59 protein-coding genes (1 of these 59 cut by a window edge) are annotated in these 54,889 nt (G+C 71.9%); 27 read left to right on the top strand and 32 right to left on the bottom strand.

Features of this window, described 5'->3' with window-relative positions; all coding sequences use genetic code 11:
- A protein-coding gene (locus ACIRO3_RS33045; protein ID WP_404142999.1) for a PP2C family protein-serine/threonine phosphatase crosses the window boundary here: on the top strand, positions 1–894 show its 3' portion. The gene continues 435 nt to the left of window position 1, outside the view; only the last 894 of its 1,329 coding nucleotides appear in the window; its start codon lies beyond the left edge, outside the window; its stop codon occupies positions 892–894.
- Positions 895–945: 51 nt separating this feature from the next.
- Here the strand turns inward: ACIRO3_RS33045 and ACIRO3_RS33040 are convergent, their stop codons facing one another.
- The 3 genes from ACIRO3_RS33040 to ACIRO3_RS33030 all read right to left on the bottom strand — a co-directional run bounded on the left by ACIRO3_RS33040 (position 946) and on the right by ACIRO3_RS33030 (position 2,447).
- The gene (locus tag ACIRO3_RS33040; RefSeq protein WP_361784306.1) at positions 946–1,284 is read right to left on the bottom strand and encodes a DUF2516 family protein; all 339 of its coding nucleotides are present in this window, start codon (positions 1,282–1,284) and stop codon (positions 946–948) included.
- Positions 1,285–1,404: 120 nt separating this feature from the next.
- A complete protein-coding gene (locus tag ACIRO3_RS33035; RefSeq protein WP_404142995.1) occupies positions 1,405–2,013 on the bottom strand; it encodes a hypothetical protein in 609 nt (202 codons plus the stop codon).
- 17 nt (positions 2,014–2,030) lie between these two features.
- Positions 2,031–2,447 (bottom strand): helix-turn-helix domain-containing protein, encoded by a 417-nt coding sequence (locus tag ACIRO3_RS33030; RefSeq protein ID WP_404143043.1) that lies wholly within the window; start codon positions 2,445–2,447, stop codon positions 2,031–2,033.
- A 119-nt stretch (positions 2,448–2,566) separates the two neighbouring features.
- On the opposite strand from ACIRO3_RS33030, the gene ACIRO3_RS33025 reads away from it, so the two are divergent.
- On the top strand, positions 2,567–2,935 hold the full coding sequence (locus ACIRO3_RS33025) for a hypothetical protein (protein WP_404142992.1): 369 nt from the start codon (positions 2,567–2,569) through the stop codon (positions 2,933–2,935).
- A 73-nt stretch (positions 2,936–3,008) separates the two neighbouring features.
- Here ACIRO3_RS33025 and sigJ read toward each other — a convergent pair whose 3' ends face one another.
- The 5 genes from sigJ to ACIRO3_RS33000 form a co-directional block, all read right to left on the bottom strand.
- Positions 3,009–3,893 (bottom strand): RNA polymerase sigma factor SigJ, encoded by an 885-nt coding sequence (gene sigJ, locus ACIRO3_RS33020; RefSeq protein ID WP_366150066.1) that lies wholly within the window; start codon positions 3,891–3,893, stop codon positions 3,009–3,011.
- Positions 3,894–3,960: 67 nt separating this feature from the next.
- The gene (locus tag ACIRO3_RS33015; RefSeq protein ID WP_404142988.1) at positions 3,961–4,752 is read right to left on the bottom strand and encodes a putative protein N(5)-glutamine methyltransferase; all 792 of its coding nucleotides are present in this window, start codon (positions 4,750–4,752) and stop codon (positions 3,961–3,963) included.
- Complete coding sequence (locus tag ACIRO3_RS33010) at positions 4,734–4,916, bottom strand: hypothetical protein (RefSeq protein WP_404142985.1); 183 nt, start codon at positions 4,914–4,916, stop codon at positions 4,734–4,736. The genes ACIRO3_RS33015 and ACIRO3_RS33010 overlap by 19 nt, the downstream gene beginning before the upstream one ends.
- 93 nt (positions 4,917–5,009) lie before the next feature.
- Complete coding sequence (locus ACIRO3_RS33005) at positions 5,010–6,254, bottom strand: GNAT family N-acetyltransferase (RefSeq protein WP_404142983.1); 1,245 nt, start codon at positions 6,252–6,254, stop codon at positions 5,010–5,012.
- Between the two features lie 96 nt (positions 6,255–6,350).
- On the bottom strand, positions 6,351–6,965 hold the full coding sequence (locus tag ACIRO3_RS33000; RefSeq protein WP_404142981.1) for an AmfC protein: 615 nt from the start codon (positions 6,963–6,965) through the stop codon (positions 6,351–6,353).
- A gap of 132 nt (positions 6,966–7,097) precedes the next feature.
- Here ACIRO3_RS33000 and dtd point away from each other — a divergent pair, with 132 nt between their 5' ends.
- Positions 7,098–7,523 (top strand): D-aminoacyl-tRNA deacylase, encoded by a 426-nt coding sequence (gene dtd / locus ACIRO3_RS32995; RefSeq protein WP_361784283.1) that lies wholly within the window; start codon positions 7,098–7,100, stop codon positions 7,521–7,523.
- A 70-nt stretch (positions 7,524–7,593) separates the two neighbouring features.
- Here the strand turns inward: dtd and ACIRO3_RS32990 are convergent, their stop codons facing one another.
- From ACIRO3_RS32990 to ACIRO3_RS32945, 10 genes are all read right to left on the bottom strand, one after another.
- Positions 7,594–8,562, bottom strand: a complete 969-nt coding sequence (locus ACIRO3_RS32990) for a YgfZ/GcvT domain-containing protein (protein ID WP_404142978.1) — start codon at positions 8,560–8,562, stop codon at positions 7,594–7,596.
- A gap of 56 nt (positions 8,563–8,618) precedes the next feature.
- Complete coding sequence (locus ACIRO3_RS32985) at positions 8,619–9,083, bottom strand: transcriptional repressor (RefSeq protein WP_365998383.1); 465 nt, start codon at positions 9,081–9,083, stop codon at positions 8,619–8,621.
- A gap of 82 nt (positions 9,084–9,165) precedes the next feature.
- Positions 9,166–9,738: an FABP family protein gene (locus ACIRO3_RS32980; protein ID WP_365998382.1), complete on the bottom strand. Its 573-nt coding sequence runs from the start codon at positions 9,736–9,738 to the stop codon at positions 9,166–9,168.
- Between the two features lie 314 nt (positions 9,739–10,052).
- A complete protein-coding gene (locus tag ACIRO3_RS32975; RefSeq protein ID WP_267801255.1) occupies positions 10,053–10,316 on the bottom strand; it encodes a DUF3099 domain-containing protein in 264 nt (87 codons plus the stop codon).
- 136 nt (positions 10,317–10,452) lie between these two features.
- Positions 10,453–10,743 carry a DUF1416 domain-containing protein gene (locus ACIRO3_RS32970; RefSeq protein ID WP_361784268.1) on the bottom strand — a complete coding sequence of 97 codons (291 nt, stop codon included), beginning with the start codon at positions 10,741–10,743 and terminating at the stop codon, positions 10,453–10,455.
- A 73-nt stretch (positions 10,744–10,816) separates the two neighbouring features.
- Complete coding sequence (locus ACIRO3_RS32965) at positions 10,817–11,662, bottom strand: sulfurtransferase (RefSeq protein ID WP_361784265.1); 846 nt, start codon at positions 11,660–11,662, stop codon at positions 10,817–10,819.
- 190 nt (positions 11,663–11,852) lie between these two features.
- Positions 11,853–11,936, bottom strand: a complete 84-nt coding sequence (locus ACIRO3_RS32960; protein ID WP_359921537.1) for a putative leader peptide — start codon at positions 11,934–11,936, stop codon at positions 11,853–11,855.
- A 161-nt stretch (positions 11,937–12,097) separates the two neighbouring features.
- The gene (locus ACIRO3_RS32955; RefSeq protein ID WP_404142972.1) at positions 12,098–12,814 is read right to left on the bottom strand and encodes a DUF2993 domain-containing protein; all 717 of its coding nucleotides are present in this window, start codon (positions 12,812–12,814) and stop codon (positions 12,098–12,100) included.
- Between the two features lie 80 nt (positions 12,815–12,894).
- Positions 12,895–14,463, bottom strand: coding sequence for a hypothetical protein (locus ACIRO3_RS32950; protein WP_404142969.1), 1,569 nt, complete (start codon positions 14,461–14,463; stop codon positions 12,895–12,897).
- A 10-nt stretch (positions 14,464–14,473) separates the two neighbouring features.
- Entirely contained in the window at positions 14,474–14,728 is a 255-nt protein-coding gene (locus ACIRO3_RS32945) for a MoaD/ThiS family protein (protein WP_361784256.1), read from the bottom strand.
- 468 nt (positions 14,729–15,196) lie between these two features.
- Between ACIRO3_RS32945 and ACIRO3_RS32940 the strand changes: the two genes are divergently transcribed.
- The 5 genes from ACIRO3_RS32940 (at position 15,197) to ACIRO3_RS32920 (ending at position 20,680) form a co-directional block, all read left to right on the top strand.
- Positions 15,197–15,988 (top strand): response regulator transcription factor, encoded by a 792-nt coding sequence (locus tag ACIRO3_RS32940; RefSeq protein WP_361784253.1) that lies wholly within the window; start codon positions 15,197–15,199, stop codon positions 15,986–15,988.
- Positions 15,989–16,012: 24 nt separating this feature from the next.
- The gene (locus ACIRO3_RS32935; protein WP_267801251.1) at positions 16,013–17,035 is read left to right on the top strand and encodes a LacI family DNA-binding transcriptional regulator; all 1,023 of its coding nucleotides are present in this window, start codon (positions 16,013–16,015) and stop codon (positions 17,033–17,035) included.
- 137 nt (positions 17,036–17,172) lie between these two features.
- Complete coding sequence (locus ACIRO3_RS32930) at positions 17,173–18,414, top strand: S1C family serine protease (RefSeq protein ID WP_404142966.1); 1,242 nt, start codon at positions 17,173–17,175, stop codon at positions 18,412–18,414.
- Between the two features lie 50 nt (positions 18,415–18,464).
- A complete protein-coding gene (locus ACIRO3_RS32925; protein ID WP_365998378.1) occupies positions 18,465–19,211 on the top strand; it encodes a response regulator transcription factor in 747 nt (248 codons plus the stop codon).
- Complete coding sequence (locus ACIRO3_RS32920) at positions 19,208–20,680, top strand: sensor histidine kinase (protein WP_404142963.1); 1,473 nt, start codon at positions 19,208–19,210, stop codon at positions 20,678–20,680. The genes ACIRO3_RS32925 and ACIRO3_RS32920 overlap by 4 nt, the downstream gene beginning before the upstream one ends.
- Here the strand turns inward: ACIRO3_RS32920 and ACIRO3_RS32915 are convergent.
- Both ACIRO3_RS32915 and ACIRO3_RS32910 read right to left on the bottom strand, forming a co-directional pair.
- On the bottom strand, positions 20,660–21,538 hold the full coding sequence (locus tag ACIRO3_RS32915) for a phosphatidylinositol-specific phospholipase C (protein WP_361785581.1): 879 nt from the start codon (positions 21,536–21,538) through the stop codon (positions 20,660–20,662). The genes ACIRO3_RS32920 and ACIRO3_RS32915 overlap by 21 nt on opposite strands.
- Before the next feature lie 77 nt (positions 21,539–21,615).
- Complete coding sequence (locus tag ACIRO3_RS32910) at positions 21,616–22,185, bottom strand: TetR/AcrR family transcriptional regulator (RefSeq protein WP_404142960.1); 570 nt, start codon at positions 22,183–22,185, stop codon at positions 21,616–21,618.
- A 174-nt stretch (positions 22,186–22,359) separates the two neighbouring features.
- Between ACIRO3_RS32910 and ACIRO3_RS32905 the strand changes: the two genes are divergently transcribed.
- Complete coding sequence (locus ACIRO3_RS32905) at positions 22,360–23,142, top strand: alpha/beta fold hydrolase (RefSeq protein WP_404142957.1); 783 nt, start codon at positions 22,360–22,362, stop codon at positions 23,140–23,142.
- Positions 23,143–23,246: 104 nt separating this feature from the next.
- Here the strand turns inward: ACIRO3_RS32905 and ACIRO3_RS32900 are convergent, their stop codons facing one another.
- The gene (locus ACIRO3_RS32900; RefSeq protein WP_404142954.1) at positions 23,247–25,064 is read right to left on the bottom strand and encodes a bifunctional metallophosphatase/5'-nucleotidase; all 1,818 of its coding nucleotides are present in this window, start codon (positions 25,062–25,064) and stop codon (positions 23,247–23,249) included.
- A gap of 118 nt (positions 25,065–25,182) precedes the next feature.
- Between ACIRO3_RS32900 and mshD the strand changes: the two genes are divergently transcribed.
- The 7 genes from mshD to pstB all read left to right on the top strand — a co-directional run bounded on the left by mshD (position 25,183) and on the right by pstB (position 34,431).
- Positions 25,183–26,112, top strand: a complete 930-nt coding sequence (gene mshD, locus ACIRO3_RS32895; protein ID WP_361785569.1) for a mycothiol synthase — start codon at positions 25,183–25,185, stop codon at positions 26,110–26,112.
- A 227-nt stretch (positions 26,113–26,339) separates the two neighbouring features.
- Positions 26,340–28,589, top strand: a complete 2,250-nt coding sequence (locus ACIRO3_RS32890) for an RNA degradosome polyphosphate kinase (RefSeq protein ID WP_404142951.1) — start codon at positions 26,340–26,342, stop codon at positions 28,587–28,589.
- Positions 28,570–29,514 (top strand): CHAD domain-containing protein, encoded by a 945-nt coding sequence (locus tag ACIRO3_RS32885; protein WP_404142949.1) that lies wholly within the window; start codon positions 28,570–28,572, stop codon positions 29,512–29,514. Before ACIRO3_RS32890 ends, ACIRO3_RS32885 begins: the two co-directional genes overlap by 20 nt.
- A gap of 769 nt (positions 29,515–30,283) precedes the next feature.
- Positions 30,284–31,423, top strand: a complete 1,140-nt coding sequence (gene pstS, locus ACIRO3_RS32880) for a phosphate ABC transporter substrate-binding protein PstS (protein WP_365998370.1) — start codon at positions 30,284–30,286, stop codon at positions 31,421–31,423.
- A gap of 130 nt (positions 31,424–31,553) precedes the next feature.
- Positions 31,554–32,543, top strand: coding sequence for a phosphate ABC transporter permease subunit PstC (gene pstC / locus ACIRO3_RS32875; protein WP_361785557.1), 990 nt, complete (start codon positions 31,554–31,556; stop codon positions 32,541–32,543).
- Complete coding sequence (pstA, locus tag ACIRO3_RS32870; protein WP_404142946.1) at positions 32,543–33,625, top strand: phosphate ABC transporter permease PstA; 1,083 nt, start codon at positions 32,543–32,545, stop codon at positions 33,623–33,625. The genes pstC and pstA overlap by 1 nt, the downstream gene beginning before the upstream one ends.
- 29 nt (positions 33,626–33,654) lie before the next feature.
- Positions 33,655–34,431 carry a phosphate ABC transporter ATP-binding protein PstB gene (pstB, locus tag ACIRO3_RS32865; RefSeq protein WP_365998367.1) on the top strand — a complete coding sequence of 259 codons (777 nt, stop codon included), beginning with the start codon at positions 33,655–33,657 and terminating at the stop codon, positions 34,429–34,431.
- A gap of 245 nt (positions 34,432–34,676) precedes the next feature.
- On the opposite strand, the gene ACIRO3_RS32860 is transcribed toward pstB, so the two are convergent.
- Together ACIRO3_RS32860 and ACIRO3_RS32855 are read right to left on the bottom strand one after the other, a co-directional pair.
- Positions 34,677–35,678: an inorganic phosphate transporter gene (locus ACIRO3_RS32860; RefSeq protein ID WP_361785549.1), complete on the bottom strand. Its 1,002-nt coding sequence runs from the start codon at positions 35,676–35,678 to the stop codon at positions 34,677–34,679.
- Positions 35,679–35,683: 5 nt separating this feature from the next.
- Positions 35,684–36,304, bottom strand: a complete 621-nt coding sequence (locus ACIRO3_RS32855; protein ID WP_053675393.1) for a DUF47 domain-containing protein — start codon at positions 36,302–36,304, stop codon at positions 35,684–35,686.
- Between the two features lie 194 nt (positions 36,305–36,498).
- Between ACIRO3_RS32855 and ACIRO3_RS32850 the strand changes: the two genes are divergently transcribed.
- The gene (locus ACIRO3_RS32850; protein WP_365998366.1) at positions 36,499–36,846 is read left to right on the top strand and encodes a metal-sensitive transcriptional regulator; all 348 of its coding nucleotides are present in this window, start codon (positions 36,499–36,501) and stop codon (positions 36,844–36,846) included.
- Between the two features lie 86 nt (positions 36,847–36,932).
- On the opposite strand, the gene ACIRO3_RS32845 is transcribed toward ACIRO3_RS32850, so the two are convergent.
- Entirely contained in the window at positions 36,933–37,088 is a 156-nt protein-coding gene (locus ACIRO3_RS32845; protein WP_361785587.1) for a hypothetical protein, read from the bottom strand.
- A gap of 146 nt (positions 37,089–37,234) precedes the next feature.
- Complete coding sequence (locus tag ACIRO3_RS32840) at positions 37,235–38,068, bottom strand: hypothetical protein (RefSeq protein ID WP_404142942.1); 834 nt, start codon at positions 38,066–38,068, stop codon at positions 37,235–37,237.
- A gap of 206 nt (positions 38,069–38,274) precedes the next feature.
- On the opposite strand from ACIRO3_RS32840, the gene ACIRO3_RS32835 reads away from it, so the two are divergent.
- Complete coding sequence (locus ACIRO3_RS32835; RefSeq protein ID WP_404142940.1) at positions 38,275–38,421, top strand: hypothetical protein; 147 nt, start codon at positions 38,275–38,277, stop codon at positions 38,419–38,421.
- 87 nt (positions 38,422–38,508) lie between these two features.
- Complete coding sequence (locus tag ACIRO3_RS32830; RefSeq protein WP_404142938.1) at positions 38,509–38,742, top strand: hypothetical protein; 234 nt, start codon at positions 38,509–38,511, stop codon at positions 38,740–38,742.
- Positions 38,743–38,946: 204 nt separating this feature from the next.
- Here ACIRO3_RS32830 and ACIRO3_RS32825 read toward each other — a convergent pair whose 3' ends face one another.
- The 4 genes from ACIRO3_RS32825 to ACIRO3_RS32810 form a co-directional block, all read right to left on the bottom strand.
- The gene (locus ACIRO3_RS32825; protein WP_404142936.1) at positions 38,947–39,657 is read right to left on the bottom strand and encodes a phosphatase PAP2 family protein; all 711 of its coding nucleotides are present in this window, start codon (positions 39,655–39,657) and stop codon (positions 38,947–38,949) included.
- 197 nt (positions 39,658–39,854) lie between these two features.
- The gene (locus ACIRO3_RS32820; protein ID WP_404143041.1) at positions 39,855–40,865 is read right to left on the bottom strand and encodes an NlpC/P60 family protein; all 1,011 of its coding nucleotides are present in this window, start codon (positions 40,863–40,865) and stop codon (positions 39,855–39,857) included.
- Between the two features lie 76 nt (positions 40,866–40,941).
- A complete protein-coding gene (locus ACIRO3_RS32815; protein WP_404142934.1) occupies positions 40,942–42,633 on the bottom strand; it encodes a serine/threonine-protein kinase in 1,692 nt (563 codons plus the stop codon).
- A 50-nt stretch (positions 42,634–42,683) separates the two neighbouring features.
- Entirely contained in the window at positions 42,684–43,475 is a 792-nt protein-coding gene (locus tag ACIRO3_RS32810) for a thioesterase family protein (RefSeq protein WP_404142932.1), read from the bottom strand.
- A 177-nt stretch (positions 43,476–43,652) separates the two neighbouring features.
- Between ACIRO3_RS32810 and ACIRO3_RS32805 the strand changes: the two genes are divergently transcribed.
- Both ACIRO3_RS32805 and ACIRO3_RS32800 read left to right on the top strand, forming a co-directional pair.
- Positions 43,653–44,183 (top strand): GNAT family protein, encoded by a 531-nt coding sequence (locus ACIRO3_RS32805; protein WP_365998360.1) that lies wholly within the window; start codon positions 43,653–43,655, stop codon positions 44,181–44,183.
- Positions 44,184–44,187: 4 nt separating this feature from the next.
- Positions 44,188–45,024 carry a pentapeptide repeat-containing protein gene (locus tag ACIRO3_RS32800; RefSeq protein WP_404142929.1) on the top strand — a complete coding sequence of 279 codons (837 nt, stop codon included), beginning with the start codon at positions 44,188–44,190 and terminating at the stop codon, positions 45,022–45,024.
- Between the two features lie 135 nt (positions 45,025–45,159).
- On the opposite strand, the gene ACIRO3_RS32795 is transcribed toward ACIRO3_RS32800, so the two are convergent.
- Positions 45,160–45,984 (bottom strand): alpha/beta fold hydrolase, encoded by an 825-nt coding sequence (locus ACIRO3_RS32795; RefSeq protein WP_404142928.1) that lies wholly within the window; start codon positions 45,982–45,984, stop codon positions 45,160–45,162.
- 117 nt (positions 45,985–46,101) lie between these two features.
- A complete protein-coding gene (locus ACIRO3_RS32790) occupies positions 46,102–46,722 on the bottom strand; it encodes a hypothetical protein (RefSeq protein WP_365998356.1) in 621 nt (206 codons plus the stop codon).
- Between the two features lie 381 nt (positions 46,723–47,103).
- Here ACIRO3_RS32790 and ACIRO3_RS32785 point away from each other — a divergent pair, with 381 nt between their 5' ends.
- The 6 genes from ACIRO3_RS32785 (at position 47,104) to ACIRO3_RS32760 (ending at position 54,162) form a co-directional block, all read left to right on the top strand.
- Positions 47,104–47,412, top strand: coding sequence for a hypothetical protein (locus ACIRO3_RS32785; protein ID WP_053676383.1), 309 nt, complete (start codon positions 47,104–47,106; stop codon positions 47,410–47,412).
- Positions 47,413–47,514: 102 nt separating this feature from the next.
- Positions 47,515–48,348: a hypothetical protein gene (locus tag ACIRO3_RS32780; RefSeq protein ID WP_404142925.1), complete on the top strand. Its 834-nt coding sequence runs from the start codon at positions 47,515–47,517 to the stop codon at positions 48,346–48,348.
- Between the two features lie 19 nt (positions 48,349–48,367).
- Positions 48,368–49,648 carry a hypothetical protein gene (locus ACIRO3_RS32775; protein WP_404142923.1) on the top strand — a complete coding sequence of 427 codons (1,281 nt, stop codon included), beginning with the start codon at positions 48,368–48,370 and terminating at the stop codon, positions 49,646–49,648.
- The gene (locus ACIRO3_RS32770; protein ID WP_361785508.1) at positions 49,645–51,207 is read left to right on the top strand and encodes an SCO6880 family protein; all 1,563 of its coding nucleotides are present in this window, start codon (positions 49,645–49,647) and stop codon (positions 51,205–51,207) included. The genes ACIRO3_RS32775 and ACIRO3_RS32770 overlap by 4 nt, the downstream gene beginning before the upstream one ends.
- 19 nt (positions 51,208–51,226) lie before the next feature.
- A complete protein-coding gene (locus tag ACIRO3_RS32765) occupies positions 51,227–52,642 on the top strand; it encodes an ATP-binding protein (protein ID WP_361785505.1) in 1,416 nt (471 codons plus the stop codon).
- 2 nt (positions 52,643–52,644) lie between these two features.
- Entirely contained in the window at positions 52,645–54,162 is a 1,518-nt protein-coding gene (locus ACIRO3_RS32760; protein WP_404142920.1) for a type VI secretion protein, read from the top strand.
- On the opposite strand, the gene ACIRO3_RS32755 is transcribed toward ACIRO3_RS32760, so the two are convergent.
- A complete protein-coding gene (locus tag ACIRO3_RS32755; protein ID WP_404142919.1) occupies positions 54,159–54,728 on the bottom strand; it encodes a GNAT family N-acetyltransferase in 570 nt (189 codons plus the stop codon). The genes ACIRO3_RS32760 and ACIRO3_RS32755 overlap by 4 nt on opposite strands.
- Positions 54,729–54,889: the final 161 nt, after the last annotated feature.

Below are 54,889 nucleotides of genomic sequence, written 5' to 3'. Positions count from 1 at the left end.
GAACACGCCGCCGAGGCGGTCCGGGTCGGCGCCCAGGACTACCTCTTCCGCGACGAGCTGGACGGCCGGCTGCTGAGCCGGGCCATCCGCTACGCCGTGGAGAGAAAACGGGCGGACATAGCCCAGTACAAGCTCGCGGAATCGAAACTCCGGGCCCAGGAGAACGCCCGCCTGGAACGCGGACTGCTCCCGAACCCCCTTCTGGAGGGTTCCGACCTCCGCTTCGCCGCCCGCTACCGGCCCGGCCGCAGCCGGGCCCTGCTGGGCGGGGACTTCTACGACACGGTCCGCACCCCCGACGGCACCGTGCACGCGATGATCGGCGACGTCTGCGGCCACGGCCCCGACGAGGCCGCCCTCGGTGTCGAGCTGCGCATCGCCTGGCGCGCGCTCACCCTCGCGGGACTGTGCGGGGACGACCTGCTGGCCACCCTCCAGGAGGTCCTGGAGGTGGAGCGCCCCTGCGAGGAGATCTTCGCGACGCTGTGCACCGTGGACATCGCCCCGGACGGCCGGCGCGCAGGTCTGTGCCTGGCCGGCCATCCGGCGCCGCTGATCTCCAGGCCCGGTCGGGCCGCGCGGCTCCTCCCGTACGAGAACAGCGGGCCGGCGCTCGGGCTGCTCCCCAAGGCCCGCTGGCCCCGCCGCCAGGTGGAACTGGGCGGGACCTGGAGCCTCATGCTCTACACCGACGGCCTCATCGAGGGGAAGATCGGCGAGGGCAAGGAACGGCTCGGGCAGGACGGGATGATCGAGATGATCAACCGGCACCTGGATCAGGGACTGAGCGGTGAGAGCCTGTTGGAGGCCTCCGTCACCGAGGCCCGGCGCCTCAACGGCGGCGAGCTGACCGACGACGTCGCCGTGGTCCTGCTCTCCCGCGCCGAGGGCTGAGCCCGGCGCGCGGCGCCGGGCCCACCGCCGGGGAGACCCGGTCGGACGTGTCTACCGGCCGCCGTTGTACGGGCCGTAGGGACCGTCGCTGCTGCTGCCGCCGCTGCGCCGACCGCCGCCCGACACCTGCTTCAGGGCCGGTCGGACGTCGACCAGGAAGACGATGGTGGCCACCAGGCCCGCGATCTGCAGGAAGAGCATCCCGAGGAAGAAGTCCACGAGGATGGTGATGCCGAGGATGACCAGCCAGAAGGTCTTGGTCTTCTTGTCGGCCGCCCGGTAGGCGTCGTCACGCGCCAGCAGCGCGAACACGAAGGCCACCACGGCGAGCGCCAGCATCGCGAACCCGAGCAACGGGATGACCCCGTTGTCGAAACCGTTCATCAACATCGCCTCGACCACCTTCTTCCGCTTCCGATGCCGTTCGCCCCCACGCTACCGGGGAAGCCGGCCCTCACCCATGACAACGGACCGGACACCTTCCCGGTGCCCGGTCCGTCGCCCGCCGGATCAGCTCTCGTCGCTGGTCGCGGCGACCGTCTTCTTCGCGGTGCTCTTGCGCGCGGTGGTCTTCCTCGCGGCCGGCTTCTCCTCGGCGGAGGCGTCCGCGGAGGCGTCGGCCGAGCTGTCCGCGGAGGCGTCCGCGGCCACCGGCTCGGCGACCGGCTCCGACTTCGCGGGCGCCGCCGGCTCCACGACCTCGGCGATGTCGACGATCTCGTCGGTCAGCTCACCGCGCCAGGCCCGTACGGCCTGCTCGCCGTGCTCGGCGACCTTGTCGTACGTCTCCTTGGCACGCACCGCGTACTCGGCGGCCACGCCCACCCCGCGCAGGGCCAGGTCCTGGGCGGTCTCGCCCAGCTTCTTGGGGTCGATCGCCCCGAAGACCTCGGCGACCTTGGCGGTGACCGCCTCCTGCGCCCCCTTGGCCCGCTCCTGGACGACCTTCGGGTCGGTGTTCTTCACGGCCTCGATGCGCGCGGGGGCCTCGGCACGCAGCTGCTCGATGAGCCCGGGCACCTTCTTGGCCTGCTGCACCGCGAGGTCGGCGGTGCCGGCGGCGAAGTAGAGCGGGGTCGGGTCGGTGAGGGTCTTCTTCAGGTCATCGGCGATGGCCATGTGCTGGTCCTCCCGGATCACAGTCGGTTCGTTTGGGGCGGCTCGTCGTCGGCATCGACCGGCGCGGCGGCGCCGGCGGCGTCCGCGGCCGGCGCGTTCTCCTTGCGGAACGAGTCGTAGATCTGGAGCAGCACCTGCTTCTGCCGCTCGTTGAGGGACGGGTCGGCGAGGATGACGGCCCGCGTCTCGACCTCGTCCCGATCCCGCTCGTCCAGGATCCCGGCCTGCACGTACAGCGTCTCCGCGGAGATCCGCAGCGCCTTGGCCAGTTGCTGGAGGATGTCCGCGCTCGGCTTGCGCAGCCCGCGCTCGATCTGGCTCAGGTACGGGTTCGACACCCCTGCGGCGTCGGCCAGTTGCCGCAGCGAAAGCTGGGCCTGCCGCCGTTGCTCGCGGAGGTATTCGCCGAGGTTCCCGACGTTGAGCGATGCCATGCCCCGATCCTGCCGCACCTTGCTAACTATTGCAAGCGCGACGCTTGCAATAGCTCCCACGAAGCCGAGGTCCGAGTCGTGGTCGATGAGGGATGCGTCGGACACCAGAGCGCGGGGCGATGGCGGCGAAGTATTCCTCGGGTTCTGTCTACATCGCCGGCGCTGCCCCGCTCGGTCGTCTGCTCGGCGTGTCCGCCTGGTTGATGGTCGTCTCCGGTCTGGCCCTGCTGATCGGTGGGGGGATCGAGATCCGATACGCGCGCAGTCGCCCGATGCGCACCCACACGCGGCTCATGGTCGCCTACGACGGCGGCTTGGTACTGGCGGCCCTGGCCGGTCTTCTGATGGCGCGGCAGGGCAGCGGCGCGGGGGGTGAGGTGTGGGTCGGCTACCAGGCAGCCGACCCCGTCGCGTTCGCCGCGCTACTGGCCGCCGCCTCCCCCACGCAGACGGCCTCGCATGTCCGCGCGGAGCACCCCGCCCGCTGACGGCGCGTTCGTGTGCCGCCGAGTGAAAGGCCTTCAGGTCCCGGCCGGGCCCCCGACTCACCGGTTTCCCCGCTCAGAGGTCGAGGGCGCTCAGGTCGAGCTCCTTGAGGCGTTCGGGGTCGGCCAGGACGTCGATGGCGGCGATCTTGCCGCCGACGACGGTGAAGGCCATCACCGACAGGCGGCGGCCGTCCATCGCGACCATGACGCCGGCGGTCCCGTTGACCAGCGCGGGGCGGGCGAACGGGGACAGGGAGCCGAAGGTGATCGCCTGCGAGGCCACCGTGCGGGCGCCGTTGAACACGACCGTGTGGCGGGCCCGCGTCACGCCGCCGTCGGAGCGCAGGACCACGTCGGGGTCGAGCACGGAGACGAGCGCCTCGAAGTCGCCGTCCCGAGCCGCGGCGAAGAACGCGCTGACCACCTGGCGCTGGAGTCCGAGGTCCGGATCGGGAGCGGGCGCCCTGCCGCGCACCCGGCGGCGGGCCCGACTGGCGAGCTGCCGCGTCGCGGCCGGGGTCTTCTCGATCATCGGGGCGATGTCGTCGAAGGGCACGGCGAACATGTCGTGCAGGACGAACGCGAGGCGTTCGGCCGGCGCCAGCGATTCGAGGACGACCAGCAGCGCCAGGCCCAGGGAGTCCGCCAACAGGGCCTGCTGTTCGGGGTGGAGACCGTCCTCGCCGCTGATGACCGGGTCGGGTATCCGGGACTCCAGCGGGTCCTCGCGGCGGGTCGCCCGGGAGCGCAGCATGTTCAGGCACACCCGCCCGACGACGGTGGTCAGCCAGGCCGCCATGTTGTCGATGCCGTCGGCGTCGGTGCGGTCCAGGCGCAACCAGGCCTCCTGAACCGCGTCATCGGCCTCGCTGACCGAGCCGAGCATCCGGTAGGCCACCGCCCTCAGCCTCGGCCGGTTCTCCTCGAAACGATCCGTCAGCCATGTCCCGTCGATCACCGCTCGCGTTCCTTCCCCCGTCGGTCCGGCCCGTCCGTCCGTCGACTCGCCTGGCACGGTGGGCCGTTCAGGCGCCCGGGCGGACGCCGATCACCACCGTCGCATACAGCTCGCGCGAGCTGACGGCCCGTACCGCCAAACCGCCCGCCGTCAGGGCCGACGCCGTCGTCGGGGACTGCCGGGCACTCGTCTCGATCAGCAGGTGCCCGCCGGGGGCCAGCCAGCGCAGCGCCCCGGCCGCGACCCGGCGGTGGACGTCCAGACCGTCGGGCCCGCCGTCCAGGGTGGTCAGCGGTTCGTGCTCGCGGGCCTCCGGCGGCAGGAGGCCGATCTCCTGCGTGGGCACGTACGGGGCGTTGACCACCAGGACGTCGACCCGCCCCGTCAGGGCCTCGGGCAGCGCCGCGTACAGGTCGCCCCGGTGGACGGTCCCGCCGTACGGGGCCACGTTGCGGCGGGCGTAGCCGACGGCCACCTCGTCGATGTCCGACGCGTGCAGTTCGACGCCCGGGACCTGCGAGGCCACCGCCGCGCCCAGCGCGCCGACGCCGCAGCACAGGTCGACGACCACCGAGCCGGGCCCGGCCAGCGCCGCGGCCCGCCGCGCGAGGAACTCGCTGCGCCGGCGCGGTACGAACACCCCCTCGCCCACCTCCATGCGCAGGCCGCAGAAGCCCGCCCAGCCGACCACCGTCTCCAGGGGCTCGCCGGCGACCCGGCGGGCCAGCAGCCCCGCCAGGTGTCCGTCGTCCCGCGCGGCGGCCGTCAGCAGGTCCGCCTCCTCCTCCGCGAAGACACAGCCGGCCGCGCGCAGGCGTTCCACGAGTGTTGCCACGTACCTCAGTCCTCGGTTTCCCATCCGGTGACGTCCAGGGTCTCCAGCCGTGCCGGATCCGCCAGGACGTCGATGGCGACGATACGGCCGCCGCGCACCGTGAAGGCCATGACCGCCACGGGCCTGCCGCCCGGCGGGATCGTGACGACGCCCGGCCTTGCGGGAGCGCAGCCGGTCCAGGCAGACACGGGCGACGACGGTGGTGAGCCGGCCGCCGAGGTTGCGGACCTCGTCGGTGTCCGACCTGTCGAGCCGCGACCAGGGCTCCTGCGACGGGACGCTCAGAAGACGTCCGGGCACCAGGGCCGGCGGGCCGTGCGGAACGCCGCGTCCGCGAGCGCGAGCGCCCCCGGCCGCTCCTGCGTGACCCGGCCCAGCGCGGCCAGCCGGACCGCCGACTCGTCGCCGAGGTACAGGGACCCCAGCGCGGACACGTCCAGGCGCAGGTCGGCGGGCTCCCGCGTACGGGTGCAGTCGCCGCTGCCCGTGTCCAGCCGGTAGCGCCCGTCGGCCAGGCCCGCGGCGTCGGCGACTTCCAGGACGAGGACCCCCTGTACGGCGTACGTCCGCGCGCTCAGCGCCCGTTCGACGTCGAGCAGCCGCACCCACAGGAAGTCGGCGGCGGTCACCAGTCGGGCGGCACGCGGATCGGGCAGCAGCAGCGGGACGAGGTCGTCGGGGGCCCGGTAGCCGGTGCGGACCTTCTGCACCCAGTCGATGGAGCACAGGAAGTGCCACAGGGCCCGCTGTGCGTCGGCGGTGAGCGCGATCAGGTCCTTGACGCTCACGGTGTTCTGCGGGAGCTTCGCGTCGCTCCACTGGTCGTCGGCCCGGTAGACGGCGATACCGACGGGTTCGCCGTCGGCGTCGCGGTGGACGGCGTGGAACGACTCCTTGTAGGGGCGGTGGGACATCTGTTCCGTGCCGGAGGCCAGATTCCACCAGCGTTCGTCGCGGTTGACGGTGCCGTGCGAGTCGGCGCGCAGCCGCTCGTGGAGGGCGGCGCCGATCTTCCGGGCCTCGGCCGCGTCCACCAGGTCGATCCGCCCGCCGTCCCCGGGGCCGGACCACCGCGCGTCCAGGCCGGTGCGGGCCACCTCGATCTCCCACTCCGCGATCGAGGCGGCGGGCCCGTAGCCGTACCGCCCGTAGATCGGGTACTCGGCGGCGATCAGCGTGGACAGCACGTCGCCGCGCTCCTTCGCTGCCGCCAGGTCGGCGCGCATCATCCGCGTCAGCAGGCCCCGGCGGCGGTGCGTGGGCGACACGGTGACGTTGGAAACGGCGTCGGCGCGGACCACGGCCCCGCCGGGGACGGTCAGTTCCTGCGGGAAGGACCGGAAGGTGGCGACGCAGCGGCCGGTCTCGGAGTCGAAGGCGCCCCGGGTGCGGGCGAGGTCGCCGTACTCGGCCCGCCCGGCGACGTCGGAGTCGGTGACCGGGGCGGTGGTGAGGAAGCCGGTGTGCAGGGCGCGGAGCCAGTCGGGGAGTTCGGAGGCGGCGATCGGCCGGACGTCGGTGCTCATGGCCGGCCACGCTAACCGCCGCGCCTCGGGCACGTCGCCTGAATTTCCGCCGCCCGGAAGGGGCCCCGCCCGCCGTCGGCCCCGGCTCCCCCGCGGCTACGCCAGCAGGTCGTCCACCTGTGCCTCGCCGTCCCGGTAGCGGCGGGTGATCTCCGCGCCGGCCTCGTCGGCGGTGCGCTGCAACTGCTGCCGGCGCCGCGAGACCTGCTGCTCGTAGCGCACCAGCCGGCCCATCGCCTCGTGCAGTTCGCCGTCCGTGCGGGCGCCCAGGTCCGACAGCTCCACGTCGCAGAGCATCTCCGCCTCCAGCAGCCGGAACTCCTCGCTGTGCGGTGCGGCCAGCGTGACGTGCCGGGCGGAGGCGCTGCGGCTGGAGGGGGCGTCGGCGAGGATCTCCGAGAGCCGGTCCACCACCGGCGCCTCGGGGTTCGCGCGCCGGGCCGCCTCGGGGTCGCAGCGGCGGGCGAGCTCGGCGCGCAGGATGTCGATGCGGCCGTGCAGGAGTCTGCGTACGTAGCTCAGATCGGCCTCGTCGCGCTGCGCGTCCCGGCGCAGGGCGCGCAGTTCCGGCAGCCCGAGCGCGGTGGCGGGGGTGGTCGGCCCCTGCGACTCGCCGGTGCGCTGCGCGGGCGGCCGCACCGCCGCCGTGACGTCGGCGGCCGTCGCCGTCGCCGCGGCGGGCGCAGGCACGGAGGTACCAGGAATATTCATGTGAACGTGTCCGTCCCCTCGACCGGTGCCGGAGGCACCGCCTGCGTGCATCGTGCCACTCTCCGTGGTGTGGATGCAGTCCCACTGCACCCGATCGGCCCCGGACGGGTGCACGCCTGGTACACAGGTGGTATGCGAGCAGTGGTGCAGAGGGTGGACGGCGCGAGCGTCGTGGTGGCCGGCGAGACCGTCGGGGAGATCGTCGGCGAGGGGCTGTGCGTCCTGGTCGGGGTCACCCACGACGACACCCCGGAGAAGGCGGAGCTGCTGGCCCGCAAGCTGTGGTCGGTGCGGATCCTGGAGGCGGAGAAGTCGTGCAGCGACGTGAACGCCCCGCTGCTGGTGATCTCCCAGTTCACGCTGTACGGGGACGCGCGCAAGGGCCGTCGCCCCACCTGGAACGCGGCCGCGCCCGGGCCGGTGGCCGAGCCGCTGGTCGACGAGGTCGTGGCGCGGCTGCGGGCGCTGGGCGCGACCGTGGAGACGGGCCGGTTCGGGGCGGACATGCGCGTCTCGCTGACCAACCACGGCCCGTTCACCGTCGTCATCGACGTGTAGGGATCGTCATACGGTGTGCGGGGCCGTCTCGGCCCCGCACGTGCCCGTCACGGCCCCGCACCCGGGCCCGTCACGGCGCGACGACGACCTCCTGCGCGGCGGCCGTCTTCCCGACGAGCAGGGGCGCGTCCGGCGGGACGTTCCGCTTGACCAACGCCAACGCGATCGGTCCCAGCTCGTGGTGGCGGACGGCGGTGGTCACGAAGCCCAGCTGCCGGCCCTCCTCGCCGTCGGACGCGAGCCGTACGGGCGTGCCGTGCGCCGGGAGCAGCACCTCGGAGCCGTCCAGGTGCAGGAACACCAGTCGGCGCGGCGGCTTCCCCAGGTTGTGGACACGGGCGACCGTCTCCTGCCCCCGGTAGCAGCCCTTCTGGAGGTGCACGGCGGTGCCGATCCAACCCAGCTCGTGCGGGATGGTGCGGTGGTCGGTCTCCATGCCCACGCGCGGCCGGTGCGACTCCACGCGCAGGGCCTCGTACGCCAGGAGGCCCGCGGCGGGGCCGTGCGATGCGGCGAACGCCTCCAGTGCCTCGCGCGGCACGAAGACGTCCCGGCCGTGCGCGGTCTCGCGCACGGCGAGTTCCTTGGCGACCTCGGCGATCGAGCCGGCCGGCAGGTGGACGACCGCGAACTCGGCTGTCCGGTCGGCGACTTCGACGCGGTAGAAGAACTTCATCGACTCCAGGTAGGCGATCAGCGCCTCCTGGGTGTCGGGCTCGACGTGCACCCAGACCGTCTCGCCGTCGTCGACGAGGTAGAGGGCGTGCTCGATGTGCCCGTTGGCGGAGAGGATCAGCGCTTCGGTGGCCTGGCCGGGCGGCAGGTCGCTCACGTGTTGGGTGAGCAGCAGGTGCAGCCAACTCAGCCGGTCCGCGCCGGTGACGGTGACGACTCCGCGGTGGGAGAGGTCGACGAAGCCCCGGCCGTCCGCGAGGGCGCGCTGTTCGCCGTACAGCTCTCCGTAGTGGGCGGCGACGCCCTCGTCGCGGCCTTCGGCCGGTACGGCGCCGGGGAGATGGAGCAAGGGGCTGCTGGTCATGTCACCAGCGTACGACCCCGAACCCGACGATCCCACGGGGTGTCGCGCGGGTGGGGCTACGCCTCGGCGGCGCGACGCTTGGCGGCGTCCTTCGCGCAGAGCCCGAAGATCGCGAAGTGCTTCATGTCGGTCTCGAAGCCGAAGGTCGTGCGGAGCTTCGCGGTGAACTCGGCGGCCACGTCCAGATCGGCCTCGATCACCTCGGCGCAATCGCGGCACACCAGGTGGATGTGGTGGTGCCGGTCGGCGAGGTGGTAGGTCGGGGCGCCGTGTCCGAGGTGGGCGTGCGAGACCAGTTTGAGCTCCTCCAGGAGCTCCAGCGTGCGGTAGACGGTGGAGATGTTGACCCCGGAGGCGGTCTTGCGGACCTCGACGAGGATCTCGTCGGGGGTCGCGTGCTCCAGTGCGTCGACGGCTTCGAGCACGAGCTGGCGCTGCGGGGTCAGCCGGTATCCGCGCTGCCGCAGGTCGCTCTTCCAGTCGAGTCCGCCATCGGCGGTCCCGGTGCTCTCGGTGCTCACCACCCGGCCAGTGTAAGCGCGCGAAAGGGACCGCGGGCGGTCCCGGGGTCCCCTTCTCGCACAGGCTGTGGGAATCGGCCGATCAGCGGAAGAACGCGATGCCGTCGTCCGGCATGTCCGGGAGGTTGCGCGCCATGTCGGCGATCTCCTCCGGGGTGACGACCTTCTTGAGCTGGGCCGACATGTAGGGGCGCAGTTCCACGTCGGGCGTGGCCTTCTCGCCGACCCACATCAGGTCGCTCTTGACGTAGCCGTACAGCCGCTTGCCGCCGCTGTACGGGCCGGAGGCGGCCGTGCGGGCCACCGCGTCGGTGACGACGTCGATCTGCGGCTTCTGGTCGGCGAGGTCGCCGTACCAGACCTCGACGACGCCCTGGTCACGGACCATGACGATCTCGACCTTGCGGTCCTTGTCGATGCGCCAGTAGCCGGACTCGGATTCGAGCGGACGCACCTTGTTGCCCTCGGCGTCGAGCACCCAGGTGTGGGAGGTGTACTCCAGGAAGTCCCGGCCGTCGTGGCTGAAGACGACTTCCTGGCCGAAGTTGCACTTCTCCTCGCCGGGGAAGTCGAAGACTCCCGCGCCCTCCCAGTTGCCGAGGAGGAAGGCGAGCGGGACGAGGCCCGGGTTCAGGTCGGACGGGATCTGGATCATGTATGGCTGCTCAGGCGATCTGTGGGAGGGATCCGGGAGGGACGGCTGCCGATCAGGGGGTCAGCGCTGGCCCTGGTACAGCTTCTTCACGGCCAGGGCGGTGAAGGCGAGCACGCCGACGCAGACCAGGACCAGCAGGGCGGAGAAGAAAGTCTCAAGCACGGGAGGTGCTCCTCGGAGGTTGCGTTCGGGGGGTCCCCCCGGGACGGAGTCCCCGGAGGTACGGGGCCGGCCCCAAGCCTACTGGCCCGGGGCCCGGCGCACTCTGCGAGGTGGGCCGTACCGGTGGCCGGCCCCGGCTCCGTCGGGGCGCGTCATTCGTCGCGGCGGTGCTTCCCGTCCAGTTCGTCCCACCACTCGTCCGACTTCTTGTCGCCCGAGGGGTCGTCCCACCAGCGGTCGTCCGGACCGCGCCGGTTCGCCATCATCGCGGCGACCGGCGGGATGACCATGGCGACCACGCACATCGCCACGGCGGCCGGCACGGAGAAGAGCCGGACGAAGGACCAGGCCGACACGAAGAGGAAAAGGCAGCCGCCCATCATGAGGAAGTAGGCGCGGCGCCGCCGGGCGTACATGCCTCCAGCGTAGGTCCGGGACCCGTCTTCGCGCAGGGTCCCGAACGGCGCGAAGGGCCGCACCCCGTTCCAGTGGCGTCCAACCCCCTGGGGTGCGGCCCTCCGGCCGTTCTCGTGTGGAGCGATCAGAGCGCGATCAGACGGCGATCGCCACGTCCGTCACGCCGCCGGCGTCCGCGACGTGCACCGCACGGTCCGCCTGGCCGCCCGGGACGAGTGCCCGCAGGGTCCAGGTGCCGGTGGCGGCGTAGAAGCGGAACTGGCCGGTCGCGGAGGTCGGGACCTCCGCGGTGAACTCGCCGGTCGAGTCCAGCAGCCGCACGTAACCGACGACGGGCTCGCCGTCCTTGGTCACCTGGCCCTGGATGGCGGTCTCACCGGGCTTGAGGGTGGCGAGGTCGGGCCCGCCGGTCTGTGCTCCACACATGTCTCTGTCCTGTCCTGGAGGGGTCGTACTGCGTACTGGCTGCGGGCGCGCGGCCCTGCGTGCCCGGCAGGGGCTACTTGGCGGCGCCGAGCTCGATCGGCACGCCGACGAGCGAGCCGTACTCGGTCCACGAACCGTCGTAGTTCTTGACGTTCTCCTGGCCCAGGAGCTCGTGCAGCACGAACCACGTGAGCGCGGAGCGCTCGCCGATGCGGCAGTAGGCGATGGTGTCCTTCGCCAGGTCGACCTGCTCGGCCTCGTAGAGGGCGGTCAGCTCGTCGTCGGACTTGAAGGTGCCGTCGTCGTTGGCGTTCTTCGACCACGGGATGTTGCGGGCGCTCGGCACGTGGCCGGGGCGCTGCGACTGCTCCTGCGGAAGGTGCGCCGGCGCGAGCAGCTTGCCGGAGAACTCGTCGGGCGAGCGGACGTCGACCAGGTTCAGGGAGCCGATCGCGGCGACGACGTCGTCGCGGAAGGCGCGGATGGACGTGTCCTGGGCCTTGGCCTTGTACTGGGTGGCCGGGCGGTTCGGGACGTCCTTGCCGTCGACCAGGTCGCGGGAGTCGAGCTCCCACTTCTTGCGGCCGCCGTCGAGGAGCTTGACGTCCTGGTGGCCGTAGAGCTTGAAGTACCAGTAGGCGTAGGACGCGAACCAGTTGTTGTTGCCGCCGTAGAGCACGACGGTGTCGTCGTTGGAGATGCCCTTGGCGGAGAGGAGCTTCTCGAAGCCCTCCTGGTCCACGAAGTCACGGCGGACCGGGTCCTGGAGGTCGGTCTTCCAGTCGATCCGGACGGCGTTGGTGATGTGGTTCTTGTCGTAGGCGGACGTGTCCTCGTCCACCTCGACGATGACGACGTCGGCGTCGTTCAGGTGGGCCTCGACCCAGTCGGCGTCTACGAGGACGTCGCTGCGGCTCATGGTGTTCTCCTCCGGGGCAGTGTGCGGCGGGGTGGTGCTGGTGCTGCTGCGGGATGGTGCTGCGGGTGCGTGCCGCGGACGGATCGGCCTCGCGGAACCCGTGCGGGGAGGCGTCGGGCGAGCGGAAGGCGGGGTGCGGTCACGCGGGGAAGGCCAGTCGTCCGGCCGGTGGAGCGGAAGCGCTCACACGTCAGATGGATCGACAGAGCATGGCGGCGACGCGACACAGGTCTACTGCCCGCCGCTTCGTGAGGTCCGCCTGCTGATGCTTCATAGTCATGGATCGTAGGGACGAATCGACCGCCCTGTCACCGGTGTGTCACATGTCGAGACAGGATCGTCCGGATAATGGACGAGAAAGCCCCGGCAGGCCGCTCGAACGGCCTCCGGGGCTCTTCGCGCGACCCGCCCTTCTGAGGGGCGGACCGCACCGTCTCACGATCCGGCCAGGGACACGTTCGTGCCGGTCAGCGCCAGATGCACGCCCGCCTCGTCCGAGGTCAGGGTGGAGAGCCGCAGCCCGGCGGGCAGGCCCGCGTCGAGCCGGCGGTCGAAGTCGGTCTTCTTCCGGACGACCTTCTCGATCCCCGGGATCCCCTCGCCCGGAACCTCCTCGGCGCGCACCCGGACGATCTTTGCGCCCGGGGAGTCCTTCGCGTCCTCCAGCGTGACGGTCGAGATCACGCTGCGGGTGAACCGCCTGCCGAGGAAGTCCACGGTCGCGCTGACCTTCACCTTCCCCGGCTGCCCGCCGTAGGAGACGGTCACCCCGGTCTCCGAGGCCGCGGTCAGGTCCGCGTACGAGACCAGGGCCTCACCCTCGGCCCTCCCGGCCGTGCCCCCGGTGTAGTCACTGTTCAAGGTGACGTCGTGGAAGGCCGCTTCGAGCCGCGTCAGCCGCGCCTTGCGACCCTCGGCGGAGGCGTCCACGCCCGTGAGCACCAGATCCACCCGCTCCAGCCGGTGGTCGAGCGCCTGGGTCAGGAACGGGAAGCCGTGGATGTCCACCTCCACGTCGCCCGCCAACCCCTGCCGGGACTGGATCTTGTCGGCCAGCTGGTTCTCGGCGTAGTTGACCGCCCAGCGGTCGGCGCCCACGAACAGGGCGCCCAGGATCACTCCGATGATGACGATGGCCCGCAGAAAGCGCACGTGCCCCTCCCCCAATAGATCAGTACGTGCGCCCTAGTTGACCACGCTCGGAACGGGAGGGGTCGAACGTGTGGCCGAGGTCAGCCCACCACCCGACCCATCAGGTAGACGGCGGGAGCGGCCGCCGCCAGCGGCAGGGCGACACCGGCCGTCATGTGGACGAACTTCGACGGGTAGTCGTACGCGGCCACCCGCAGACCGACCAGGGCGCACACCCCGGCGGCCAGACCGAGCAGCGCGCCGCCGGTCCCGATGTCCGTCATCGTGCCGACCGCGATGCCCGCACCCGCCGCGGCGGCCAGCGAGACCGTCACGGACGCCGGGGCGGGGAGCGGCAGGGCCCGGGCGAAGACGGCGACCGCGACGGCGGCCGCGCCCACGCTGACGGCGTCGGAGCCGGCGGCCAGGTACCCGGCGCAGACGATGGCGAGGGCGGCGGACGCCACCGAGGCCATCAGGCCGTACATCCGCTCGTCGGGGTCCGCGTGGCTGCGGAGCTGGAGCACCAGCGTGAGCAGCACCCAGGCGCCGAGGGTGCCGATGATCGCGCCGGGCCCGTTCACGTCGTCCACGGCGAGCACGGCCCCGTCCGCGACCACGGCGCCGAGGAAGGCGAGGGCGATGCCCTGGCGCGCGGGCCACATGCCGTTGAGGCGGAACCAGCCGGCCGCGGTGAGGCCCTGGAGGGCGATCAGCGGCACGAGCAGCGCGAGGTCCCCGAAGGCCGCGGCCGCGGCCAGCAGCAGCCCGAGGGCGGCGGTCAGTATGGCCGACTGCGGACCGGGGTCGATGATCGGCGACCGGCCTTCGGCGCGGGCCTGGGCCGGGTCGACGGCGCGGAGCGTGTTGCCGGCGAGCGTCGGCGGGGAGTACTCGCCCCGCGCGCCGGAGTCGGCGGCGGGGTCCAGGGGAGCCTCGGGGGGCTCCGCGGCGGCCGTCACCGGCGGCAGGTAGGCGGTGGCCTCGACGGCCGGCTCCGGGGGCCGCGGCGGCAGGTACGCCGTCTCCTCGGCCCAGCCGGACGCGGGGGCGGGGGCGGGGGCCGCCGGGGCCTCCTCGCGGAACCAGCCCTCGGGCGCGGCGGGCTGCCCGTACGCCTGCGGCTGCGGGAACTGCTGCGGCTGCTGGGACTGATGCGGCGGCTCGGGCTGGAACTGCTGGTGCGACGACTGGGGCTGCAACTGCTGGTGGGACTGTTGGGGCTCCTGGTACGGCGGCAGGTACGCCGTCTCGGCCCACTCCTGCGCGGGAGCCGCCGGAGCCTCCTCGCGGAACCAGCCCTCGGGCGCGGCGGGCTGCCCGTACGACGCCTGCTGCGGCTGCTGCCCGGGCTGGAACTGCTGCTGGAACTGCTGGTACGGCTCCTGGTACGACTGCTGGTACGGCTCCTGGTAGGCCGTCTCGGCGGGGCCGGCGGGCGGCGCCGCCGGGGCCTCCTCGCGGAACCAGCCCTCGGGCGCCGCAGGCTGCGCGGGCTGCTGCCCGGCCCGGTCCGGGACCCCGCCGGGCCGCGGCTGCACCGGCTGGTAGCCGGTGTCCCAGGTGTCGGACTGCCAGGTCTGCGTCCCGTACGGATCGTGCTGTTGCCGCTCCCGCTCCTGTTCCTGCTCGTGCCGCTGCCTGCGCTGTTGCTCTTCGGGCGTACTCATGGGCTCCCGCTCACCCGCCCGCGAACGGCGGCAGCACCTCGACGGTGCCGCCTTCCGTGAGCAGGACGGCATCGTGCGGGCGCTTGCCCACAGGTTCTTCGTTCACGAGGAAGGAGCAGCGCAGCAGGACCCGGGTCAGTTCCCCCGGGTGGCGTTCGCGCACGGCGTCGAGCGCCTCGCCCAGTGTCCGCGCCGCGTACGGCTCCTCCGCCGTCCCGGCGGCGGACTTGGCCGCCGCCCAGTAGCGGATGGTTCCGGTTGCCACAGCTGCTCCCCTCGTCGGCTCTCTGTCGTCGGCATCCATGATGAACCCTCCGACCACCCGGCCCCGCGTGCCTCCGCGCGCCCCGAGTGCGCCGGGGTGGGACGGCGAGAGGCCACCGATCCGACGAAACCGGGGCATACCCTGGTGACGGGCGTGGCAGGAACCACAGAAGGGGTTCGTCGGAGCCTCTGCCCCGAAAGGGCCGGTGGGCTATTCTGGCGGCGTAGAGGATCCGGGCAACGTTGCCCCCGGGTCCTTTTGTGCTTTCAGCACGTTGAACGGACCGAGAACACCGAGAACGGCGCATCGCTGCGGACCCCAGGGCGCGGGGACCGCGGGGCGCAAGGCGAGACGTACGAAGCAGTGCCGCGAAAGTCCTCGACGGGACCGAGGAGGAACCGACGTGATGGACCAGCGATCCGTGCACACGCACGTGCACAAACGCCCGACCCGGGCAGGTGGTCGGGCATGAGCTCACTCCTGCTGCTGACCAACGCCCTGCAGCCGTCGACCGAGGTGCTGCCCGCCCTCGGCCTGCTGCTGCACAACGTACGGGTGGCGCCCGCCGAGGGACCGGCCCTCGTGGACACCCCCGGAGCCGATGTCATCCTCATCGACGGGCGGCGCGACCTCCCGCAGGTGCGGTCGCTCTGTCAGCTGCTCCGCTCCACGGGCCCCGGCTGCCCCCTCGTCCTCGTCGTCACGGAGGGCGGTCTGGCCGCCGTCACGGCCGACTGGGGCATCGACGACGTCCTCCTCGACACCGCCGGGCCCGCCGAGGTGGAGGCGCGCCTGCGGCTCGCCACCGGCCGGCAGCAGATGGGTTCCGACGACTCCCCGATGGAGATCCGCAACGGCGACCTGTCGGTCGACGAGGCCACCTACTCGGCGAAGCTGAAGGGCCGGGTCCTGGACCTGACCTTCAAGGAGTTCGAGCTGCTCAAGTACCTCGCGCAGCACCCGGGACGGGTCTTCACCCGCGCCCAGCTGCTCCAGGAGGTCTGGGGCTACGACTACTTCGGCGGCACCCGGACGGTCGATGTCCACGTGCGGCGGCTGCGCGCCAAGCTCGGCCCCGAACACGAGTCGCTGATCGGGACCGTGCGCAACGTCGGCTACCGCTTCGTCACCCCCGAGAAGGTCGAGCGGGCGGCCGCGGAAGCGGCGGCGCAGGCGGCCGCGAAGGCGGCGGCGGCCCTCCCCCGTCCGGAGGAAGCCCCGGTGACCGTCGAGTCGGCGGGACGGCCTGCCCAGAGGTAGGTCACCCCGCGTAGACTGCCGCGCGTGGCCAAGGTGACGCGGGATGACGTGGCGCGACTTGCGGGTACCTCTACCGCCGTCGTGAGCTACGTCATCAACAACGGACCCAGGCCGGTTGCCCCGGCCACGCGCGAGCGTGTACTCGCCGCGATCAAGGAGCTGGGGTACCGACCCGACCGGGTCGCGCAGGCGATGGCGTCCCGGCGCACCGACCTCATAGGCATGATCGTCCCGGATGCCCGGCAGCCGTTCTTCGCGGAGATGGCGCACGCGGTCGAACAGGCCGCCGCCGAGCGCGGGAAGATGGTCCTCGTCGGCAACTCCGACTACCGCGACGAGCGCGAGGTCCACTACCTGCGTGCCTTCCTCGGCATGCGGGTCTCCGGGCTGATCCTGGTCAGCCAGGGCATGAGCGAGCGCGCCGCCTCGGAGATCGAGGCGTGGGACGCCCGGATCGTGCTGCTGCACGAGCGCCCCGAGGCCATCGACGACGTCGCGGTGATCACCGACGACATCGGTGGCGCGCAGCTCGCCACCCGGCACCTGTTGGAGCACGGGCACCCGTACGTGGCCTGCATCGGCGGCGTCGAGAACACCCCGTCGGTCGGCGACCCCGTCGCGGACCACGTCGAGGGCTGGCGGCGGGCGATGCTGGAGGCCGGCCGCTCGGTGGAGGGCCGGCTCTTCGAGGCCCCGTACAACCGCTACGACGCGTACACGGTCGCCCTGGAGGTCCTCTCGGGGCCGGACCGGCCCCCGGCGATCTTCTGCGCCACCGACGACCAGGCCATCGGCGTACTGCGGGCGGCACGGGAGCTGCGCATCGACGTGCCGGGCGAGCTGGCCGTGGCCGGTTTCGACGACGTCAAGGAAGCGGCGCTGACGGACCCGCCGCTGACCACCATCGCCTCCGACCGCACGGCGATGGCCCGGGCGGCGGTGGACCTCGTCCTGGACGACGCCCTGCGGGTGGCGGGCTCGCGCCGGGAGCGGCTCAAGCAGTTCCCGTCGGCGCTGGTCATCCGACGGTCCTGCGGCTGCCGCTGACGCTGCTCCGGCGGACGGGCTCGGGGCGTCCCGGGCCCGGGTCCGGGCCCTGTCCTCATATCCGGCATACGCGGTTCTGTCGGGCTTCTCAGCCGGGACTCAGACAGCTCTCATGATCCCCGGACACAGTCGTAGGCATGACCGAGAGCTTCCGCCGCGAAGGCGAGTACCCCCAGGAGAACCGCCCCCAGCCCGCGCCGTTCGGCGAGGACTGGCAGCGCGGACGTGACCGGCTCACCCAGGAGGCCGGGGCGGGCGCCTACCCGCCGCCGCCCCCGTACCCGCCCGCCGCGCCGGCGCCCGGATGGCACGAGGCGCACCGGCCGCCCGTCATCCAGGGCGAGACGGTGCCCGCCGAAGCCGGGGACGGAGATGACGGCCAAGGCGCAGGCCGGGGCCGGCCCGTGCCCGCCCCGTCCGGACCGGCCCACGCCGGGCCGGCCCGCGCCAAGCGGCCCGTCGCCCTGCTCGCCGCCGTCGCGCTGGCCGCGGCCGTCGTGGGCGGTGGCACCGCCGCGGCGGTCCAGCAGTACCTGGGCGGGCAGAACGGCGGCGGCGCCGGCATCAACGGCACCAACGTCTCCCAGTCCGGCAACGGCACCGTCTCCGGCGTGGCCGAGCAGGTCGGCCCGTCCGTCGTGCGCATCGACACCCGGACCTCGTCCGGCCAGGGCACCGGTTCCGGCATCGTCCTCACCGCCGACGGGGAGATCGTCACCAACAACCACGTGGTCGAGGGGGCCTCCGAGATCCAGGTGACGATGAGCGACGGCAAGAAGTACCCGGCCAAGGCCGTCGGCACCGACCCGGACAAGGACCTGGCCCTGATCAAGCTCCAGGGCGCCAGTGGCCTCAAGGCGGCCAGGCTCGGCAACTCCGACGGGCTCAAGGTCGGCGACGAGGTCGTGGCCATCGGTTCCCCGGACCGGCTGACCGGCACCGTCACCAGCGGCATCGTCTCCGCGCTGAACCGCGACGTGAACGTGCCCAAGTCCGAGGAGCAGGCACCGCAGGGCCGGCAGGGCGGCGGGTGGCCGTTCTCGTACGACGGTCAGCAGTTCAACGGGAACACCGGCCAGAACACCACCTCCTACAAGGCCGTCCAGACGGACGCCTCCCTCAACCCCGGCAACTCCGGCGGCGCCCTCGTCAACATGAACGGCGAGATCGTCGGGATGCCCTCCGCGATCTACTCCCCCTCCAGCGACAGCAGCGGAGCCGGCAGCGTCGGCCTCGGCTTCGCCATCCCCGTCAACACCATCAAGGCCGACCTCGCGTCCCTGCGCGGCGGCGGCAGCGGCAGCGCCGGCGACACCGGAGCCGACTCGGGCGCCGGCGACTCGGGCGGCGCCGCCAACGGCTTCGGGACCTCCTCCTAGTCGCCCCGTGCGAGCCTGGTAGGACCGACCACCACCCCCGGGGGACCCACATGAACGCCGCCGAAGGCGACCAGCAGCGCATCCTCGTCGTCGACGACGAGCCGGCCGTCCGCGAGGCCCTGCGCCGCTCCCTCGCCTTCGAGGGCTACGGCGCGCGGACCGCCGTCGACGGCCTGGACGCCCTCGACCAGGCGGCCTCGTACGCCCCCGACCTGATCGTGCTGGACATCCAGATGCCCCGGATGGACGGCCTGACCGCCGCCCGGCGGCTGCGCGCCGCCGGCAGCACCACCCCGATCCTGATGCTGACCGCCCGCGACACCGTCGGCGACCGCGTCACCGGGCTCGACGCGGGCGCCGACGACTACCTGGTGAAGCCGTTCGAGCTGGACGAGCTGTTCGCGCGGGTCCGCGCGCTGCTGCGGCGCAGCTCGTACGCGGCGCCCGCGGCCGGCGGGAGCGAGCCCGAGGACGCGCTGACCTTCGGCGACCTGCGGATGGACCTCGCGACCCGCGAGGTCACCCGGGCCGGGCGGCCCGTGGAACTGACCCGCACCGAGTTCACGCTGCTGGAGATGTTCCTCGCCCATCCGCGCCAGGTGCTGACCCGCGAGCAGATCCTGAAGACCGTCTGGGGCTTCGACTTCGAACCCAGCTCCAACTCCCTGGACGTGTACGTGATGTACCTGCGCCGCAAGACCGAGGCCGGTGGGGAGCCGCGCCTGGTCCACACCGTGCGCGGGGTGGGCTACGTGCTGCGCGCCGCCGGGGCCGGGGACCACGGAGGGCCCGAGTGAGCCCGACGGCCAGGTTCCGCGCGCTGCCGCTGCGCTCGCGGCTGGCGCTGCTGGTCGCGGTCGCGGTGGCGGTCGCCGTGGCCGCCGTGGCGGCGGTCTCGTGGGTGATGGTGCGCGCCCAGCTGCGGGACCAACTGGACCGCTCGCTGATGGCCACCAACCCGAACCCGCAGGTGGGGCGGGTACTGGAGGGGGGCCGTTGTGTGACCCGCCCCGCCGAGTCGCAGCAGGACATCGCCGGGAACCTGAACGCGACGGTCCAGATCGTCACCGCCCAGGGCGGGCACTGCTGGGTGAGCGGGCCGGCGACGCTGCCGGTGACCGCCGTCGACAAGGAGATCGCGGCGGGCAAGCGGCGGGCCACCCTCCAGGACGTGACGACCTCCGACGGCGTCGACATGCGCGTCTACACGACGCCCGCGCAGGTGGTGTCCGGCGGGCCCGTGTTCGGCATCTCCATCGCCAAGCCGCTCGCCGACATCGACAAGCCGCTGTCCACCCTGGCCTGGGTGCTGCTGTTCGTGTCCGGCGTCGGCGTGGTCGGCGCGGGCGCCGCCGGACTGTGGGTGGCCCGTACGGGGCTGCGGCCGGTCGACGAACTGACCGACGCGGTCGAGCACATCGCCCGGACCGAGGACCTGACCGTACGGATCCCCGACGACGGCGACGACGAGATCGCCCGGCTGTCACGGTCCTTCAACTCCATGACCGCCGCGCTCGCCTCCTCCCGGACGCGCCAGGCCCAGCTGATCGCGGACGCCGGGCACGAGTTGCGCACCCCGCTGACCTCGCTGCGGACCAACATCGAGCTGCTGGCGCGCAGCGAGGAGACCGGTCGGGCCATCCCGCCGCAGGACCGCCGGGAGCTGCTGGCCTCGGTGAAGGCACAGATGACGGAGTTGGCGTCGCTGATCGGGGACCTCCAGGAGCTGTCCCGCCCGGACGCGGCCTCGCCGGGTCCGCTCGGGGTGGTGGCCCTGCACGAGATCGCCGGTGCCGCGCTGTCGCGGGCCCGGCTGCGCGGTCCGGAGCTGACGTTCGGCTCGTCCCTGGAGCCCTGGTACGTACGGGGCGAGGCGGCGGCGCTGGAGCGGGCGGTGGTCAACGTCCTGGACAACGCGGTGAAGTTCAGCCCGCCGGGCGGGCGCGTCGAGGTGGCGCTGCACGCCGGGGAGCTGACCGTACGGGACCACGGGCCGGGCATCCCGCAGCAGGACCTGCCGCACGTCTTCGAGCGGTTCTGGCGGTCCCCGTCGGCCCGCGCCCTGCCCGGCAGCGGGCTGGGCCTGTCGATCGTGGCCCGTACGGTGAGCCGCGCGGGCGGCAGCGCCGAGCTGCGGCCGCCCCGGGACGGCGGCCCGGGCACGGAGGCGGTGCTCCGCGTCCCGGGTGCGCCCACCCCGCCGCCGACCGCGGACCCGCCGGCGGCGCCGCCGGCGGGCGGCGCGTCAGTTGTGTCGGATCAGTGAGGTGACGAGTCCGGAGCGGGTGTGGGGGAAGTCCATGGGGACGATGCCGAGCCCGGTCCGGCCGGCCATCTCCCCGCCGTCCACGAAGCCGTGGACCTGCGGGTTGAGGCGGTCGGAGTTCCAGCGGGGCGGCATGTACGCCGAGGTGCTGGAGTAGTTCACGAACAGTTTGCCGGGCTGCTGGACGGCCTTGCGGAAGTGGTTCTCGATCTTCCCGCGTTTGGCGAACGGCTCGGCCATGTAGTCGTCCTGGACGTCGAAGACGTTCCCGTCGCCGTACCGCAGGCCGGGCAGGCCGCCGTTGTCGGCGAGCAGCACCACCTTGCCGCGTGCCTGCCCCAGGGAGGAGGGCAGGGTGTCGGCGATCCGGAAGAGCGGTCGCCAGCCCCGGTTGTCGAGGTAGTCGTCGAAGACGGCGCGGAAGGTGGCGTCGCTGTCCTCGGAGTACTCCTGCTTGACGCGCATCAGCAGGGTCTCGGAGGGGTGCGCGGCGAGGAAGTTCCAGCAGTCGACGAGGACGTCGCCGAACATCAGGTCCTGGAAGAAGGCCGCGTGGTGGATGGCGAACGAGCCGCCCGTGACCCGACATCGGACGTCGAGGAAGCGGATGCCCGCGTCGAGCTGCTGCGCGATCGAGGTGTTCTGGCAGGCGACGTAGAGCCCGCCCTTGCGAGCGCCCGAGTCGTGGGTGCCGGGGATGGTCATGCGCTGGAGGGGGGTGGAGTCGGCGAGGCCGGCCATCCAGTCCTGGGTGCCGAGCGTGGCCGCCGAGGCCTGACCCGCCGCCCCGATGCCGAGGGCGGCTCCCGCCGCCATCGCCCCGACCAGGAACCTCCGCCGGTCCATTGCGCTTCCCATGCCCGCCCCTTCGCCGACCCGGTGGTGGGACGGGATCATGGCATGCGGGACCGGGCATTGCTACCCATCGGTAGTGGTCAGCTTTCGAGCAACTCCGCCATGGCGCGCAGCCCTTGGGCGAGTTCGTGGCCGTTCGGCGCCGCCTCCGCGTCGGTCAGGCACTGCACCATCACGCCGCTGAGCAGGGCGATGTGCACCGAGCCGAGGGCGCGTACGTCCGCTTCGCAGACCTCCTCCTCGGGGACCCCGCGGAGTTGGGCGGCGACCATGCGCCGGGAGCGGCGTTGGCCCTCGGCGAGGATCGCGAGGACCTCGGGCGAGGACTGCGCGTGGACGAAGGCCTCGACGTTGGCGATCCACAGCCAGCGCATGTCGCCGAAGTCCCGGATCTTGCGGTCCCAGGTGTCGGCGTAGCGCTCCTCGGCGGTGTCCCCCTCGCCGGCGAGCCGGCCGGCCGCCGCGGCCCACTCGTCCATGGCGTCGAACAGCGCGCGGTTCAGGAGCGCCTCGCGCGACCCGAAGTGGTAGCCGATCGCGGCCATGCTCACCTTCGAGGCCGAGGCGATGTCGCGCACGGTCGTGCGCAGGTACCCCTTCTCCTCCAGGCAGCGGCGCGCTCCGGCCAGCAGGTCCTCGCGATTTCCCATGCGGCGATCGTATCCGCGCCCTCCTTCTTGGGCGTTCGCCTCAGGCAAGCGCCCTATACGGACGTCTTGCACGCTTGCCCAAATGCCGGCAGCCTGGGACCGGGAACACCGACGGACCACCCGCCGGAACCCGCACGGAACACCGCCCGATCGCACCCCGGGGAGAGCCACGCCATGCGCCACGAGCTGAAGATCGACGACCGCACCCTGTCCCACCTGGACTTCGGCGGCCCGGGTCGCCCCTTGCTCGCGCTCCACGGCGGCCTCTCCGAGGGCGCCGCCTTCACCGGCCTCGCCGCCCACCTCGGCGACGCCTGGCGGGTCATCGCCCCCGACCAGCGCGGCCACGGCGACTCCGACCGGGCCCCCGACTACCGGCGCGAGGGCTACGTCGCCGACACCGTGGCCCTGCTCGACCACCTCGGCCTCGACGCCCCCGTCGTCGTCCTCGGCTACTCCCTCGGCGGCCTCAACGCGGTCCACCTGGCCGCCGCCCACCCCGACCGGGTCCGCGCGCTCATCGACGTGGACGCCGCTCTGGAGATCGACCCCGACGGGCCGGAGCCGTTCTCCTTCCTGCGCGGCGTGCCCTACACCGGCGAGAGCCCCGAGGCGCTCATCGCGGCCGTCGGCCCGGTCGTCGCGCAGTTCGTCACCGGCGCCCTGCGGCCGCTGCCCGACAGCGGCCGTTGGCGGCTGCCGTTCCACCCGCAGGACATGCTCGACTCCATCCGCGCCTGCCGGGGCGACCACTGGGACGCCTGGCTCGCGAGCACCTGCCCGGCCCTGCTGGTCCACGGCACCCGCAGCCAGTCCCTCCCGCAGCGGCAGGCCGACGCGATGGTCGCCCGGCGGCCGGGGACCTCGTACGCCCCGCTCGACGGGGACCACTTCGTACCGTTCACCGACCCGCACGGCTTCCACGAGGCCGTCGGGGCGTTCCTCGACCGGCTCTGAACCCTTCCCGGCGGCGCCGGGGACCGCCGGGAACGCCGAAGGGGCGACGGGCCGGCGGGCCCGTCGCCCCTTCGGGCGCGCTGTGCGCGCGCGTCGCTCCGGTCCTACTTGACGATCGTGATCCGGTTCGCCGCCGGCGGGGCGATCGGGGACTCCTGCGAGGAGTTGTTCGTCAGGTAGGCGTTGAAGCAGTCCAGGTCGGACGCGCCCACCAGCTTGTTCTTGTGCTCCTTCAGGACGGTGAAACCGTCACCGCCGCCCGCGAGGAACTCGTTCATCGCGACCCGGTAGGTCCGGGCGGGGTCGATGGCCGCGCCGTTCAGCCTCACCGAGTCCACGACGACGCGGTCCGCGCCCGCCCTGGTCAGGTCCAGGGTGTACGTGAAGCCCTTCGAGACCTGCAGGATCTTCGGGTTCGGGCCGTTGACCGTGCCGCTGACCTGCTGCTGGAGCGCGGTGATCAGCTGCGCGCCGGTCAGGTCCACGATGTTCATCATGTTGGTGAACGGCTGGACCGTGAAGGACTCGCCGTACGTCACCACCCCGTCGCCCTCGGCCCCGGAGGCCTTGAAGGCGAGGTCCGAGCGGATGCCGCCCGGGTTCATGACGGCCAACTCCGCGCCACCCTTGTCGGCCGGGGCCAGGGCCTCCAGCTGCGCGTCGGCGATCAGGTCGCCGAGCGGCTTCTCGTAGGCCTCCGAGCCGCGACCCGGGATGTCCGCCGAGATGAAGCCCTGGGGGCGGTTGGCGATCGGGGCCGCCAGCTCGTTCCAGCGCCGGATCAGGTCGCTCATGTCCGCGGCCTTGGGCTGCTCGCGGGTGACGACCTTGTTGACCGGCTTGGGCGAGGTGACCGGCGTACGGACGATGTCCTTGGTCTGCCGGTCGTACGTGAGGGTGGTGTCCGTGAACAGCCGGCCGATGGAGGCGGCCGAGGTGACCGTGCGCGGGTTGCCCGCCGGGTCGGGGATGTTGCAGGCGTACGCCTGGTGCGTGTGGCCCGTCACCAGCGCGTCGACCTTGGGGTCGACCTTCTTGGCGATGTCCACGATCGCGCCCGAGATGCCGGCGCCCGCGCCGGGGGTGTCGCAGTCGTAGTTGTACGCGCCGTTGGCGGGCAGACCGCCCTCGTGGACGAGCGCGACGATCGACTTCACGCCCTGCTTGTTCAGCTCCGCGGCGTACTTGTTGATCGTCTCGATCTCGTCGCCGAACTTGAGGCCCTTGACGCCCTCGGCGGTGACGACGTCCGGAGTGCCCTCCAGGGTGACGCCGATGAAGCCGATCTTCACGTCCCCCTTCTTCCAGACGAAGGTGGGCGACATCATCGGACGCTTGGTCTTCTCGTCCGTCACGTTCGCGGCGAGGTACTGGAACTCCGCTCCGGTGAACGTCTTGCCGTACTCGAAGCAACCCTCGGTGGGGTGGCAACCGCCGTACGCCATGCGGCGCAGCTCGGTCTTGCCCTCGTCGAACTCGTGGTTGCCGACGCTGGACACGTCGAGGCCGAGCTTGTTCATCGCCTCGATGGTCGGCTCGTCGTGGAAGAGCCCCGACAGCATCGGGCTGCCGCCGATCATGTCACCGGCCGCGGCGGTGACGGAGTACTCGTGGCCCTTGCGGGCTTCGCGCAGGCTCGTCGCCAGGTACTCGACGCCGCCCGCGGGTATGGACTTGGTGGTGCCGTCCGCCTGGCGTTCGGTCACGGTGCCGGAGGAACCCTGCGGGGGCTCCAAGGTGCCGTGGAAATCATTGAACGAAAGCATCTGAACGTCGACGGTCCGGCTCTTGGCCGCACCGCCACCACTCGCGGCTCCGGCCGGCAGGGCGGCGGCGACCATGGCCCCGGCCCCGGCCGTGACGGCGAGGGCGGCGAGGGTCAACCGGCGGGCTCGGCGGTGCCGTTGTGGCGTCGCTGACATTTAGTCCCCTTTGCGGACAGCGAGACAACTTGGGAGGTCCGCCGCAGCCTATTGTCAACGCGCGTAGCACGACAGGGGCTAATGGGTTACGGGCTGGTTGCGGTCGTACGGTGGGGTCATGACTGACGCAGCAGCGGCCCTGGAGCCGGGACGGCAGATTGAGACCCTCGACGAGCTGACGGAGGAACAGGCCGACGCCGTACTCACCCTGATCACGGACGCCGCCCGCACCGACGGCACCACCGCCGTGTCCGAACAGGGACGCATCCAGCTCCGCGGCGGACCCCGCGAGGGCATCCGGCACTTCCTGCTCACCGCCGACGGCCGGCTCACCGCGTACGGACAACTGGAGGACACCGACCCGGTGGAGGCCCCCGCCGCGGAACTCGTCGTCCACCCCTCCCTGCGCGGTCGCGGCCACGGCCGGGCGCTCGGCACGGCCCTGCTGGCCGCCTCGGGCAAGCGGATCCGGGTCTGGGCCCACGGCGGCAAGTCCGCCGCCCGCCACCTCGCGCAGGTCCTCGGCCTGACCCTGTTCCGCGAACTGCGCCAGCTGCGCCGCCCGCTCGGCCCCGAAGCGCCGCCGCTGCCCGATCCCGCCCTGCCGGCCGGGGTCACCGTACGCACCTTCGTGCCCGGCGCCGACGACGCGGCCTGGATCGCGGCGAACGCCGCCGCCTTCGCCCACCACCCCGAGCAGGGCTCCCTCACCGAGCGGGACCTGGCCGACCGGATCGCGCAACCGTGGTTCGACGCCGAGGGCTTCTTCCTCGCGGAGCGCGACGGCGAACTGGTCGGCTTCCACTGGACGAAGATCCACGCCGAGGAGCGGCTCGGCGAGGTCTACGTGGTCGGCGTCCGCCCCGGCGCGCAGGGCGGCGGCCTCGGCAAGGCCCTCACCGCGATCGGCCTGCGCCACCTGGCCGCGGCGGGCCTGCCCACCGCGATGCTCTACGTGGACGCCGACAACCCGGCCGCCCTCGCCGTCTACGAGGGCCTCGGCTTCACCACCCACGAGGTGGACCTGATGTACCGCACCGAGAGCTGACACGCCGGCCCGCCGGCTCCGTTCGGGCTCCCGCGCGCGCGGGAGCCCGAACGGAGCAACGCGTCGCCCCGGCGTCCTCCCGTGTGCCAGGCGGACCCTGGAAGCCATTCGCCATTAACCGGGCATTAAGAAGCGCTTGCCAGCATCCGACCATGCAGCCCCGACTCCGCCTGACGGCCGACACTTCCGACGCGCCTGTCCTGCCGCGTGCGCGGAAGAATGGAGTCATGAGCCACAAGCCCAGCGTCGGCCCCACCGAGGTCCCCGCCCAGCACCCGTCTCACACGCCCGCCACGGCGAAGTCGCAGCTCGGCTCCATAGCCGCGCACCGCCCGAACGTCGGCCACGTCGATCTCGATCCCGATCTCGACGCCGATCCGGACACCTACGACGACAAAGAGGGCGGCGAGCTGCCCCCCGGGCGGTTCCTCGACCGCGAACGCAGCTGGCTCGCCTTCAACGAACGGGTACTGGAACTCGCGGAGGACCCCGCCACCCCGCTGCTGGAGCGCGCCAATTTCCTGGCGATCTTCGCGAGCAACCTCGACGAGTTCTTCATGGTCCGCGTCGCCGGCCTCAAGCGCCGCATCGCGACCGGCGTCGCCACCCGCTCCGCCTCCGGCCTCCAGCCCCGCGAGGTCCTGGACCTGATCTGGACCCGCTCGCGCGAGCTCATGGCCCGGCACGCCGCCTGCTACCAGCAGGACATCGCCCCGCAGCTCGCCGAGGAGGGCATCCACCTCATCCGGTGGCCCGACCTCACCGAGAAGGAGCAGGCCCGCCTCTTCACCCTGTTCCGCAACCAGATCTTCCCGGTGCTCACCCCGCTGGCCGTGGACCCCGCGCACCCCTTCCCGTACATCTCCGGCCTGTCCCTGAACCTGGCCGTCGTCGTGCGCAACCCCGTCAGCGGGCACCGCCACTTCGCCCGGGTCAAGGTCCCGCCCCTGCTCTCCCGCTTCCTGGAGGCCTCCCCGCAGCGCTTCGTCCCGCTGGAGGACGTCATCGCCGCGCACCTGGAGGAGCTGTTCCCCGGCATGGAGGTGCTCGCGCACCACATGTTCCGGGTCACCCGCAACGAGGACCTCGAAGTCGAGGAGGACGACGCGGAGAACCTGCTCCAGGCCCTGGAGAAGGAACTCATGCGGCGCCGTTTCGGCCCGCCCGTCCGGCTGGAGGTCGAGGAGTCCATCGACCCCGGCGTCCTGGACCTCCTCGTACAGGAACTCAAGGTCAGCGCCGCCGAGGTCTACCCACTGCCGGGCCCGCTCGACCTGACCGCCCTCTTCGGGATCTCCTCCCTGGACCGGCCCGAGCTGAAGTACCCGAAGTTCATCGCCGGCACCCACCGCGACCTCGCCGAGGTGGAATCCGCGTCCGCGCCCGACATCTTCGCCGCGCTGCGCGAACGGGACGTGCTGCTGCACCACCCGTACGACTCCTTCTCCACCTCCGTACAGGCCTTCCTGGAGCAGGCCGCCGCCGACCCGGACGTCCTCGCGATCAAGCAGACCCTGTACCGGACGTCCGGCGACTCCCCTATAGTCGACGCCCTCATCGACGCCGCCGAATCCGGCAAGCAGGTCCTGGTCCTCGTCGAGATCAAGGCCCGCTTCGACGAACAGGCCAACATCAAATGGGCGCGCAAGCTGGAGGAGTCCGGCTGCCACGTCGTCTACGGGCTCGTCGGCCTCAAGACCCACTGCAAGCTGTCGCTCGTCGTCCGCCAGGAAGGCGACCAGCTGCGCCGCTACTCCCACGTCGGAACCGGCAACTACCACCCCAAGACCGCCCGGCTCTACGAGGACCTCGGCCTGCTCACCACCGACCCGCAGGTCGGCGCCGACCTCTCCGACCTGTTCAACCGGCTGTCCGGCTACTCGCGGCGCGAGACCTACCGCCGACTGCTGACCGCCCCCAAGTCGCTGCGCGACGGCCTCGTCTCCCGCATCGACAAGGAAGCCGACCACCACCGGGCCGGGCGTCCCGCGTACGTCCGACTGAAGATGAACTCGATCGTCGACGAGGCCCTCATCGACTCCCTCTACCGGGCCGCCCGCGCGGGCGTCCCGGTCGACATCTGGGTCCGCGGCATCTGCGCCGTGCGCCCCGGCGTCCCCGGGCTGTCGGAGAACATACGCGTCCGTTCGATCCTCGGCCGCTTCCTGGAACACTCCCGGGTCTTCGCCTTCGGCAACGGCGGCGAACCCGAGGTGTGGATCGGCAGCGCCGACATGATGCACCGCAACCTCGACCGTCGCATCGAGGCACTGGTCAGGGTCGCCGACCCGGCCCACCGCACGTCACTGGACCGACTCCTCGAAATCGGCATGTCCGACGACACCGCCTCCTGGCACCTGGGGCCCGACGGCGAGTGGACCCGGCACGCCACGGACTCCGAGGGCCAGCCGCTGCGGCACGTACAGGAGATGCTCATAGACGCCCGGAGGCGCCGGCGTGGCTCAGCCAAACCATGACCCCCTGGCAGGCGACGTGCTCGGCACGTACCTGCGGTCCCAGGCCACCGCTTTCCTGCGCGCGCTGCGCCTGCACGGCGACAGCGCGGCGGGGGCGGCCGACACCGCCGAGGGAACCGACGCCGCGCGCGGCCTGCGGGGGGCCGCGCGCCGGATCTGCGGCTCCCTGGGCACCTTCCGGGGGGTGACCGAGTCGGCCTGGGCCGACTCGCTGCGCACGGAACTCGTCTGGCTCTCCTCCACCCTCGCCGACGAGCACGCGTACGCCGTCAGGCTGTCGCGGCTCATGGACGCCCTGCACCGGCTCTCCGGCGCCCCCGAGGTGCCCGCGCCCCGGGGCTCCGCCGGCGCGCTCACCGTGGGTTCCGCCCGGGCGGGCGCCCTGCTGGAACGGCAACTCACCCTGGCCCGCACGCGCGCCCACTCGGCCACCCTGTCCGCCCTCGGCTCGTCCCGCTTCCACGCGGTGGCCGACGCGGTGGCCGTCCTCGCCTCCGAGGTCCCGCTGGACCCGGTCGCGGCCCGCGGCCGGGTGGACGAGGTACTGATCCCGCTGGCGGAAGTGGCCGAAACCCGTCTGGTCGACGCCGTGAACGCGCTCCCGGCCCCCGAGGGCGGCACCCCGTACTCCGCACACGAGGACGGGGCCTGGAACGAGGTACGCCGCCTCCTGCGGGTCCACCGGTACGCCCGGGAGACCCTGGGCGACGACGTGACCCGGCTGGTCGCCGCGGGCGAGGCCCTGGACCGCCACCGCGACGCCTCCGAAGCCGCCGCCGCCTCCGCGACCGCGGCCCGCACCCCCCGCATCGCCCCGGCCACCGCGTACGCCCTCGGTGTCCTGCACGCCGACCAACGCCACGCGGTCGAGGCGGCCCGCCAAACCTTCCACACCCTCTGGCACCCGGCCCCCGCCCTCCCCTGACCCCAAGGCCCGGGCCTCCCCAGCCCCGCCGCCGAAATCCAGCCCCACCGGCGTTCGGGGCGCGGGGACCCGAGGCGACATCCAGCCCCGCCGGCGTTCGAGGCGCGGGGGCCCGCCGCCGAAATCCAGCCCCACCGGCGTTCGAGGCGCGGGGACCCGAGGCGACATCCAGCCCCGCCGGCGTTCGAGGCGCGGGGACCCTGGGGCGAAATCCAGCCCCGCCGGCGTTTGAGGCGCGGGGGCCTGGGGGCAGCGCCCCCGGCAACGGCCCCGCACGCACCCACCCACCGCGCCCCCACGCACCGGCACCGGCACCGGCACCGGAACCCGCACCCGCACCGCCCCCACCCCCCGCGTTTGCGCGCGCGCCCCCCGGGCAGGCCCCCGGCGAAGGCCCGGCCCCGCCCCGCCCCGCGCCAAACCACACGGCTCCCGGCAGGGCAGGCACGGTGACCCCGCCGATTTCCGGCCACCCACCACCCCCACCCCACCCCGCCGGCCAGGCAAAGGTCACGGCGGCATAACGTACGGATAACGCCCCGTTACGCCCAGGTACAAACCCCCCCAACCGCACCGGCCCGCCCGCCACGGTTCACCGTCCGTTCACCGAGGGCCGTCGACCGCTTCACCTGTTCTGCCTAATTTCGGTACCGCAAGGTGCGAGCGGGGCCGAAAAGCCCACCACCCGCACCCCGCCGACCCGTAGTCCTCTTCGCACGCCGCCCCGACACAGAAAGCGGCCGGCGGCTTCTGGAAGGAACACCCGAAAGTGAAGCTTCAGCGCAAGAGCATGCTTCGTGCCTCCGCCCTCGGGGCGCTCGTCGTGTCCGGCGCCCTGGTCCTCACGGCGTGCGGCTCGGACGACAACACCAAGGCCGACTCCTCGGCGAGCGGCAAGGCCTCGGCTCCCGCGCCCGGCGACGTCAAGTGCGAAGGCGCCAAGGGCAAGCTGCTCGCCTCCGGCTCGTCCGCTCAGAAGAACGCCGTGGACGTGTGGGTGAAGAACTACATGGCCGCCTGCTCGGGCGTCGAGGTCAACTACAAGTCCTCCTCCTCCGGCGAGGGCATCGTGGCCTTCAACCAGGGCACCGTCGGCTTCGCCGGCTCGGACTCCGCGCTGAAGCCCGAGCAGGTCGAGGAGTCGAAGAAGATCTGCACCGGTGGCCAGGGCATCAACCTGCCCATGGTCGGCGGCCCCATCGCGATCGGCTTCAACGTCGCGGGTGTGGACAAGCTGAACCTGGACGCCGCCACGATCGCCAACATCTTCAACGACAAGATCAAGAAGTGGGACGACGAGGCGATCAAGAAGCTGAACCCCGGCGTCACGCTTCCCGGCACCGCGATCCAGCACTTCCACCGCTCCGAGGACTCGGGCACCACCGAGAACCTCGGCAAGTACCTCAAGGCCACCGCCGGTGACGCCTGGCCGCACGACCCCGCGAAGAAGTGGCCGGCCCCGGGTGGCCTCGGCGCCTCCGGCTCCTCCGGTGTCGCCTCGCAGGTCAAGGCCGTCGACGGCGCGATCGGTTACTTCGAGCTCTCCTACGCCGCGTCGCAGAACATCAAGACCGTCGACCTGAACACGGGCGCCGGCGCCCCGGTCAAGGCCACCGGCGAGAACGCCTCCAAGGCCATCGCCGCCGCCAAGGTCTCCGGCACCGGTTCCGACCTGGCGCTGAAGCTCGACTACACCACCAAGGCCGAGGGCGCGTACCCGATCGTCCTGGTGACCTACGAGGTCGTCTGCGACAAGGGCAACAAGGCCGAGACGCTCCCGACCGTCAAGTCCTTCCTGAACTACACCGCCTCGGACGCGGGCCAGAAGGTCCTCGGCGAGAACGGCTACGCCCCGATCCCGACCGAGATCAACGCCAAGGTCCGCGAAGTCATCGCCTCGCTGTCCTGAGTCCTCGATCCCCGGGTGCCGGCCGACTCCCGTCCGAGTCGGCCGGCGCCGGGGGACCCTCCCCCTCCACCCAGGGGGGTCCGGTGCATCGCCGCCAGGGGGCACGCCCCCCACACAGACCGGAAAGACCATGGCTTCCACCACACCCACCCGCATGGACACGGCTCCGCCCGTCTCCAGGAGCGAGAGGTCCACCGGCCGCGCCGGTGACAAGATCTTCGCCGGCCTCTCCAAGGGCTCCGGCATCGCACTCCTGGTGATCATGGCGTCGATCGCCGCCTTCCTCACCTACCGCGCGACCATCGCCCTGTCGAAGAACGAAGGAAACTTCTTCACCACCTTCGACTGGAACGCGTCGGCCACGCCCCCCGTCTTCGGCATCGCCGTCCTGCTCTTCGGCACCGTCGTCAGCTCGATCATCGCGATGGTCATCGCGGTTCCGATCGCCGTCGGCATCGCCCTCTTCATCTCGCACTACGCGCCGCGCAAACTGGCCACGCCGCTGGCGTACGTGGTCGACCTGCTGGCCGCCGTCCCCTCGATCATCTACGGCATCTGGGGCGCCCTCTTCCTCGTCCCGCAGCTCGGCGGACTGAACCTCTGGCTCGACGAGTACCTGGGCTGGACGTACATCTTCGACAAGAGCCAGCCCGGCGTCGCCCGCTCGCTGTTCACCGTCGGCATCCTGCTCGCGATCATGATCCTGCCGATCGTGACCAGCGTCAGCCGCGAGGTCTTCCTCCAGGTCCCGCGCATGAACGAGGAGGCCGCCCTGGCCCTCGGCGCGACCCGCTGGGAGGTCATCCGGATGTCGGTGCTGCCCTTCGGCCGCTCCGGTGTCATCTCCGCCTCCATGCTCGGCCTCGGCCGCGCCCTCGGCGAGACCATGGCCGTCGCGACCGTCCTGTCCCCGAGCTTCCTGATCTCCGGCCACATCCTCGACCCGGGTGGCGGCACCTTCGCGCAGAACATCGCCGCGAAGTTCGACGAGGCCAACGAGTTCGGTCGGGACGCCCTGATCGCCTCCGGCCTGGTCCTCTTCCTCCTGACCCTGCTGGTCAACGGCGCGGCCCGGCTGATCATCGCCCGCCGCAAGGACTTCTCGGGGGCGAACGCCTGATGAGCCACACCCTCCAGGACCAGCGCCCCGCCCGGGCCCGCAAGTCCGTCGCCCCCGCCACCCTGACCCGCGGCGGCCTGCCCCGCTGGGCCCCGGCCGGCATCGCGACCCTCTCGATCGTCCTCGGCAGCGGCATCGGCCTCGCCTTCGGCCTCGACAGCAGGATCCAGTGGGGTCTGCTCGCGGCGCTGCTCTTCGTCACCGTCACGTACGTCGCCAGCTCGGTGATCGAGAACCGCCGCCAGGCCAAGGACCGGGTCGCGACCTCCGTCGTCTGGGTCTGCTTCGTCCTCGCGGTCCTCCCGCTGCTCTCGCTGCTGTGGACCACCATCAGCCGCGGCATGAAGGTCCTCGACGCGGCCTTCCTCGGCCACTCCATGAACGGCGTGACCAGCTTCGAGGCCGGCGGCGGCGTCTACCACGCGCTGCTCGGCACCATCGAACAGGTCGCCCTCGCCACCGCGATCGCCGCGCCCATCGGCCTGCTGACCGCCGTCTACCTGGTCGAGTACGGCCGGGGCGCGCTCGCCCGGTCGGTCACCTTCTTCGTCGACGTGATGACCGGCATCCCCTCCATCGTCGCGGGCCTGTTCATCCTGACGACGTGGAACCTGATGCTGGGCTTCGGTCCCTCCGGCTTCGCCGGCGCGATGGCCCTGTCGATCCTGATGATGCCCGTGGTGGTCCGCTCCACCGAGGAGATGCTCAAGCTCGTCCCGAACGAGCTGCGCGAGGCCGCCCTGGCCCTCGGCGTGCCGAAGTGGCGCATGATCCTCAAGGTCGTGCTCCCCACCGCGATCGGCGGCATCTCCACCGGTGTGATGCTGGCCGTCGCCCGCATCGCCGGCGAGACCGCGCCGATCATGCTGCTGGTCTTCGGCTCGCAGCTCATCAACGGCAACCCCTTCGAAGGCGCCCAGTCCTCGCTCCCCCTCTACATCTGGGAGCAGTACAAGGTCGGCAGTGAAGCCTCCTACGACCGGGCCTGGGCGGCGGCCCTCGTCCTGATCGCCTTCGTCATGATCCTCAACCTGGTGGCCCGCGGCATCGCCCGCTGGAAGGCCCCGAAGACCGGTCGCTGACGCGACTCATGAAAGCGATGTGACCCCTCATGGCCAAGCGAATCGACGTCAGCGGCCTCTCCGCCTTCTACGGCACCCACAAGGCCATCGACGACATCTCGATGACCGTGGAACCCCGCTCCGTGACGGCCTTCATCGGCCCCTCCGGCTGCGGCAAGTCCACCTTCCTGCGCACCCTCAACCGCATGCACGAGGTCACCCCCGGCGGCCGTGTCGAGGGCAAGGTCCTGCTGGACGACGAGAACCTGTACGGCCCCGGCGTGGACCCGGTCGCGGTCCGCCGCACGGTCGGCATGGTCTTCCAGCGCCCGAACCCCTTCCCCACCATGTCGATCTTCGACAACGTGGCGGCCGGCCTTCGCCTGAACGGCTCGTTCAAGAAGGCCGAGCTGGCGGACATCGTCGAGAAGTCCCTCCAGGGCGCCAACCTCTGGAACGAGGTCAAGGACCGCCTGAACAAGCCCGGCTCGGGTCTCTCCGGCGGCCAGCAGCAGCGCCTGTGCATCGCCCGCGCCATCGCGGTCGAACCCCAGGTCCTGCTGATGGACGAGCCCTGCTCCGCGCTCGACCCGATCTCCACCCTCGCGATCGAGGACCTGATCGGGGAGCTCAAGGAGCGCTTCACGATCGTCATCGTGACGCACAACATGCAGCAGGCGGCCCGCGTCTCGGACCGCACCGCATTCTTCAACCTCGCCGCCGTCGGCCGGCCCGGCAAGCTCGTCGAGATAGACGACACGGACCGGATCTTCTCCAACCCGTCCGTCCAGGCGACCGAGGACTACATCTCGGGCCGCTTCGGCTGAGTCCCGACCCCCGGATGTACCGAGAAACGTCCCGCGGTGCTGCATGGCGGTGCCACCGTGAGGCGAAAGAAAAAGGGCCGGCTCCCCCTGGGTGGGGGGAGCCGGCCCGCTTTCGTGTCGCGCCCGGTGCGCCGTCGTCGCGTCGACGACCGCGCCCGCGGCGGCCAGGGGCCCGTCTTTCGGATCATGCCGGGCTCGCGGGGCCTGGCACGCACCCTGATCCGGCCTGATCCAAAAGCCAGGCCCTAGTTCACGAAGGCCAGGTTCACGATCCAGAAGCTCACCGCGGCGACCAACGCGGCCGCCGGCATGGTGATGAACCAGCCCAGGATGATGTTCTTGGCGACGCCCCAGCGGACCGCGTTCACCCGCTTCGTGGCGCCCACGCCCATGATCGCCGAGGTGATCACGTGGGTGGTGGAGATCGGCGCGTGGAAGAGGTACGCCGAGCCGAACATGATCGAGGCGCCGGTGGTCTCGGCCGCGAAGCCCTGCGGCGGATCCAGCTCGATGATCTTGCGGCCGAGGGTGCGCATGATGCGCCAGCCGCCCGCGTACGTGCCCAGCGACAGCATCACGGCGCACACGAGCTTGACCCAGACCGGAATGGCGTCGCCCGCGCCCTGCACATCGGCGATGACCAGGGCCATCATCACGATGCCCATGGTCTTCTGCGCGTCCTGGAGACCGTGGCCGAGGGCCATGCCCGCCGCGGAGACGGTCTGGGCGATGCGGAAGCCGCGCTTGGCCTTGTGCGGGTTGGCGCGGCGGAACATCCACAGGATGGCGACCATCACCAGGTAACCGACGACCAGACCCACCACCGGCGAGACGAACATCGGGATGACGACCTTGTCGACCACGCCGGTCCAGATGACCTCCGTGCCACCGGCCAGCGCCGCGCCGACCATGCCGCCGAACAGCGCGTGCGAGGAGGACGAGGGCAGACCGAAGTACCAGGTGATCAGGTTCCAGACGATCGCGCCGACCAGCGCCGAGAAGAGGATCCACATGCCCCGCGTGCCGTGGGGCGTCTCGATCAGGCCCTCGCTGACGGTCTTGGCCACGCCGCTGCCCAGGAAGGCGCCGGCGAGGTTCATGACCGCGGCCATCGCGAGCGCGGCGCGCGGCGTCAGCGCGCGCGTCGAGACCGAGGTCGCGATCGCGTTCGCCGAGTCGTGGAAGCCGTTGGTATAGGTGAAGCCGAGCGCGACACCGATGGTCACGATCAGAGCAAAGGTGTCCACGAGGTTCAGGACTCCTTGACCGCGATGGTCTCCACCGTGTTCGCGACGTGCTCGAACGCGTCGGCGGCCTCTTCGAGGACGTCGACGATCTGCTTGAGCTTCAGCACCTCCATGGCGTCGTACTTGCCGTTGAAGAGTTGCGCGAGCAGCTTGCGGTGGATCTGGTCGGCCTGGTTCTCCAGACGGTTGACCTCGATCCAGTACTCGGTCAGGTTGTCCATGGTGCGCAGGTGCGGCATGGCCTCGGCGGTCAGTTCGGCCGCCCTGGCCAGTACCTCGATCTGCTGCTCGACGCCCTTGGGGAGTTCCTCCACGTTGTAGAGGACGACCAGGTCGACCGCCTCCTCCATGAAGTCCATGATGTCGTCGAGGCAGGACGCCAGGTTGTAGATGTCCTCGCGGTCGAACGGCGTGATGAAGGAGGAGTTCAGCTGGTGGAAGATCGCGTGCGTGGCGTCATCCCCCGCGTGCTCCGCTGCCCGCATCCGCTCCGCGATCTCGGCTCGGGCGGAGGAGTCCGCTCCGAGCAGTTCCATCAGGAGCTTCGAGCCCGTGACGATGTTGTCCGCGGATGCGGCGAACATGTCGTAGAAGCTCGTCTCCCTGGGGGTCAGACGAAATCGCACGTGAGGTCCTCGGGGTGCATTGGGTTCGGTCAGGCTGATGCTAGGCGCATCCCCCGGCCACGGCTAACCGGCCGTTCCCCAGTGTGCTCCATCAGGCAGAGTGGGCGACCACGGACCCCTGCCGTACGGTCGGGGCCCGGTATCCTATACCCATGAGGGGTATACATCCCTCGTTCCGGACCACGGGAGGACGCATGACGACCATCGAGGCGGAGGGCTCCGGAGCGGACGCCGGCGCCGACGCGGCCCCGGTCGCGGCGGTGCACGGCTATCACCACCAGAAGGACGAGCACCTCAAGCGCCTGCGCCGGATCGAGGGCCAGATCCGCGGTCTGCAGCGCCTCGTCGACGAGGACGTCTACTGCATCGACATACTCACGCAGGTCTCGGCGAGCACGAAGGCCCTCCAGTCCTTCGCGCTCCAGCTGCTGGAGGAGCACCTGCGGCACTGCGTCGCGGACGCCGCCGTCAAGGGCGGGGCCGAGATCGACGCCAAGGTCGAGGAAGCCACGAAGGCGATCGCCCGCCTCCTGCGGACCTGATCCCGGACCCGGGGGCCGCGGGGGCCCGCCCCCGCGCCGCCCACCATCCGCGATCCGTCACCGCCGCGGGTTTGCCGACCGGTTCGTCACGGGTATCCGATGCCCAGCAGAACCTCGTCGATCCGGTCCTGGCTCAGCCGCTCCTCGACCGCCGCCGAGGCCGCGATGATCAGCTCGCCGCACAGTTCGATCTCGGCGAGCGCCACGTGGTCCTGCACCGTCGTACCGCCTGCGGGAGTCACGCGCGCCACCTCTCTCTGCCGCCATCGCCCGTCGGCGCTCGGCTTCCCAGCGTAGGGAGCGCACGCCGCCGCGCGCATGACACGGATGGACCATTTCCGGATACCGGGCCATGGCCCACTCGCATGGTCTGGACCACGCGATCCGACTATCCGGCGATCTTCCCGGCGAAAATGTCCCCGCTTGCGGGCAATACGACGGTCACCGGAGTCCCGAACCCGTAGAGCAGCGTCGTCGAGGAGACATCGATCACGCCATTGTTGACATAGGTGAAACGGTGCCGGACCTTCCGCAACCGACCCTCCTCGTCCAGGTAGGCGTCGAAGGGCACCGTGTCCGTGCCGAACCCTTTCGCCGCCGCTTCGAGCGCCCCCTTGACCCCCGGCGACGCGCTCCGCGCTGCCCGCCCGATGTCCGTGACCCCCCGGTAGTGCCGCACCTTGGTGCCCGCCACCTCGGTCTTCCCCACGTACGTCACCTCCTGCGCGCCCCGCAGCAGCTCCACCGCGGCGAGCGGATCGGTGGCCCCGCCCGTGACCAGGTTGCCGTCCGCGAGGGTCGTCGTGTCGACGCGGACCCACTTGTCGTCGGGGACGCCCGCGCCCCGGTTCTTCATGTAGAGGGCGCCCGGGACCAGGAGTTCGGTGATGGGCCGGTGTTCGGCCTTGCCCGCCGCGTCGGCCGGCAGCATCACCAGCAGTTGACCCATCCGACGCTCGAAGTCGACACCGCCCTCGCCCCGGATGGTGACCCTGGTCCCGCCGGTGGCCATCTCCATCGCCGTACGGGCCCGCGCGCTACCGGTCGCGTCCAGCACGTCGGCGGCGCCGCGCACCACCGCGCCCGGGTCCTGCGGGGCCCGGTCGTCACTGCCGGCGGCGCTTCCGCATCCGCTCATCGCGGCCACGGTCATCGCCACCGCGACGCCGATCACCGCCTCACCGGCACGTCCTCGTCTGCGCATGTGCTGGTGCACCACCATCGCCTGCCAACCCCCAACGCGTGACAGCTGTTTGCCCGAGGCCCCCGCCCGCTCCGCTTAACGAGGTCCGGGGTTTCCCGTCACGGCCCGAGACAGTGCCGCGGGCCGGCGGAGCCCGGTACCGTGGAGGAGTGGACCCGCACACCAAAGCGACTCCGAGCATTCCGCTTGCCGCCGTGCCGCAGCCTCGTCATCCCGAGGAGCCCGTGCGAAAGCCCCCGATCGACCACACCACGGACACGGCCGAACGCGGCTCGTTCTGCCTGGCCGTCTGCACCTGCGGCTGGACCGGACCCGCCCGCCGCTCCCGCGACCTGGCCCGGAAGGACGCCACCCGGCACACGGCGGGATAGGCCGACACGCGCGCCCTGCGACCGGGCGTGTCGCCCGTTCGGACGGCCCGGCTGGCCGAGCGGCCCGCGACCGGATGCCCTGGACTCATGCCAGGACCCGCACCCCGCCTCGCGGCCCTCCTCTGGGCCCTGCTGCTCACCGCCCTCCCCCCCGCCGCGGCCTGGGCCCGGCCGGTGGGATCGGCGGACGGGCCGGCCGACGTGGCGTTGGCCGTCGGGGTCACCACGGCGGCGGCCGTGGCCACGGGCCTGTGGCTGCGCTCGCGCTACCGCCGGGACGAGGCCGAGGAGGACCGGGGCGCCGAGAGCGGCGACCCTTGAGCCCCCGCCCCCGCCCGAGGGCGGTCCGGCTCTGCTACGGCGCGTCCGCGCTCTGCCTGCTGGCGGCGGCGCTCCTCGCCCTGTGGGACGGCCACGTCTGATCGGGACGGCCACGTCCGATGACGGGCGGTCGGTATGCCGCCCCTGCCCCCACCGCCCCGCGCCGGAGCCCGTGACGGCCCCCGATCGAGAGCCGTCACGTCGTCACGCCGCCAGGTCGCTCTCGTGCGGCCTCTGCGCCAGTTCCACGGGCCGGGCCACGACCCGTTCCCCGGCCCGTACCAGCCACCGGGCCCGCGGCCAACGAACCACGGCCCGCACCACCGGGGTCAGCAGCGCCGCCGCGGCCGGCGCGAGCAGCAGGACGACGGCGGTGCCGAGCGCGAGCCCCCCGATCACGTCCGTCGGGTAGTGGACGCCCGTGTACACCCGGCACAGGCCTTCGAGGAGCGCCAAGCCGATCCCGATGAAGCCGATCCTGCGGTTGGCGATGAAGAGCCCCACCGCCAGCGCCATCGTCATCGTGGCGTGGTCGCTCACGAACGAGAACTCCGCGCCCCCGAGCCGCGCGGCCGGTCCCGAACCGGAGCCCAACACCTCCAGGCCCTCGTGCTGGAGGAACGGCCTCGGCCGGCCGACGAACCCCCGCAGCGGGACGTTCAGCAGCAGCGCGATGCCGGCCGCAAGCGGCGCCCACACCAACGCGACGAAGGAATCGACGGCCGTCGCCTCGTCCAGCCGGCGCGCACCACGCCAACACCACAGGACCAGCAGCACCATCGCGAGCGGAAGTCCGTACTCGCCGACGAGGCCCACCGCCCGGTCGAGCCCGTCCGGCGCGTGCCGCGCCAGGCCGTTGATCCCGTACAGCAGGCTGACGTCCACATTCGGCCCACCGGTCGCGAGTCCAGCCATGGCGATGCGGCCCCTTGCTTGCCTAGGTCCCCTGCGGACGCACGCGATGCACGCCCCTTCAACCCCCGGTCGATCAGCCCTCGTGCCCATGGAACGCCCGTTCTGGCCACGGGGTTCCACTCTCCACCGAATGATCACTCCAACGTTACCCAAGAGTGACTCATCGTCGCAGCTCAGGGCCTTGACTTAACAGAGCGTCACGAGGCTGCCCCGGCAACCGCGGCACGCTCCGGAAGAGCCTCCGCGCCGTCCTTGGTCACCCGCGTCGCACCGAAGTAGTCCGGGGTGTCGATCTTGTCGAAGCGGATCACCGCGCCGGTGAACGGAGCGTTGATCATGTAGCCGCCGCCGACATACAGCCCGACATGCCGAATGTCCCGAGAGTTCGTCAGGTCATCGGAGAAGAAGACCAGATCACCGGGGAGGAGTTCGTCGCGCGAGGGATGCGGGCCCGCGTTGTACTGGTCGTTGGCGACGCGCGGCAGCTCGATGCCCACCGTCTCGTACGCCGCCTTCGTCAACCCCGAGCAGTCGAAGCGCCCGTTCTGGTCGGGCGTCCCGTTGCCGCCCCACAGATAGGGGGTGCCCAGCTGCTTCTGCGCGAAGTAGATGGCTCCCGCGGCCTGCTGGGACGGGGCCACCCTGCCGACGGGCCGTTCGAAGCTCTTGGCCAAGGTGGTAATCGTCTTTACGTACCCCTGGGTTTCCTTGTACGGGGGCACCCCCTGGTACTTGATGACCGCGTACGCCCCCGCGTTGTACGCCGCGAGCATGTTGCCCGTCGCGTCACCGGGCACCCGCGCCACGTCCTTCGCCAATTCGCAGTCGTACGAAGCGGCTGACGGGATGGCGTCGTTGGGATCCCAGATGTCCCGGTCCCCGTCCCCGTCCCCGTCGACTCCGTGACCCGCCCAGGTACCCGGGATGAACTGCGCGATCCCCCGCGCGTCCGCCGGACTGACGGCGCTCGGGTTCCAGCCGCTCTCCGAGTACAACTGGGCCGCGAGCAACGCCGGGCTGATCGCCGGACAGAGCGTGCCCCATTTCTGTACCAGCGCCTGGTACTTGCCCGGCACCGCGCCCTTCGCGAGCCCCAGCGCACGACCGCCGGCGCCGCCCCCCGCCAGGCCGGCCGCCGCCGAGTACGTCCCCACGACGAGCAACACGAGGAAGCTCAGGGCCAGCCCGATCCCGATCCCGCCTGCCATCCAGAATCTGCGCACCCGTCAACCCTCCCCCATCGTCGCCACTTTCGAGCGACCTCCGCCCGTGTCGCCGTTTCCGCTAGCCCACTCGGAAGCCGTTGCACGCGATGGGCGTATACCGCCCGGCCCCATCCTCGACGCGGTAGAACACCACCGTCCAGTCCCCCTTGTCGGCGCTCAGGGGCACGGCCCCCGGGAAGTCGTCCGGATAGGTCAACTCGACGTGGTCGCCGGAGTCCCAGCGGGTGTACAGGTCCACGGGGGCGCTCAGGAAACCCGTCTGCCCCTTCTTGGGCGCGTGCGGTGGTTTCACCGCGATCGCCACGGGATAGGACGCGGGTCGCGGTCCCGGCTTGGCCCCGCGCTGCGGACGGAACCTGACCTTGGCCGTGTCCCCCGGGACCCCGTTGGTGTTCGAGGACACGGTCGAGGTCTCCATGCCCCGGCCCGGCGGCCGGAGTTCCGCGTGCTCGTCACAGTCCCCCGCCCCGTAGCGGGCCATCTCCGCATCGGTGGACAGCTTCCACCGGAAGTCCTCCCCGGCCCAACCGCCCCCCTTGCCGGGCTTCGCGGTGTTGCCGGGTTGCACGGTGCCCGAGGCCGGCGGGCCGGACCCGGAGACGGCCGGCGCCCCGCTCCCGGGGGTCCGGCCGGCGTCCCCGCCCCCGCCCTCCCCGAACGGGAACTGCCAGAAGAGGACCGCCCCCGCCGCGACCAGGACGGCCCCCGCGGCCGCCCGGAGGCCGCCCCGCCGACCGGACCGGGGCGCGGAACCCGCGTGCGGCGTGGCCGGCTCCCCGCCGGCGGGCGGTGGGGCGGCCCCGGTGGGCGGGGCGGTGTCGTCCAGCCGGCGCGTCGGGGAGCCGGCCCCGGGCGGCGCGTCCGTCACCGCATCCGCCACCGCGCTCGCGCCCGGCGCGCGCCCCGGCGCCGCCGCCAGTTCCGCGTACACCGGGTCCTCCACCAGCGCGCCCCGCACCCCGCAGCGCCGGATCACCTCCGCCGGTTCCGGCCGGTCCGCCGGGTCCTTGGCCACGCAGTCCTCGATCAGGGCCGCCAGCCCCGGCTCGACCCCGGCCAGGTCGATCCCCTCGTACACCGACCGGAACCCCACGCTCGCCGCCGCCCCGCCGCCGAACGGCGGTCTCCCGGTGGCCGCGTACGCCAACGTCGCGCCCAGCGCGAACACGTCCGCCGCCGCCCCCGCGACCCCGCCCACCAGCACCTCGGGCGCGGTGAACCCCGGGGTGCCGGGCGTGCGGCCCGCCTCGGTCAGCGGGGTCGACCCCACGCCGTGCGCGATCCCGAAGTCGATCAGCTGCGGCCCCTGCGCCGCCAGGATCACGTTCTGCGGCTTCAGGTCCCGGTGGGTGACCCCGTACGCGTGCACGCTCGCCAGCCCCTCCGCCAGCGCCGCCCCCAGCCCCCGGCAGGTGTCCGCCGGCAGCGCGCCACGCCCGCGCACGGCGTCGGCGAGCGTCGGACCCGCGACGTACTCGGTCGCCAGCCAGTACGGCGCCGCCTCCAGCGAGGCGTCGATCAGATTCGCCGTGTACGCCGAGCGAACGGCCCGTACGGTCTCCACCTCGCGACGAAACCTGGCCAACGCCTCGGGATGCCCGACGATCTCGTCCCGCACCACCTTGACGGCCACCAGCCGGCCCCCGGGCGAACGCCCCAGGTACACCCGCCCCATCCCCCCGGCCCCCAGCCGGGCCACCAGCACGTGCAGGCCGATCCGGTCGGGGTCGGCCTCTGTGAGCGGCTCCATCCGGCTGAGCCTGCCATACCGACTACCGTGCGCGGCAGGGGGGTTGGCGGCTAGCGCGCGGCGACGAAGAGACTCTGCGCGCCCCTCCCGATCGGCCCCTTCTCATCGTGCAGCCGGGCGTCCGCGAGCCCGATCCCGGCGCCGTCCACGCTGGTCCGGGCCTCCACGCAGACCCATTCGGCCACCGGGTGGCGGTGCAGGTGGACGGTGAGGTCGCCGTTGACGAAGACGAACCGCTCGAAGTCCATCACGGAACTGATGCCGTTGCCGGAATCGGCCGCGATCAACACCCGGTCCAGCGGAGCCGTCTCCTCCCCGGCGATCAACGGCACCCGCATCCGCATCCAGCACGTCCCCGGCCCCGACTCCATGAAGGCCCCTTCGGTGAACCGGCTCTCCATCGCCGTGTGATAGCCGACCTCCCACGGCACGGGAAAGAACGGCGTCGGCCCCACCTCGCCCGGCGGGGGCACCTGCGGCCCCGGCACCACCGCGGGCACGGCCTCCGCCGCCACCCGGATCCGCAACGCCCGCGCGAGCATCACCGGCGCGGCCCCCACCGGCGCGAGGGCCACCTCGACCACCTCGGTACCGCGGCCGGACCGCAGCACGGTCGTGGTGATCTCCAGCGGGCCGATCGGCACGGGGCGCAGGATCTCGTACGTGATCCGGGCGATCCGCAGGTCCGCGCGCGACCCCGCCCGCTCCTCGACGGCCCGCCCGAGCAGCGCGGCCGGCGGACCGGCGTGCTGCGAATCCGGATCCCACGGCCCTCGCGTGTACTCGGTGGCCAGGAAACGTCCCGTGTCGACCCGCTCGAAGAAGGCCTCAGCAGCGCTCATGCCCCCGCACGCTACCGACAGGTAACCCCACGCACCAGCCCCCGCGCCGGCCCCACCCACCGCCCGACGCACAGCCCACCCGCGACCCGGACACGACACCGGACACGACACCGGACACGGCATGACCCCGCGCCGCCGCACCCGGCCAAGGCCACCCGAAATCCGCATACTTGGCCCATGGCCCCCACCGCCCTCACGCTGCGCCCCTTCCACCCCACCACCGACGCACCGGCCCTGCTCGACTGGATCACCACCGCGGCCGACCTCACCACCTGGGCCGGCCCCTCCTTCTCCTGGCCCCTGGACGAGACCCAGCTCGCCGCCTACGCCGTCGAACCCGGCCGCCACACCTGGACCGCCGTGCCCTCCCACGGGCCCGAGGCCGCCGAACCCGTCGGCCACGTCTCGTTGCGCCGCCACGACGACGCCCCCGACCACGCCCGCCTCGGCCGCGTCCTGATCGCCCCGCGGGCCCGCGGCCGGGGCTTCGGCGAGAGCCTGCTCGCCGAAGCCGTCTCCCGCGCCTTCACCGACCTGCGTCTGCGCAGCCTCGACCTGGGCGTGTTCGCGCACAACACCCCCGCCGTCCGCCTCTACGAGAAGCTCGGCTTCCGCACCGTGGAGGTCCTCAAGGACGTCGAGCGGGTGGACGGCGTCTGGTGGACCGCCCTCCAGATGCGGCTGGCCTCCCCCCACCCGTCACAATGAGGTGGTGCCTACCACGCCTGCCGACCTCACGCCCGCCGCCCCCACCCCCGCGCTGCGCGCCGACTGCGCGAACTGCTTCGCGCTCTGTTGTGTGGCCCTGCCCTTCGCCAAGTCCACCGACTTCGCCATGAACAAGGCCGCCGGAACCCCCTGCAAGAACCTCCAGGGCGACTTCCGCTGCGGCATCCACACCCGGCTGCGCGACAAGGGCTTCCAGGGCTGCACCGTCTTCGACTGCTTCGGCGCGGGCCAGCAGGTCTCCCAGATCACCTTCGGCGGCCGGGACTGGCGCGAGCACCCGGACACGGCGCGCCAGATGTTCGACGTCTTCCCCGTGATGCGGCAACTCCACGAGCTGCTCGCCTACCTCACCGAGGCCCTCACCCTGCCGGCGGCGGCGCCGATCCACGCCGACCTGCGACAGGCACTCGCCACGACCACGGCGGCCACCGGCGCGGACGCCGCCACACTGATCCCCTTCGACGTCGGCGCCCTCCGCCAGGAGATCAACGCCCTGCTCCTGCGAACCAGCGAACTGGTCCGCGCCACGTCCCCCGCCCGCAGGAAGAACCACCGCGGCGCCGACCTCATGGGCGCCCGCCTCGCCGGCGCGGACCTGCGCGGCGCCACGTTCCGGGGCGCCTACCTGATCGCCGCCGACCTCTCCGGGGCCGACCTGCGCAAGGCCGACCTGATCGGCGCGGACCTGCGCGACGCCAACCTGCGCGACGCCGACCTCCGCGAGGCCCTCTTCCTCACCCAGCCCCAACTGAACGCCGCCCAGGGGTCCCCCGCCACCCGAATCCCCCCGACTCTCGCCCGCCCCTCCCACTGGTCCTGACCCACACCCCGCACGCCCGCCCGGGGCCGCCGCCCGGCACCCGCCGAGGCCACAGGGGCGCACGGGAGCACGCGGGGGTACGTCGCCCCGTACACGCGCCGCCGTACACGTGCCCCCGCGCTCACACCGCCGCGCTCACACCGCCGCCAGGAGCTCCCGCACGGCCGCGCCGAACCCCTCCGGATCCTCCGCCCCCACCCCGCGCCCCGGCGGCAGCTCCACCACCGCCCGCACCAGGTCCGGCCGCCGACCCGCGAGCCCGTACGCGACGGCCCCGCCCGAGCCCCGCCCCCACACCACCGCCGGCCCCAACCCCAGCTCCTCCAGCACGGTGGCCGCGTCCGTCACGTACCCCTCGCGCGCCCGCTCCCCCGCCGGATCAGAGGCTCCGCACCCCGGCAGGTCGAGCCCGATGACATGCCACCCCGGCCCCGCGTCCCGGACCGAACACCCGAAGGAACCCCCGTCCCCGGGATGCCCGTCCAGCACCATCAACGGCGCCCCCGCGCCTCCGAAATCCGTATAGGCGAGCTTCCGCCCGTCCGCCGCCCGCACCACCCCCGGCAGCGGCCCCAGTCTGTCGATCACCCGCCGCCGCAGCAGCCGGTACTCCTCCCAGCGCCTCGGCAGCCGCCCGCCCGGCCGCTTCCCCATCGGCCGACCCGGCGTGACCGTCTGCCCGAGCCGGAACTGTTCCCGCGTCAGGTCGACACACAACCCCCCGGGCAACACGTTCCAACAGTGGAACCCCTGCTGTCGCCCTTCCGACCAGACCTCACCCACCATCAACTCCCCGCCCACCAGGTCCTGGACGACGAGAGCCGTGATGTCGCAGTGTCCCCAGGCCGGATTCCCGGCCGTCCACGGCGCCCGCTCCACGTCGTCGGGCGAACAGGTCTCGGCCGACCATCCCGCCCGGATGGCCGCCTCAAGGTCCGCGAGAGTCCAAGGAGTCGTCATTCCCCCAGCCTGACGCACCCCACTGACAGCGGGCCCGCCCTCCACCACACCACCCGCGCCGGCGCCGCGATCCGGCTCGTGCCCCGCCTCGCGGCACCGACGACGGGCGTCCCCGGATCAGGGCCTGATGAGCGGCGTCCACCCGCTCGGGCAGGTGAGCAGTCCGCTCGCCACGTAGGTGCAGGTGTTCTCGAACACGTTCCCGTCGGTGGTCAGCACCTTGACGTGCGCGGCCACGTCCAGGATGTTCAGCGACACCCCGCACGCGTTGCGCGGGAACCCGGGATTCGCGGCGGTGGCGAGGTCCTTCCAGACGTACGGCCCGTTCTCCGTGACCACGCTCGTGGTCCGACGGCCCAGGAACGCTTTGCCCCGCGTCACCACCGCGCTGAACTCCAGGGCGAACCGCCCCTGCGCCGTGTCGACACCCACGCAGGGCTGCGCCGGACCCCGGTCGCCCTTGGGCCCCCGATCGCCCTTCGGCCCGCGGTCGCCCTTGGCCCCCTTCGGCCCCCGCGCTCCCGTACAGCCGCTCGACGGCCCGGAAGCGGCGGACTTCAGCACCTTGGCCTTCAACCTCGCGCAGCCGTCACCGCCCGCGGGCGCCGCCACCACGGCGGTCGACCCGTGCGCGACAGCCATCGCCGGAGCCGAAACCCCGGACAGCGCGAACGCCAGCGGCACTGCGATACCGCCGGCCAACCACACACGCCGACCCGACTTCACTGCGGAACCCATCCCTGCTCCTTGCGTCGTCCAACCGAACGGGGTGGAGCATCCCTCGCAACCTCGAGCGCAAATGGAACGACTGACGGAATGTCGGACATGTGTCAGCGGTACGGCCCAACGACACGCCGCCCCGTTGAGCCGAACGGCCGCCGTACACCCGACCCGGAGACCGGCCGCCCGCACGGCGAGACGACAATCATTGCCCGGCGTCAACCCCCGTGATACACAGAGTGACCTGGTCAGAGCGTTCCGGTGGGGCACAGACCGCGAGCTCGGGTAAAGAGAGCCGCCAAGTCGGCGACGGCGGCGGTTTCATCAGCGAAGATAGTGCGTGACCCATGCCGTCGGGCACGGGCTACCGGAACTACCCATACAGGGGCGGTGAGTTACATGATCCTGGCAGCCGAAAAGGGCGACATCACCACCATCATCGGCGGAATCGCCCCGAACTGGGGGCCGTTCGGCAGTCTCGGCAACGAAGCGAAGGTCATGATCGAAGTGGTCATGGCCATCGCGATCCTCCTCTGCCTCGGCATCGCCATCTGGGGCGCCGCCAAGCAGCGCATCGGAGCGACCGCACTGCGCGACACCTTCAGCGCGGAACAGGGCAAGGGCCTGATCGTGGCCGGCCTCACGGGCGTCTTCATCATCGGCTCCCTGGGCACCCTCTTCACGATCGTCTACGGAATGGCCGTCTAGCCGTGCCGCCCGCCGGCCGTCGTACCTGATGGCGAATCACCACACCGCGTCCACGCGGGAACGAGCGCTACCGTCGTACGAGGCGGAGGGGGCGGACACGCAATGAGCAACGACGACCACTACGGCGGCGGCGGCCACGGCGAAGTGGGCGGCACGGGCCAAACCCGTACCCGCCTTCCGGACTCCCCCTCGGACCCCTACGGCACCCCCCGCCGCACCCCCCGCCCGTCCCGCGGCCTCATCACCGCGGTCGGCGTGGTGGTCCTCCTCATCGCCGCCATCGCGTTCGCGAACCAATCCCCGGACGCCCCCGCGAACACCGCGACGAACAAACCCCCGACCGACGCCGCCACCAGCCCCACCGGCACCCAACCGGTCACCGGCAAGTCCAACGGCATCCCGAAGGGCTTCTCCCAGGACGAACAGGGCGCCCAATCGGCGGCAGCGAACTACGCGGTGGCCCTGGGCTCAGACGGCATGTTCGACAGCAACCGCAGGCGCGGCATCATCCAGGCCGTCTACCTGCCCGAGGTGGCCGCAGCCCGCCAGGGCGAACTCGACCGCCTCTACTCGGATCAGGGCTTCCTGTCCCGCATCGGCCTCGAGGCCGGCGGCAAGGCCCCCAAGGGCCTGATGTTCGTCTCCCGCGCCAACCCCGCCGGCACCAAGGTGGAGAAGTTCAGCGGCGACACCGCCAGCGTCTCCGTCTGGTCCTCGACTCTCTTCGGGCTCACGGGCGAGGGATCGAAGAACCCGGTTTCAGAGAGCTGGCACACCAACACGTTCGAGCTCAAGTGGGCCAACGGCGACTGGTGGGTCACCGACTTCTCACAGCAGGACGGCCCGGCCCCCGTGGGCCGGGATCAAAGGGCGGCCACCGCCGAGGAGATGTCCGCAGCCGTGTCGCAGTTCGGAGGGCTCACCTATGCGCGCTAGCCGTCGTGGCACGTCCCTCATGGCCATCCTGACTCTCGTGCAGACCAGCGCGGTCCTCCTGGCCACCCGGGCTGCCGCCGCCCCCACGCCTACGCCCTCCGGGACGCCCTCACCAAGCAAGTGCGAGGGAGTCGTCGGCCCCCTCAAGGAATCGTGCGAACGCAGCGTCGGGGGCGAAACCCCGAGCGGCACCGCGGGCACGGGGCTCTCCCCCGCGAACCCCACCGACGCCCTCAACCCCCTCGCCTCCCTCGCCCGCGGCTGCGCCGACGCCGCCTCCTGGATCGTCGGCAAGCTCAGCGAGGCCATCAAGTCCACGGCCACCGTCGACTTCACCAACCCCGCCTTCCTCCAGCAGTACGCCGTCGTCTTCGCCGCGAGCACCATCCTCACCCTCGTCCTCTGGCTCCTCGCCGTCGCCAAGCGCGCCATCCGCGGCGTCCCCCTCACCACCGCCATGTCCGAGGCCATCGGATTCCTCTGGCTCACCGTCCTCGCCTCCGCCTTCACCCCGTTGATCCTCTACACCGTCGTCTCCGCGACCGACGGCGTCACCGAGGTCATCGCCGCCGCCACCGGCGGCCAGACCGACGTCTTCTTCGGTTCCTTCTCCGAGGCCCTGAAGAAGGGCGACGACATCGGCGGCGGACCGATCATGCTGATCGTCGTCGCCCTCGTCACCGTCCTCGCCGCCGGCATCCTGTGGCTGGAGCTCGTCATCCGCGCCGCCCTGCTCTACGTCGGCGCCCTCCTCGGCACGGTCGTCTACGCCGGACTCGTCGACCGCAACATGTGGGGCCACGTCCGCCGCTGGGCCGGCATCATGATCGCCGTCATCCTCGTGAAGCCGGTCATCGTCATCGTCCTCGGCCTCGCCGGCGCCCTCGCGGGCGACAAGGGCCCCAACGCCTTCTCCGCCGTCGTCTCCGGACTCGCGATCATCCTCCTGGCGATCTTCGCCTCCGCGATGATCTACCGCTTCGTCCCCGGCTTCGGCGACGAGATCGCCTCCGCCCGCTCCAACCGCAGCAAGGCCACCGACGGCGCCCAGGCCGCCGCCGTCATCAGCTCCCCGGCCTCCCTCGTCTCCCAGGGCATCAAAACCCACAGCAGCCGCGGCGGCGGCGCCCACCGCGCGAGTGGCGGAGGCGGCGGCGACGCCAACCAGATCTCCGGAGGCATGGCCGCGCACAGCAGCCGAGGCTCCGGCGGCGGCCCCGGCGGCGGCTCCGTCCCCGCCGCCGCACCCCCGCCCCGCACCGGCTCGAGCACGAGGAACACAGGAGGTGACGGGCGTTGACGACCCAGTCCCACCAGCTTCACCCGATCGCGCCCCGCCGCACGTATCTCATCGGCCGCGCCCGGCCGAACGCGATCGTCGGCAAGAACCGCGAAACCGGCGAGATCGCCCTGATCATCGCCGGCGCGTTCCTCGGCATGATGAGCGGACTGCTCGTCCCCGACCTCACCCTGCGCATCGTGAGCCTGGTCGGCTTCCCCATGCTCGCCCTCGCCGCCGTGTACGTCCCGTACAAGGGCCGCACCTTCTACCGGTGGTTCGAGATCAGGCGCAGCTACAAGCGCACCCTGCGCCGCGGCACCACCTACCGCTCCGGCACCATGGAAGCCGGCATCCGCGGCTCCGACGGCCGCGAGGTCGAGGTCGGCCCGCCCCCGGGCATCGGCCGCATCAGCTGGCTCGCCGCGCCCTTCGGCCCCGACGAGATCGCCGTACTCCTGCACGCCGACCGCAGAACCGTGACCGCCGCCATCGAGATCGAGGGCCCCGGCGTCGGCCTGCGCGACAGCGAGGACCAGGAAGCCCTCGTCGACCGCTTCGGCACCCTCCTGAAGCACGTGGCGAACGGGGACGGTTTCGTCACCCGCCTCCAGATGCTCGCCCGCACCCTCCCCGCCGACCCCGACGCGCACGCCAAGGACGTCGCCCAGCGCGGGGACACCACCGCCCCCGGCTGGCTCCGCGAGTCCTACGACCAGCTCCAGTCGATGGTCTCCACCTCCTCCGAGCAGCACCGCGCGTACCTCGTCGCCTGCATGCACTACTCGCGCGAACTCGCCGCGGAGGGCCACACCATCGCCCGCGCCTCGACCCCCCACAAGGGCCGCAAGCTGGACCGCGACGCCGGCCTCGCCATCGTCATGGCCCGCGAGCTCACCGACATCTGCGCCCGCCTCGCCGAGGCCGACATCCGCGTACGCCAACCCCTCGGCCAGGGGCGCCTGTCCTCCCTCGTGCACTCCATGTACGACCCGGACCACCCCATCGACCACATCCAGGCCATGACGAAGCGCAACGCCTGGCCCGCCGAACTGGACGCGGTCGAACCCACCTACCTCCAGGCCAAGACCCGCGAGTCCTCCACCCGCGCCCCCTGGTGCCACGCCACCGCCTGGGTGAAGGAGTGGCCGATGACCCCCGTCGGCGTCAACTTCCTCGCCCCCCTCCTCGTCCACACACCGGACGTCATCCGCACCGTCGCCGTCACCATGGACCTCGAACCCACCGAGGTCGCCATCGAACGCATGCTGACGGAGAAGACCAACGACGAGGCCGACGCCAGCCGCGCCGCGAAGATGAACCGCACGATCGACCCCCGCGACATCGCCGCCCACGGCCGACTCGACCAGAGGGGTGAAGATCTCGCGAGTGGTGCGGCGGGAGTCAACCTGGTCGGGTACATCACGGTGTCCTCCCGTTCGCCCGAGGCCCTCGCCCGCGACAAGCGCACCATCCGCGCCTCGGCGGGCAAGTCCTACCTGAAGCTGGAGTGGTGCGACCGCGAGCACCACCGTGCCTTCGTCAACACCCTGCCGTTCGCCACCGGCATCCGACGTTAGCTGGAGGGAAGTGCCGCCCATGCGAGATCCCATGTCCGCTCTGACGGACGCCTTCACCAGCTTCCTGTTCGGCAAGGTGGAGACCACCCGCCTGCCCGTCCGCACCTCCACCGGACAGGCCCAGGCCGTCTACCTGCCGACCGCCGCCCCCGGGCTCGGCGACTCCGGCGTCATCATCGGCCGCGAGGTCTACAGCGGCAAGGGGTACATCTACGACCCCTTCCAGCTGTACGGACAGCAGCTCCCCGCCCCGCACTGGCTGGTCCTCGGCGAGTCCGGCAACGGGAAGTCCGCGCTGGAGAAGACCTACGTCCTGCGCCAACTCCGCTTCAAGGACCGCCAGGTCGTCGTCCTCGACGCCCAGGGCGAAGACGGTGTCGGCGAGTGGAACCTGATCGCCCAGCAGCTGGGGATAACCCCCATCCGCCTGGACCCCATCGCCGCGAACGACGACGGGATCCGCCTCAACCCCCTCGACCCGGCGATCACCACGACCGGCCAGCTCGCGCTGCTCCGGACCATCATCGAAGTCGCCATGGGCCACGGCCTCGACGAACGCTCCGGCTTCGCCCTCAAGGTCGCGCACGCCTACGTCGTCGACACGATCCGCGACCGCCAGCCCGTGCTCACCGACATCGTGGAGCAACTGCGCCACCCCGAGCCCGAGTCCGCGCAGGCCATGAACGTCGACATAGACGATGTCCGCGCCTGGGGACTCGACGTCGCCCTCGTCATCGACCGTCTCGTCGACGGCGACCTCCGCGGCATGTTCGACGGTCCCACCACCGTCGGCATCGACCTCGACGCGCCGCTGATCGTCTTCGACCTGTCCCACATCGACCGCAACTCCATCGCGATGCCGATCCTCATGGCGATCGTCGGCGTCTGGCTGGAACACACCTGGATCCGCCCGGACCGCAAGAAGCGCATCTTCCTGGTCGAAGAGGCCTGGCACATCATCAACAGCCCCTTCGTCGCCCAGCTGTTCCAGCGCCTCCTGAAGTTCGGCCGGCGCCTCGGCCTGTCCTTCGTCGCCGTCGTCCACCACCTCTCCGACGTCGTCGACGGCGCCGCCGCCCGTGAAGCCGCGGCCATCCTCAAGATGGCCTCCACCCGAACGATCTACGCCCAGAAGGCCGACGAGGCCCGCGCCACGGGTCGGGTACTCGGCCTGCCCCGCTGGGCCGTGGAGATCATCCCCACCCTCACCCCGGGCATCGCGGTCTGGGACGTCAACGGCAACGTGCAGGTCGTCAAGCACCTGATCACCGAGGCCGAACGCCCGCTCGTCTACACCGACCGCGCCATGACCGAATCCTCGGTGCAACACCGACTCCCCGACGATCTGCTGGCCGCCGAACTGGAGGCGGAGGAGCGAGCCCTCCTCATCGAACGCCACCACAACGGCCCCGGCTCCGCGACCACGGTGGCGTGACCATGTCCGACCCCAGACGTACGGATCCCCCCGCGCGGGCCGGGGGCGTCCCCGACGGGGCCCTCGTCGGCCTCCTGGCGTTCCTGCTCGGCCTCGCCGTCCTCGTCTGGTCGGCCACCGGCCTCTCCGCCCTCTTCGCCAAAGGCGCCTGGCCGGGCACCGTCACGTTCACCCGAACCCCGGACGCGGTCCGCTCCCTGATAACGGAACCCCACGACCTCGCGGGCGCCTGGCCCGAGACCGCCCCCGCGGCCCTCCCCGGCTGGGGCCTGTTCTGGGGCCTGTTCATCGGCCAGCTCCTGATCCTGCTGGTCCTGACCATCTTCACGATGGGCGTCGTCGCCCGCACCAAGGCCCGCCGCGCCCTCCTCAAACACTCCGGCCGGCTCGAGGACACACCCCCGCCCATCCCCGCCCGACCGGCCCCCCAGGCCCCTGCCGTGTTCGAGGCCCCCAATCCCGGGACCGCGCCCCACGGCAACCTCCGTACGGCCCACCACCCCGCCCCGGTCGACGAGGCCTACCGCTACGGCTTCGGCTACGCCCCGGCCGCGCCCCCCACGCCCGTACCGGCACCGGCTCCCGCACCCACGTCCGTACCGGCTCCGGCCCGCCTCGGCTACGCCGACCCCGCGGAACGCCGCACCACCGCCGCCCGGCACATCGCGGCGGCGGAAGGCGCCGTCCTCGTCGTCACGTCCTCCCCCGCACTCTGGTCGGAGACCAAGGACGCCCGGGCCAAACTCGGCCCGGTCCTCCTCTACGACCCCTCACACCTCTGCGACACCCCGGCCCGCATGCACTGGCACCCCGCGGAGGGCTGCACGGACCGGGACACCGCCGCCGCCCGCGCCCTCGCCCTCCTGGCCCCCGTACGCCCACAGGCCCGCATGGACGCCGCGGTCGCCGATACGGCGGAAACGCTCCTGCGCAGTTGGCTCCAGGCCGCCGCCCTCGACAACCGCCCGTTCAAGCAGCTGCACCGCTGGGCCCAGGGCGCCAACGCCCAAGACCCGGTACGCATCCTCCGTACGCACCCCCAGGCGGCCCCCGGCGCGGCCGGCGAACTGGAAAGCGCCCTCACCGCTTACCCCGAGCGCCGGGAACTGGCCCAGCACCTCACCGCCCGGGCCCTCTCCTGCCTCAATTCGCTCCACATCCGCGAAGCCTGCAATCCAAACCGAACGGATTCCCTCACGCTGGCTTCGTTCCTGACCGAAGGGGGCACCCTCTATCTGGTGGGCGAGTCCCTGGAGGACCCGCGCAGCCACCCGGGTGCAATGCCCTTGCTGACCGCACTCGCCTCCAGCGTGGTCGAGCACGGCCGTCGCATGGCCGCACGGTCATCCCACGGTCGGCTCGACCCACCACTGACGCTGGTCCTGGAGGACGTGGCGGCGGTCGCCCCCATCCCCCAGCTCCCGGAACTCCTCCAGGACGACGCCCTGCCGCTGTTCGCGCTCTGCCGCAGCCGCGAACAGGCCCGCTCCCGCTGGCCCCAGGCCGCATCCGCCTTCTAACGCCCCGCCGCGGGCCGTTCCAGTACGTACTCCAGCTCGCGGGCCTCCGCGTTCGACGGCGTGCCCACCGCGACCCGGCCACTGGCCACGAACCCGAACCGCCGGTAGAAGGCCTCGGCCCGCGCGTTCTCCTCGTGGACAAAGAGCCGTACCCGCCCCAGCGCCGGCCCCTCCAGCGACCAGGCCCACTCCAGCGCGGCCTCGAACAGGGCCTCGGTCAGCCCGGTCCCCCGCTGCCCGGCCCGCACGAACACCCCCACCAGATGCCCCTGCGCCTTCTCCACGACCTCACCGAAGAAGTCGACGGTCCCGCCTTCCTCGACGAGCACGGTCACCGACCCGTCCCAGGATCCGTCGGGCGCCTCGGCAACGAACTGCCGGGCCGCCCGCCCGCTGGAGGCCCCCGCGGCCCGCCCCTGCCAGAAGGCGTCGGTCTGAGCCTCGGCATCCACCAGACTCTCAAGGAAAGCCACCGGAGCGGCCGGATCCCGCAACGCAGTGAGCCGAAGCTCCTTGACCTTCTCCCACTCGCCGGCAGTCACCGGCCGCACCCCATGCTGATTCATAGTGCGGATCAAAGCACGACACCGGTGCACCCTGCACGCAATAACCAAGACCCCGAACCTGGCGATATGGTCCGGAACGCAGAAAAGCCCCGCACCCTGAAGGGTGCGGGGCTTTCCCACAATGATTGTTCGGCGGCGTCCTACTCTCCCACAGGGTCCCC

This window comes from Streptomyces sp. NPDC102278, from assembly GCF_044766345.1.
Taxonomy (GTDB): Bacteria; Actinomycetota; Actinomycetes; order Streptomycetales; family Streptomycetaceae; genus Streptomyces.
The sequence above is the reverse complement of the archived record's forward strand: the minus strand, read 5'-3'. Positions and strand labels throughout refer to the sequence as shown.

Bases quoted from the DNA above. Each gene is read 5' to 3' on its own strand.
- ACIRO3_RS33040 (WP_361784306.1), bottom strand. From the start codon at position 1,284: ATGTTGATGAACGGTTTCGACAACGGGGTCATCCCGTTGCTCGGGTTC.
- ACIRO3_RS33035 (WP_404142995.1), bottom strand. From the start codon at position 2,013: ATGGCCATCGCCGATGACCTGAAGAAGACCCTCACCGACCCGACCCCG.
- ACIRO3_RS33030 (WP_404143043.1), bottom strand. From the start codon at position 2,447: ATGGCATCGCTCAACGTCGGGAACCTCGGCGAATACCTCCGCGAGCAA.
- ACIRO3_RS33025 (WP_404142992.1), top strand. From the start codon at position 2,567: ATGGCGGCGAAGTATTCCTCGGGTTCTGTCTACATCGCCGGCGCTGCC.
- ACIRO3_RS33015 (WP_404142988.1), bottom strand. From the start codon at position 4,752: ATGGGAAACCGAGGACTGAGGTACGTGGCAACACTCGTGGAACGCCTG.
- ACIRO3_RS33005 (WP_404142983.1), bottom strand. From the start codon at position 6,254: ATGAGCACCGACGTCCGGCCGATCGCCGCCTCCGAACTCCCCGACTGG.
- ACIRO3_RS33000 (WP_404142981.1), bottom strand. From the start codon at position 6,965: ATGAATATTCCTGGTACCTCCGTGCCTGCGCCCGCCGCGGCGACGGCG.
- dtd (WP_361784283.1), top strand. From the start codon at position 7,098: ATGCGAGCAGTGGTGCAGAGGGTGGACGGCGCGAGCGTCGTGGTGGCC.
- ACIRO3_RS32990 (WP_404142978.1), bottom strand. From the start codon at position 8,562: ATGACCAGCAGCCCCTTGCTCCATCTCCCCGGCGCCGTACCGGCCGAA.
- ACIRO3_RS32980 (WP_365998382.1), bottom strand. From the start codon at position 9,738: ATGATCCAGATCCCGTCCGACCTGAACCCGGGCCTCGTCCCGCTCGCC.
- ACIRO3_RS32975 (WP_267801255.1), bottom strand. From the start codon at position 10,316: ATGTACGCCCGGCGGCGCCGCGCCTACTTCCTCATGATGGGCGGCTGC.
- ACIRO3_RS32970 (WP_361784268.1), bottom strand. From the start codon at position 10,743: ATGTGTGGAGCACAGACCGGCGGGCCCGACCTCGCCACCCTCAAGCCC.
- ACIRO3_RS32965 (WP_361784265.1), bottom strand. From the start codon at position 11,662: ATGAGCCGCAGCGACGTCCTCGTAGACGCCGACTGGGTCGAGGCCCAC.
- ACIRO3_RS32960 (WP_359921537.1), bottom strand. From the start codon at position 11,936: ATGAAGCATCAGCAGGCGGACCTCACGAAGCGGCGGGCAGTAGACCTG.
- ACIRO3_RS32950 (WP_404142969.1), bottom strand. From the start codon at position 14,463: ATGAGTACGCCCGAAGAGCAACAGCGCAGGCAGCGGCACGAGCAGGAA.
- ACIRO3_RS32940 (WP_361784253.1), top strand. From the start codon at position 15,197: ATGAGCTCACTCCTGCTGCTGACCAACGCCCTGCAGCCGTCGACCGAG.
- ACIRO3_RS32930 (WP_404142966.1), top strand. From the start codon at position 17,173: ATGACCGAGAGCTTCCGCCGCGAAGGCGAGTACCCCCAGGAGAACCGC.
- ACIRO3_RS32925 (WP_365998378.1), top strand. From the start codon at position 18,465: ATGAACGCCGCCGAAGGCGACCAGCAGCGCATCCTCGTCGTCGACGAC.
- ACIRO3_RS32915 (WP_361785581.1), bottom strand. From the start codon at position 21,538: ATGGGAAGCGCAATGGACCGGCGGAGGTTCCTGGTCGGGGCGATGGCG.
- ACIRO3_RS32910 (WP_404142960.1), bottom strand. From the start codon at position 22,185: ATGGGAAATCGCGAGGACCTGCTGGCCGGAGCGCGCCGCTGCCTGGAG.
- ACIRO3_RS32905 (WP_404142957.1), top strand. From the start codon at position 22,360: ATGCGCCACGAGCTGAAGATCGACGACCGCACCCTGTCCCACCTGGAC.
- ACIRO3_RS32900 (WP_404142954.1), bottom strand. From the start codon at position 25,064: ATGTCAGCGACGCCACAACGGCACCGCCGAGCCCGCCGGTTGACCCTC.
- mshD (WP_361785569.1), top strand. From the start codon at position 25,183: ATGACTGACGCAGCAGCGGCCCTGGAGCCGGGACGGCAGATTGAGACC.
- ACIRO3_RS32890 (WP_404142951.1), top strand. From the start codon at position 26,340: ATGAGCCACAAGCCCAGCGTCGGCCCCACCGAGGTCCCCGCCCAGCAC.
- pstC (WP_361785557.1), top strand. From the start codon at position 31,554: ATGGCTTCCACCACACCCACCCGCATGGACACGGCTCCGCCCGTCTCC.
- pstA (WP_404142946.1), top strand. From the start codon at position 32,543: ATGAGCCACACCCTCCAGGACCAGCGCCCCGCCCGGGCCCGCAAGTCC.
- pstB (WP_365998367.1), top strand. From the start codon at position 33,655: ATGGCCAAGCGAATCGACGTCAGCGGCCTCTCCGCCTTCTACGGCACC.
- ACIRO3_RS32850 (WP_365998366.1), top strand. From the start codon at position 36,499: ATGACGACCATCGAGGCGGAGGGCTCCGGAGCGGACGCCGGCGCCGAC.
- ACIRO3_RS32840 (WP_404142942.1), bottom strand. From the start codon at position 38,068: ATGGTGGTGCACCAGCACATGCGCAGACGAGGACGTGCCGGTGAGGCG.
- ACIRO3_RS32830 (WP_404142938.1), top strand. From the start codon at position 38,509: ATGCCAGGACCCGCACCCCGCCTCGCGGCCCTCCTCTGGGCCCTGCTG.
- ACIRO3_RS32825 (WP_404142936.1), bottom strand. From the start codon at position 39,657: ATGGCTGGACTCGCGACCGGTGGGCCGAATGTGGACGTCAGCCTGCTG.
- ACIRO3_RS32820 (WP_404143041.1), bottom strand. From the start codon at position 40,865: ATGGCAGGCGGGATCGGGATCGGGCTGGCCCTGAGCTTCCTCGTGTTG.
- ACIRO3_RS32815 (WP_404142934.1), bottom strand. From the start codon at position 42,633: ATGGAGCCGCTCACAGAGGCCGACCCCGACCGGATCGGCCTGCACGTG.
- ACIRO3_RS32810 (WP_404142932.1), bottom strand. From the start codon at position 43,475: ATGAGCGCTGCTGAGGCCTTCTTCGAGCGGGTCGACACGGGACGTTTC.
- ACIRO3_RS32805 (WP_365998360.1), top strand. From the start codon at position 43,653: ATGGCCCCCACCGCCCTCACGCTGCGCCCCTTCCACCCCACCACCGAC.
- ACIRO3_RS32795 (WP_404142928.1), bottom strand. From the start codon at position 45,984: ATGACGACTCCTTGGACTCTCGCGGACCTTGAGGCGGCCATCCGGGCG.
- ACIRO3_RS32790 (WP_365998356.1), bottom strand. From the start codon at position 46,722: ATGGGTTCCGCAGTGAAGTCGGGTCGGCGTGTGTGGTTGGCCGGCGGT.
- ACIRO3_RS32785 (WP_053676383.1), top strand. From the start codon at position 47,104: ATGATCCTGGCAGCCGAAAAGGGCGACATCACCACCATCATCGGCGGA.
- ACIRO3_RS32780 (WP_404142925.1), top strand. From the start codon at position 47,515: ATGAGCAACGACGACCACTACGGCGGCGGCGGCCACGGCGAAGTGGGC.
- ACIRO3_RS32775 (WP_404142923.1), top strand. From the start codon at position 48,368: ATGGCCATCCTGACTCTCGTGCAGACCAGCGCGGTCCTCCTGGCCACC.
- ACIRO3_RS32765 (WP_361785505.1), top strand. From the start codon at position 51,227: ATGCGAGATCCCATGTCCGCTCTGACGGACGCCTTCACCAGCTTCCTG.
- ACIRO3_RS32760 (WP_404142920.1), top strand. From the start codon at position 52,645: ATGTCCGACCCCAGACGTACGGATCCCCCCGCGCGGGCCGGGGGCGTC.
- ACIRO3_RS32755 (WP_404142919.1), bottom strand. From the start codon at position 54,728: ATGAATCAGCATGGGGTGCGGCCGGTGACTGCCGGCGAGTGGGAGAAG.